The 56,414-nt window shown below is 72.6% G+C and carries 51 protein-coding genes (2 of these 51 running past the window's edge); 27 read left to right on the top strand and 24 right to left on the bottom strand.

Going from position 1 to position 56,414, the window contains the following annotated elements; translation table 11 throughout:
• From O7604_RS19125 to O7604_RS19135, 3 genes are all read right to left on the bottom strand, one after another.
• A protein-coding gene (locus O7604_RS19125) for a hypothetical protein (RefSeq protein ID WP_269705089.1) crosses the window boundary here: on the bottom strand, positions 1–9 show its 5' end (the start). Its footprint begins 195 nt before the window's first position; only the first 9 of its 204 coding nucleotides appear in the window; its start codon is at positions 7–9; the stop codon falls past the left edge of the window.
• 74 nt (positions 10–83) lie between these two features.
• Positions 84–1,049: a hypothetical protein gene (locus O7604_RS19130; protein ID WP_281577270.1), complete on the bottom strand. Its 966-nt coding sequence runs from the start codon at positions 1,047–1,049 to the stop codon at positions 84–86.
• Between the two features lie 103 nt (positions 1,050–1,152).
• Entirely contained in the window at positions 1,153–1,311 is a 159-nt protein-coding gene (locus O7604_RS19135) for a hypothetical protein (protein WP_269707125.1), read from the bottom strand.
• A gap of 11 nt (positions 1,312–1,322) precedes the next feature.
• On the opposite strand from O7604_RS19135, the gene O7604_RS19140 reads away from it, so the two are divergent.
• On the top strand, positions 1,323–1,688 hold the full coding sequence (locus tag O7604_RS19140) for a GNAT family N-acetyltransferase (RefSeq protein WP_281579984.1): 366 nt from the start codon (positions 1,323–1,325) through the stop codon (positions 1,686–1,688).
• Between the two features lie 6 nt (positions 1,689–1,694).
• Here the strand turns inward: O7604_RS19140 and O7604_RS19145 are convergent, their stop codons facing one another.
• Together O7604_RS19145 and O7604_RS19150 are read right to left on the bottom strand one after the other, a co-directional pair.
• On the bottom strand, positions 1,695–1,880 hold the full coding sequence (locus tag O7604_RS19145) for a DUF397 domain-containing protein (protein WP_281577271.1): 186 nt from the start codon (positions 1,878–1,880) through the stop codon (positions 1,695–1,697).
• Positions 1,871–2,638 carry a DUF5753 domain-containing protein gene (locus tag O7604_RS19150; protein WP_281577272.1) on the bottom strand — a complete coding sequence of 256 codons (768 nt, stop codon included), beginning with the start codon at positions 2,636–2,638 and terminating at the stop codon, positions 1,871–1,873. The genes O7604_RS19145 and O7604_RS19150 overlap by 10 nt, the downstream gene beginning before the upstream one ends.
• Before the next feature lie 88 nt (positions 2,639–2,726).
• On the opposite strand from O7604_RS19150, the gene O7604_RS19155 reads away from it, so the two are divergent.
• On the top strand, positions 2,727–3,041 hold the full coding sequence (locus O7604_RS19155) for a hypothetical protein (RefSeq protein WP_013475922.1): 315 nt from the start codon (positions 2,727–2,729) through the stop codon (positions 3,039–3,041).
• Positions 3,042–3,106: 65 nt separating this feature from the next.
• On the opposite strand, the gene O7604_RS19160 is transcribed toward O7604_RS19155, so the two are convergent.
• Complete coding sequence (locus O7604_RS19160) at positions 3,107–5,962, bottom strand: aconitate hydratase (RefSeq protein ID WP_269705094.1); 2,856 nt, start codon at positions 5,960–5,962, stop codon at positions 3,107–3,109.
• A gap of 156 nt (positions 5,963–6,118) precedes the next feature.
• Here O7604_RS19160 and O7604_RS19165 point away from each other — a divergent pair, with 156 nt between their 5' ends.
• A complete protein-coding gene (locus tag O7604_RS19165; protein WP_269705095.1) occupies positions 6,119–6,475 on the top strand; it encodes a VOC family protein in 357 nt (118 codons plus the stop codon).
• Positions 6,476–6,498: 23 nt separating this feature from the next.
• Positions 6,499–7,152: a DedA family protein gene (locus O7604_RS19170; RefSeq protein WP_281577273.1), complete on the top strand. Its 654-nt coding sequence runs from the start codon at positions 6,499–6,501 to the stop codon at positions 7,150–7,152.
• A gap of 794 nt (positions 7,153–7,946) precedes the next feature.
• Here the strand turns inward: O7604_RS19170 and O7604_RS19175 are convergent.
• On the bottom strand, positions 7,947–8,735 hold the full coding sequence (locus O7604_RS19175) for a hypothetical protein (protein WP_281577274.1): 789 nt from the start codon (positions 8,733–8,735) through the stop codon (positions 7,947–7,949).
• A 41-nt stretch (positions 8,736–8,776) separates the two neighbouring features.
• The gene (locus tag O7604_RS19180; RefSeq protein WP_269705098.1) at positions 8,777–8,968 is read right to left on the bottom strand and encodes a hypothetical protein; all 192 of its coding nucleotides are present in this window, start codon (positions 8,966–8,968) and stop codon (positions 8,777–8,779) included.
• Between O7604_RS19180 and O7604_RS19185 the strand changes: the two genes are divergently transcribed.
• Complete coding sequence (locus O7604_RS19185) at positions 8,967–9,728, top strand: hypothetical protein (protein ID WP_281577275.1); 762 nt, start codon at positions 8,967–8,969, stop codon at positions 9,726–9,728. The two genes, O7604_RS19180 and O7604_RS19185, sit on opposite strands and share 2 nt — an antisense overlap.
• Before the next feature lie 41 nt (positions 9,729–9,769).
• Positions 9,770–10,159 (top strand): hypothetical protein, encoded by a 390-nt coding sequence (locus O7604_RS19190; protein ID WP_030274248.1) that lies wholly within the window; start codon positions 9,770–9,772, stop codon positions 10,157–10,159.
• Positions 10,160–10,211: 52 nt separating this feature from the next.
• On the opposite strand, the gene O7604_RS19195 is transcribed toward O7604_RS19190, so the two are convergent.
• Complete coding sequence (locus O7604_RS19195) at positions 10,212–11,723, bottom strand: APC family permease (RefSeq protein ID WP_281577276.1); 1,512 nt, start codon at positions 11,721–11,723, stop codon at positions 10,212–10,214.
• A 198-nt stretch (positions 11,724–11,921) separates the two neighbouring features.
• Here O7604_RS19195 and O7604_RS19200 point away from each other — a divergent pair, with 198 nt between their 5' ends.
• Positions 11,922–12,575, top strand: coding sequence for a GPP34 family phosphoprotein (locus O7604_RS19200; protein ID WP_128137146.1), 654 nt, complete (start codon positions 11,922–11,924; stop codon positions 12,573–12,575).
• Positions 12,576–12,614: 39 nt separating this feature from the next.
• Here O7604_RS19200 and O7604_RS19205 read toward each other — a convergent pair whose 3' ends face one another.
• Positions 12,615–13,214 (bottom strand): GNAT family N-acetyltransferase, encoded by a 600-nt coding sequence (locus O7604_RS19205; RefSeq protein WP_269705103.1) that lies wholly within the window; start codon positions 13,212–13,214, stop codon positions 12,615–12,617.
• A 197-nt stretch (positions 13,215–13,411) separates the two neighbouring features.
• On the opposite strand from O7604_RS19205, the gene O7604_RS19210 reads away from it, so the two are divergent.
• On the top strand, positions 13,412–14,056 hold the full coding sequence (locus O7604_RS19210) for a cellulose binding domain-containing protein (protein WP_269705105.1): 645 nt from the start codon (positions 13,412–13,414) through the stop codon (positions 14,054–14,056).
• A 142-nt stretch (positions 14,057–14,198) separates the two neighbouring features.
• Complete coding sequence (gene pulA / locus O7604_RS19215) at positions 14,199–19,697, top strand: pullulanase-type alpha-1,6-glucosidase (RefSeq protein ID WP_281577277.1); 5,499 nt, start codon at positions 14,199–14,201, stop codon at positions 19,695–19,697.
• 71 nt (positions 19,698–19,768) lie between these two features.
• On the opposite strand, the gene O7604_RS19220 is transcribed toward pulA, so the two are convergent.
• From O7604_RS19220 to O7604_RS19230, 3 genes are all read right to left on the bottom strand, one after another.
• Positions 19,769–21,655, bottom strand: coding sequence for a hypothetical protein (locus O7604_RS19220; RefSeq protein WP_281577278.1), 1,887 nt, complete (start codon positions 21,653–21,655; stop codon positions 19,769–19,771).
• 284 nt (positions 21,656–21,939) lie between these two features.
• Positions 21,940–23,682 (bottom strand): hypothetical protein, encoded by a 1,743-nt coding sequence (locus O7604_RS19225; RefSeq protein WP_281577279.1) that lies wholly within the window; start codon positions 23,680–23,682, stop codon positions 21,940–21,942.
• Between the two features lie 265 nt (positions 23,683–23,947).
• Positions 23,948–25,423 carry an aminopeptidase P family protein gene (locus O7604_RS19230; protein ID WP_281577280.1) on the bottom strand — a complete coding sequence of 492 codons (1,476 nt, stop codon included), beginning with the start codon at positions 25,421–25,423 and terminating at the stop codon, positions 23,948–23,950.
• A gap of 112 nt (positions 25,424–25,535) precedes the next feature.
• On the opposite strand from O7604_RS19230, the gene asnB reads away from it, so the two are divergent.
• The gene (asnB, locus tag O7604_RS19235) at positions 25,536–27,497 is read left to right on the top strand and encodes an asparagine synthase (glutamine-hydrolyzing) (protein WP_135241123.1); all 1,962 of its coding nucleotides are present in this window, start codon (positions 25,536–25,538) and stop codon (positions 27,495–27,497) included.
• 60 nt (positions 27,498–27,557) lie between these two features.
• Here asnB and O7604_RS19240 read toward each other — a convergent pair whose 3' ends face one another.
• Positions 27,558–28,694, bottom strand: coding sequence for a lytic polysaccharide monooxygenase (locus O7604_RS19240; protein WP_269705111.1), 1,137 nt, complete (start codon positions 28,692–28,694; stop codon positions 27,558–27,560).
• Between the two features lie 335 nt (positions 28,695–29,029).
• Here O7604_RS19240 and O7604_RS19245 point away from each other — a divergent pair, with 335 nt between their 5' ends.
• Positions 29,030–29,962, top strand: coding sequence for a carbohydrate kinase (locus tag O7604_RS19245; RefSeq protein WP_281577281.1), 933 nt, complete (start codon positions 29,030–29,032; stop codon positions 29,960–29,962).
• 96 nt (positions 29,963–30,058) lie between these two features.
• Here O7604_RS19245 and O7604_RS19250 read toward each other — a convergent pair whose 3' ends face one another.
• Positions 30,059–31,285 (bottom strand): multidrug effflux MFS transporter, encoded by a 1,227-nt coding sequence (locus O7604_RS19250; protein ID WP_269705113.1) that lies wholly within the window; start codon positions 31,283–31,285, stop codon positions 30,059–30,061.
• Positions 31,286–31,368: 83 nt separating this feature from the next.
• Here O7604_RS19250 and O7604_RS19255 point away from each other — a divergent pair, with 83 nt between their 5' ends.
• Complete coding sequence (locus O7604_RS19255; protein ID WP_281577282.1) at positions 31,369–31,878, top strand: MarR family winged helix-turn-helix transcriptional regulator; 510 nt, start codon at positions 31,369–31,371, stop codon at positions 31,876–31,878.
• Between the two features lie 7 nt (positions 31,879–31,885).
• Positions 31,886–32,806 carry an aminoglycoside phosphotransferase family protein gene (locus tag O7604_RS19260; RefSeq protein WP_281577283.1) on the top strand — a complete coding sequence of 307 codons (921 nt, stop codon included), beginning with the start codon at positions 31,886–31,888 and terminating at the stop codon, positions 32,804–32,806.
• Between the two features lie 13 nt (positions 32,807–32,819).
• On the opposite strand, the gene O7604_RS19265 is transcribed toward O7604_RS19260, so the two are convergent.
• Positions 32,820–33,647, bottom strand: coding sequence for an MBL fold metallo-hydrolase (locus O7604_RS19265; protein WP_281577284.1), 828 nt, complete (start codon positions 33,645–33,647; stop codon positions 32,820–32,822).
• The gene (locus tag O7604_RS19270; RefSeq protein ID WP_269705118.1) at positions 33,644–34,048 is read right to left on the bottom strand and encodes a hotdog domain-containing protein; all 405 of its coding nucleotides are present in this window, start codon (positions 34,046–34,048) and stop codon (positions 33,644–33,646) included. Before O7604_RS19270 ends, O7604_RS19265 begins: the two co-directional genes overlap by 4 nt.
• Before the next feature lie 115 nt (positions 34,049–34,163).
• Here O7604_RS19270 and O7604_RS19275 point away from each other — a divergent pair, with 115 nt between their 5' ends.
• Positions 34,164–35,234, top strand: coding sequence for a phosphatase PAP2 family protein (locus O7604_RS19275; RefSeq protein WP_269705119.1), 1,071 nt, complete (start codon positions 34,164–34,166; stop codon positions 35,232–35,234).
• Positions 35,235–35,320: 86 nt separating this feature from the next.
• Here the strand turns inward: O7604_RS19275 and O7604_RS19280 are convergent, their stop codons facing one another.
• The 3 genes from O7604_RS19280 to O7604_RS19290 form a co-directional block, all read right to left on the bottom strand.
• Positions 35,321–36,682, bottom strand: coding sequence for a PH domain-containing protein (locus tag O7604_RS19280; protein WP_269707062.1), 1,362 nt, complete (start codon positions 36,680–36,682; stop codon positions 35,321–35,323).
• Positions 36,683–36,873: 191 nt separating this feature from the next.
• Entirely contained in the window at positions 36,874–37,401 is a 528-nt protein-coding gene (locus tag O7604_RS19285) for a PH domain-containing protein (protein ID WP_269705121.1), read from the bottom strand.
• A 73-nt stretch (positions 37,402–37,474) separates the two neighbouring features.
• Positions 37,475–37,684: a hypothetical protein gene (locus O7604_RS19290; protein WP_269705122.1), complete on the bottom strand. Its 210-nt coding sequence runs from the start codon at positions 37,682–37,684 to the stop codon at positions 37,475–37,477.
• Between the two features lie 253 nt (positions 37,685–37,937).
• Here O7604_RS19290 and O7604_RS19295 point away from each other — a divergent pair, with 253 nt between their 5' ends.
• The 7 genes from O7604_RS19295 to O7604_RS19325 all read left to right on the top strand — a co-directional run bounded on the left by O7604_RS19295 (position 37,938) and on the right by O7604_RS19325 (position 44,950).
• Complete coding sequence (locus O7604_RS19295; protein WP_269705124.1) at positions 37,938–39,044, top strand: MoxR family ATPase; 1,107 nt, start codon at positions 37,938–37,940, stop codon at positions 39,042–39,044.
• On the top strand, positions 39,023–39,970 hold the full coding sequence (locus O7604_RS19300; protein WP_269705125.1) for a DUF58 domain-containing protein: 948 nt from the start codon (positions 39,023–39,025) through the stop codon (positions 39,968–39,970). The genes O7604_RS19295 and O7604_RS19300 overlap by 22 nt, the downstream gene beginning before the upstream one ends.
• Positions 39,967–40,917 (top strand): VWA domain-containing protein, encoded by a 951-nt coding sequence (locus O7604_RS19305; protein WP_013287373.1) that lies wholly within the window; start codon positions 39,967–39,969, stop codon positions 40,915–40,917. The genes O7604_RS19300 and O7604_RS19305 overlap by 4 nt, the downstream gene beginning before the upstream one ends.
• A 557-nt stretch (positions 40,918–41,474) precedes the next feature.
• Positions 41,475–42,179, top strand: coding sequence for a beta-ketoacyl-ACP reductase (locus tag O7604_RS19310; RefSeq protein WP_013287372.1), 705 nt, complete (start codon positions 41,475–41,477; stop codon positions 42,177–42,179).
• Positions 42,180–42,202: 23 nt separating this feature from the next.
• On the top strand, positions 42,203–42,970 hold the full coding sequence (gene fabI / locus O7604_RS19315; protein ID WP_135241111.1) for an enoyl-ACP reductase FabI: 768 nt from the start codon (positions 42,203–42,205) through the stop codon (positions 42,968–42,970).
• A 135-nt stretch (positions 42,971–43,105) separates the two neighbouring features.
• A complete protein-coding gene (locus O7604_RS19320; protein ID WP_281577285.1) occupies positions 43,106–44,137 on the top strand; it encodes a ferrochelatase in 1,032 nt (343 codons plus the stop codon).
• Between the two features lie 33 nt (positions 44,138–44,170).
• Positions 44,171–44,950, top strand: coding sequence for an HAD-IIA family hydrolase (locus O7604_RS19325; RefSeq protein WP_091048117.1), 780 nt, complete (start codon positions 44,171–44,173; stop codon positions 44,948–44,950).
• 22 nt (positions 44,951–44,972) lie between these two features.
• Here the strand turns inward: O7604_RS19325 and O7604_RS19330 are convergent, their stop codons facing one another.
• A complete protein-coding gene (locus O7604_RS19330; RefSeq protein ID WP_121685435.1) occupies positions 44,973–45,767 on the bottom strand; it encodes a hypothetical protein in 795 nt (264 codons plus the stop codon).
• A gap of 161 nt (positions 45,768–45,928) precedes the next feature.
• On the opposite strand from O7604_RS19330, the gene O7604_RS19335 reads away from it, so the two are divergent.
• The gene (locus O7604_RS19335; RefSeq protein WP_281577286.1) at positions 45,929–46,741 is read left to right on the top strand and encodes a DUF3097 domain-containing protein; all 813 of its coding nucleotides are present in this window, start codon (positions 45,929–45,931) and stop codon (positions 46,739–46,741) included.
• A gap of 317 nt (positions 46,742–47,058) precedes the next feature.
• On the opposite strand, the gene O7604_RS19340 is transcribed toward O7604_RS19335, so the two are convergent.
• Entirely contained in the window at positions 47,059–48,369 is a 1,311-nt protein-coding gene (locus O7604_RS19340; protein WP_269707063.1) for a serine hydrolase domain-containing protein, read from the bottom strand.
• 128 nt (positions 48,370–48,497) lie between these two features.
• Here O7604_RS19340 and O7604_RS19345 point away from each other — a divergent pair, with 128 nt between their 5' ends.
• The 4 genes from O7604_RS19345 (at position 48,498) to O7604_RS19360 (ending at position 53,308) form a co-directional block, all read left to right on the top strand.
• Entirely contained in the window at positions 48,498–48,971 is a 474-nt protein-coding gene (locus tag O7604_RS19345; protein WP_269705129.1) for an NfeD family protein, read from the top strand.
• A gap of 5 nt (positions 48,972–48,976) precedes the next feature.
• Positions 48,977–50,083, top strand: coding sequence for an SPFH domain-containing protein (locus O7604_RS19350; RefSeq protein ID WP_269705131.1), 1,107 nt, complete (start codon positions 48,977–48,979; stop codon positions 50,081–50,083).
• Positions 50,084–50,211: 128 nt separating this feature from the next.
• The gene (locus tag O7604_RS19355; RefSeq protein ID WP_281577287.1) at positions 50,212–51,015 is read left to right on the top strand and encodes a hypothetical protein; all 804 of its coding nucleotides are present in this window, start codon (positions 50,212–50,214) and stop codon (positions 51,013–51,015) included.
• Positions 51,016–51,106: 91 nt separating this feature from the next.
• On the top strand, positions 51,107–53,308 hold the full coding sequence (locus O7604_RS19360) for a transglycosylase domain-containing protein (protein ID WP_269705133.1): 2,202 nt from the start codon (positions 51,107–51,109) through the stop codon (positions 53,306–53,308).
• Positions 53,309–53,322: 14 nt separating this feature from the next.
• Here O7604_RS19360 and O7604_RS19365 read toward each other — a convergent pair whose 3' ends face one another.
• Positions 53,323–54,015 (bottom strand): thymidylate kinase, encoded by a 693-nt coding sequence (locus O7604_RS19365; protein ID WP_281577288.1) that lies wholly within the window; start codon positions 54,013–54,015, stop codon positions 53,323–53,325.
• Positions 54,016–54,136: 121 nt separating this feature from the next.
• On the opposite strand from O7604_RS19365, the gene O7604_RS19370 reads away from it, so the two are divergent.
• A complete protein-coding gene (locus tag O7604_RS19370; RefSeq protein ID WP_281577289.1) occupies positions 54,137–54,703 on the top strand; it encodes a dihydrofolate reductase family protein in 567 nt (188 codons plus the stop codon).
• A 4-nt stretch (positions 54,704–54,707) separates the two neighbouring features.
• Here the strand turns inward: O7604_RS19370 and O7604_RS19375 are convergent, their stop codons facing one another.
• Positions 54,708–56,414, bottom strand: partial view of a thiamine pyrophosphate-requiring protein gene (locus O7604_RS19375; protein WP_269705140.1) — the 3' portion only. The gene runs 126 nt beyond the window's last position; the window shows 1,707 of its 1,833 coding nt (coding positions 127–1,833); its start codon lies beyond the right edge, outside the window — the gene reads right to left on this strand; the stop codon is at positions 54,708–54,710.

Raw genomic sequence — 56,414 nt, forward strand, 5'->3', positions numbered from 1 at the left:
GTGTGACATGTCGCCTCCTCCGGGCCGTGGGGCCGGTGCCGGTCCGCCTGGTGCGCCGGGCGGCACACCAGGCGGACCGTCGTTCACCAGGTGTCGTTCGCGTACGTGTTGTAGAGCGTCCCCACCACCGCGGCGGAGAAGTACGGCGAGCCGTTCGTGTTCGAGCCGCTCGAGTAACTCATCACCCCGTGCACGTCACCGCGCCTGGTGGTGTTGTCGTAGCTGTAGTACCACGGACCACCGCTCGAACCGCCCCCGAAGCCGCAGTTCATCTCGATCCGGTTGCTGCCCGCGTCCCGCGACGTGCCCGAGCAGACCCACTGGATCTCGCCGCTGTCCTTGTTGCTCGGGTAGCCGAAGATGTCGTAGTGGTACGCCCGGCCGCCGCCGGTGAGCAGCCCGTTCGCGCCGACCGCGTCCACGATCGACCGGCTGCCGTAGACGAGCGCGACAGCCACGTCGTACTGCCGCTCGCGGGTGCTGATCCAGCCGCTGGGCACCGCGAGCGTGGACCAGTCCCAGGTGCCGTACGGCTGCGCGCCGTTGCGGTACGACGGCACGAACATCCAGTTCGCGGTGTGCCAGTCCCGGCCCGGCCCGTCGTGCACGCAGTGCGCGGCCGTGAAGACCATGTTGCGGGCCGGGCTGTTCACCACGCTCGCGGAGCAGTAGTGGCCCAGGCCGTCGGTCGAGCTGGTGTAGAAGATCTTCCCGACCGTGATCGACTCGTTCAGCTGGGTGCCGAAGCCGCTGCCGTCCTTCGGTGCCACCGCCTCGGCGAAGCGTCGCACCCGCTCCGCCACAGGGCTCTGGGTGACCGGGCCGGCGGACTTCTCCACCTCGTCGGCCGGGGTGGCCGCCGCCATGCGCTCGGCCGTCCAGTAGGCCCTGGCCTGCGTGGACGACCCCGCCTTGCGCTCGATCGACGTGACAGCGGCCGGAGCGGCCGTGCCCGCGGTGGTGCCGGTGCCGGCCAGCGCCGGAGCGCCGGCGAGGATCGCCGGCAGGATCAGGGCCGGCAGGGCCAGAAGTCTGATCGTCGTCTTCATGAAATCCTTCCCAGTGTTCGATTCCCGGATCGAAACTGGAGCGCCCCCGTTGTTCATCGCGATGTCGGCAACGTATCGACGGGCTTCGGAGCATGTCAACGAATCACGGGCGTCGATTGTTTGCAGTGTCGGATGTGCGATCGGGGAACATTATCGAATTCCAGTTCAGCACCTCCGCCAGGGTCTTCGGTCGCGGGTAGTAGCGCATCACGAGCGGGTCGCCGAGCATGGCAGCCACGTCGTCGAGGTCGTCGACGGTCATCGCTGGACTGGATCCGCTGGAACGAGGGCCTCTACCGCGGCCGTGGCTTCGGGCTGTGGGTGCTCAGGTCACGGGCGACAGGCGAGTTCGTCGGCGACTGCGGCCTCACTCCGCAGCCGGTGGACGGGGTGACGGAGGTCGAGGTCGGTTACCACCTGCGAACCGGGGTGCAGGGTCGCGGATTCGCCACGGAAGCGGCGGCCGCGTGTCGCGACCACGCGCGCGACCGGCTGGGCGTCGACCGCCTCGTCGCGATCATCCACCCCGACAACACGCCCTCGCAGCGGGTCGCGGAGCGGATCGGGCTGAGCTTCGAGCGTGCGACCACGTCCGAATCGGGGGATCCGGTGCACGTGTACGCCGCGCGCCTGGCCTGACCGGGCTCAGCGGCGGGTCGACGCCACGAACCGGGTCCACGCGGCCGGGGTGAAGGTGAGCACCGGCCCGGCCGGGTCCTTCGAGTCGCGGACGCCGACCACGCCGGGCAGGTTGCCGGCGACCTCGACGCAGTCGCCGCCGTTGCCACCGCTGCGGGTGCTCTTGCGCCACCGGGCGCCGCTCAGGTCCATGCCGCTGCCACTTCCCTCAGCAGTTCCAGGGTCCGCGCGCGGGGCAGCGCCTCGCCCCGGATGCGTTCCCACCGACGCTCCAGGGTAGCAATCTCCGAGGGCTGCTCGATGATCTGCGCGCGGGCCTGACTGTCCACATGCGCCACCCGGTTGCCGTCGCGCAGCTCCGCGATGACGAACGGCCCGTCCAGCCCGGGATAGGTCGGTGTGTCCACTGGCACCACGTGGAGCTGCACGTTCGGCAGCTCGGCGCAGGTGAGCAGGTGGGTCACCTGCGCGGCCATCAGCGCGCGGTCGCCGGCGGCGGCGCGGCGCAGCACCTGCTCGTCGAGCACCACGACGTACAGCGGCCCGCGCGGCCGGGTGAGGATGCCCTGCCGGTCCAGCCGGGCGGTGACCAGGTCGGTGACCTCGTCGGCGGTCAGCGGCTGGCCGATGAACGTGGCCCGGGCGTACGCCTCGGTCTGCAGCAGGCCCGGCACCCACGCCAGTTGGAAGGCTCGCAGCGCGACCGCCTCGCGTTCGATGTCCACCCACGGGCGGAACCAGACCGGCTCGCGGCGGCGGACCGCGTCCGGCCAGAGCGCCTCAATCGGCTGGCCCAGCAGGTTCGCCACGGTCGCGCGGTGCCGGCTCTGCGGGATGTGCCCCGGGTTCGCCCATCTGGCCACCGTCTTCGGATGCAGGCCGAGCCGCTCCGTCAGGCTCTCGGCGGTGTGGCCGGCGCTGGCCAGCGCGGTGACGAAAGCATGGTTCATGCCCGTTCCTCCCCGGAGCAAAAGAACCGTCCGAAGGAGATTACACAACGCTGTGTGATTGTTCGGGCACCCTCGGCACGGTTAAGGCGTGACCGAACCGACACCCACATCGGCGTACCCCCGGGTGGTGCTGCCGCTGACCGGCCACCGCGCGTGCGGTCCGGCCTGGCGCTGCGACCGCTGCGGCGAGCCCTGGCCGTGCCCGACCCTGCGGGCCGCGCCCACCGACGCGGCCCGCCGCGCCACGATGATCCCCGAGTTCTCCCGGCTCACCCGGCAGGCCATCCGCGACCTGCGCGGCCGGCCCGACGGCCCGGACCCGATCGCGATCGTGCGGCGTTTCCTGTGGTTCCTGCCGCTCACCGACGCGGAGGCACGCGCCGTCGCGCTCCGGCTGCGATGACCACGGTACGGCGAGGGCCGCTTCCCGCCGGAGCGGGAAGCGGCCCTGTGTCAGCCGTACGCGAATCAGCTCGCGATCATGCGGCGCAGCACGTACTGCAGGATGCCGCCGTGCCGGTAGTAGTCCGCCTCACCCGGGGTGTCGATGCGGACCACGGCGTCGAACTCCACACCGGTGTCGGTGGTGACCTTCACCGTGCGCGGGGTGTCGCCGTCGTTCAGCGCGGTGACGCCGCTGATCGAGAACGTCTCCGTGCCGGTCAGGCCCAGCGACTCGGCGGTCTCGCCGCCCGGGAACTGCAGCGGCAGCACGCCCATGCCGATCAGGTTCGAGCGGTGGATCCGCTCGTACGACTCGGCGATGACCGCCTTCACGCCCAGCAGCATGGTGCCCTTCGCGGCCCAGTCCCGCGACGAGCCCGAGCCGTACTCCTTGCCGGCCAGGATGACCAGCGGGACGCCCGCCTCCTGGTAGGCCATCGAGGCGTCGTAGATCGAGGTCTGCTCGCCGGTCAGGTGGTTGACGGTGAAACCGCCCTCCACGCCGGGGACCAGCTGGTTGCGCAGCCGGATGTTGGCGAACGTGCCCCGGATCATCACCTCGTGGTTGCCCCGACGGGAGCCGTACGAGTTGAACTCGTGGCGGGCCACGCCGTGCTCGGCCAGGTACTTGCCGGCGGGGGAATCCGCCTTGATCGAGCCGGCCGGGGAGATGTGGTCGGTGGTCACCGAGTCGCCCAGCTTCGCCAGCACCCGCGCGTCCGCGATGTCCTGCACCGGGGTCGGCTCCTGCTGCATGCCCTCGAAGTACGGGGGCTTGCGCACGTACGTCGACTCGCCGTCCCAGGAGAACGTATCACCGGTCGGGGTGGGCAGCGACTGCCAGCGCTCGTCACCGGCGAACACGTCGGCGTACGCGGCGCTGAAGCCGGTCGCGCCGATCGCGGAGGCGATGACGTCCTGGATCTCGGCGCTGTTCGGCCAGATCTCCCGCAGGAACACCGGGTTGCCCTGGGCGTCCTCGCCGATCGGCTCGTTTGCGAGGTCGATGTCCATGGTGCCGGCGAGCGCGTACGCGACCACCAGCGGCGGCGACGCCAGGTAGTTCATCTTGACGTCCGGGTTGATCCGGCCCTCGAAGTTCCGGTTGCCGGACAGCACCGACACGACCGCCAGGTCACCGTCGTTGACGGCGGCGGAGACCTCCTCCGGCAGCGGGCCGGAGTTGCCGATGCAGGTGGTGCAGCCGTAGCCGACCAGGTTGAAGCCGAGCTTCTCCAGGTACGGGGTGAGGCCGGCGCGGTCGTAGTAGTCCATGACGACCTTCGAGCCCGGCGCCAGGGTGGTCTTCACCCACGGCTTGCGGGCCAGGCCCTTCTCCACCGCGTTGCGGGCCAGCAGCGCGGCGCCGATCATGACCTGCGGGTTCGAGGTGTTGGTGCAGGAGGTGATCGCGGCGATCACCACGGCGCCGTGGTCCAGCTCGTACTCGACGCCGTCGGCGCCGGTCACGCGTACCGGATTGCTGGCCCGGCCGCCCGCGCCCACCGCGGCGGTCTCCAGGTCGCGCGGCGCGTCCGCCGGGTCGTTGACGCCGTTGGCGGGGGAGTCGCTGGCCGGGAAGGACTCGGCCGACGCCTCGTCGGCCGGGCCGTCGGCGCCGAACGGCTTCTCCTGCTGCGGCACGCCCGGCTTGCGGCCCGGGTCGCCACCGGTCTCGTCGGCTGCCACGTAGTCGCTGAGCGCGGCGCGGAACAGCGTCTTGGCGCTGCCGAGCGGCACCCGGTCCTGCGGGCGCTTCGGGCCGGCCAGCGACGGCTCGATGGTGCTCAGGTCCAGCTCGAGGCGCTCGGAGTACTCCGGCTCGCGCTCCGGGTCGTGCCAGAGGCCCTGCTCCTTGGCGTACGCCTCGACCAGCGCCACCTGCTGTGCGTCGCGGCCGGTCAGCTCCAGGTAGCGGACGGTCTCGGCGTCGATCGGGAAGATCGCCACGGTCGAGCCGTACTCCGGCGACATGTTGCCGATGGTGGCGCGGTTCGCCAGCGGTACGGCGCTCACGCCCGGGCCGTAGAACTCGACGAACTTGCCGACCACGCCGTGCTTGCGCAGCATCTCGGTGATGGTCAGCACCAGGTCGGTGGCGGTGGTGCCGGCCGGCATCTCGCCGGAGAGCTTGAAGCCGACGACCCGGGGGATCAGCATGCTGACCGGCTGGCCGAGCATCGCGGCCTCGGCCTCGATGCCGCCGACGCCCCAGCCCAGCACGCCCAGGCCGTTGACCATGGTGGTGTGCGAGTCGGTGCCGACGACGGTGTCCGGGTACGCCTGGCCGTTGCGCTCCATGATCGTACGAGCCAGGTACTCGATGTTGACCTGGTGCACGATGCCGGTGCCCGGCGGGACGACCTTGAACTCGTTGAACGCGGTCTGGCCCCAGCGCAGGAACTGGTAGCGCTCCTTGTTGCGCTCGTACTCCAGCTCGACGTTGCGCTCGAAGGCGTCCTCGCGGCCGAACAGGTCGGCGATGACCGAGTGGTCGATGACCAGCTCGGCCGGGGCCAGCGGGTTGACCTTGGTGGCGTCGCCGCCCAGGTCACGGACCGCCTCGCGCATGGTGGCCAGGTCGACCACGCAGGGCACGCCGGTGAAGTCCTGCATCAGCACCCGGGCCGGGGTGAACTGGATCTCCACGCTCGGGTCGGCGGTGGCGTCCCACGCGCCGAGCTGCTGGATGTGGTCGGCGGTGATGTTCGCGCCGTCCTCGGTCCGCAGCAGGTTCTCCAGCAGGATCTTCAAGCTGTAGGGCAGCCGCTCGTGGCCCTCCACCTTGTCGATCCTGAAAATCTCGTAGCTCGCGTCTCCGACGCGTAGCTGGGTCTTCGCACCGAAGGTGTCGAGGCTCGCCACGTCGTACTCCTTCACACCAGCGACCGTGAGTAGTCCTGAGCAGTTTGTCGCACCGACCGGAGCGCCGCCGTGCTTAGGCAACACTTACCTGCGTCGGTCTTAACAAAACCGTACGTCCGTCTTGCTATCCATGCAACCTCGTGCCACGCTGCGGGACGAGGAGGTGCCACCATGATCCATCACGTCCTGCTCGCCTGCCCCCGCGGCTCCGAGGACGCGTCCCGCTCCTTCTACGCCGGCCTGCTCGGCCTCACCGAGAAGCCCAAACCCCCGGCCCTCGCCGCCCGCGGTGGTTGCTGGTTCACCGGGTACGACGCCGAACTGCACCTGGGCGTCGAGGACGACTTCCGTCCGGCCCGCAAGGCGCACCCCGCGCTGGTGCGGCCCGACCTGGACGAGCTGGCCGCCCGCCTCGACGCCGCCGGACACGCCGTGACCTGGGGCGACGACGAGATTCCCGGCATGCGGCGGTTCCACACGTACGACCCGCACGGCAACCGGCTGGAGTTCTTGGCCCCCGCCGGGTGACCGGGCGCGGGTAGGGTCGGCGGGTGGTCGACGTACAGCACTGGCTCGCCGCGCTCCCACCGGGCCTGATCTGCCTGCTCGTGGGCGCGGTCATCGGCGTGGAGAGCATGGGCATCCCGCTGCCCGGCGAGATCGTGCTGGTCAGCGCCGCCCTGCTCGCCGCCACCGGTGCGGTCGGGCCCGAGTGGGTGGCCGCCGCCGCGGCCACCGGCGCCATCCTCGGCGACTCCATCGGGTACGCCGTGGGCCGCCGTGGTGGCCGCCCCCTGCTGGAACGGCTCGGCCGGCGCTTCCCGAAACACCTCGGCCCGGCACACCTGGCCCGCGCCGAGTTGAGCTTCGCCCGGCACGGCGTCTGGGCGGTGTTCTTCGGGCGGTTCGTCGCGCTGCTGCGCATCCTGGCGGGCCCGCTCGCCGGAGCACTGCGTGTGCCGTACCGCCGGTTCCTGGTCGCGAACGCCGCGGGCGGGCTGGTCTGGGCGTTCGGCACCACCTACCTGTTGTTCTACGTCGGGCAGGCCGCCGAGCATTGGCTCAAGGACATCTCCTGGGCCGGATTGGTGCTGGCCGTGCTGGCCGGCGTGGCAAGCACCGCGTGGCTGCGCCGCCGCGCCAAGCGCCTGCCCCAGGCCGAAGCCTCCGACCAGCCCACCCCGGTACCCGCCGCCGACCGCTGACGCCGGACACCCAACCGCCCCGCCCGAAGGCGGACGACCAGTCCAGCGTCCAGCGCTCCCAGGGCATCACCGGCCAGGGCCGCAGCGCGCTCTCCTCACGCCGTCCCGCCCGCGCGCCGACTCGCCCTTGCGCCGGCCCACCCTCGCGCCGGCCCGCCCCCGTCCCGTCCCGCCCTCGCGCCGGTCCGCCCTCGTCCCGGTCCGCCCTCGCGCCGTCCCGCCCCCGTCCGGTGATCAAGGAGTTTGTGTCCTGTGAGGGCTCCCGCAGTGACACAAACTCCTTGATCACCGACGCGGAGTGAGGGCGGATGAGTGGGGCGGGGCGGACGGGGGAGGGTCGGGCCGGCAGGGCGGGGCGTGGCCGCCCGGAGCCGGCCGGGCAGGCGGGCGGTTCGGGCAGGCAGGGCAGTCCGGGCCGGCTGGGCGATGGGCGGGGCGACCGGCGGCGGGGCAGGACAGGGCGCGGTGGACCGGGGTGACCGGTTGCACGGGTGAAGGGGCTGCGCGCGATGCCGCGCGCCTGCCCTGCCCCGTCGATCATGAAGTTGGCGGTGGCTGGAGGCCGATTTGTCGCCGCCAACTTCATGATCGACGCGGTGGGGGCGGTGGGGTTGGGGCTGTGGTGCTTCTGGGGCGCCCCTGCTCGCGGTCACCCCTTGGGGTGGTGGAGATCTTGGTAGGAAATGGCCCTCATGGGGGCCCCTATGAGGGCCGTTTCCTACCAAGATCTTTGTGCGTTCCGCTCTGCGGGACGGCGATCCTGGGAAGTGGGCGGTGGGCGGGGGCGGCCGGGGTCAGGGGGCGGTGAGCAGGGCGATCAAGGTGTCGCGGGCGGTGCGGACTGCGGCCCGGGACTCCTCGGTGTGGTCGAGCGCGTCGAATCCGTGCTGCCCGTTCGGCACGTCCACCACGCACAGCGGGATGCCGCGCCGCCGCGCGACCACAGTGAACGCCTCGACGGTGGGAGCGACCTCGGGCCGTTCCCGACCCGCCCGGGTCAGCACGAGCGTCGGCCGCGCCGCGCCCTCCGCATGCGCGGCGTCGACGGGAGAGTCGGGAGAGGCCGTGCCGGACGGAGCGGCGGGCTGGTCCAGCGCGTCGACCGGGCGGAAGCGCGGGTCCACCGGCGGCCACCCGGGCAGCGGCGCCAGCAGCGGATAGGTGGCGGCCACGCCGCGCAGCCAGGCGGGCGGGTCACGGAGCCAGTCGCCGAGCAGCAGGCCGGCGCCGGAGAAGAACCAGAGGCCGAGCCGGTCCGGGTCGACGCGCGGGTCGGCGCGGAGCAGTTCGGCGGCGGCGGCCACCCGGGCGGCGACCGTGTACAGGTCGTCCGGGCTCGCCACGGTGAGCCGGGGGATCGCGGTCAGCACACCCGCCTCGGCGAGCAGCGCGCCGTAGCCGCGGTAGAGCGGCCAGTCACGTGCGTCGGGGGCCTCGGGCGGCCCCGGTACGCCGTGCACGACCACGACGGCGGGATGCCGGTCGTCGCCGGTGGGCACGTGCAGGTCGACGTCGCCGTGCCGCTCCACGGCGGCAGGTGGGGGATCGAGGACGAACGGGCTCTCCCAGAAAACGGTTCCCATCATGACAATGGTAGGAGAATCCGCCGTCCGCGACCGTCCCGTCAGGACGGCGGCGAGGCCTTGGCGTGCCGTTCGCGCAGCCGGTCCCGGATCTCCTCCGGCGTGTACGCACGGCGCCGACGCTCGGCCCGGGCCACCACCACTCCGGTCGCCGCGACGCCGGCGAGACCCGCGAGACCGAGTACCTTCCACCACCGCATCCGTTGCCGCATCCGCATAGGGTAGTCCTCCATGAGCATCAGCCTGGACGAGGCCGTGGAGCTGACCCGCACCGGCGATCTGTGGGTGTTCCGCGGACGCAGCGTGCCCGACCGGGCCATCCAGCTCACCACGAACAGCCCGGTGAACCACGTCGGCATGGCCGTGGTGCTCGACGACATGCCGCCGCTGATGTGGCACGCCGAGCTGGGCCGTTCGCTGCCGGACATGTGGACCGGCACCCACCAGCGCGGCGTGCAGCTGCACGACCTGCGGGACGCGGTCTGCGTCTGGGCCAACCGGTACGGCCAGCGGGGCTGGCTGCGCCAGCTCGAACCGCCGGCCGACACGGCGATGGAGGAGGCGGTGCTGCGTACCGTGGCGCGTCTGGACGGGACGCCGTTCCCGTCCACCGCGCAGCTCGCCTGGCGGTGGGCCCGGGGCCGGTTGCCGCACCCGCGCCGCCTGAGCCTCGGCGGCCTGCGGGGCAGGGCCGGCGACCGGAACCAGACGGGCATCCTGAGCAAGATCATCGAAAGGGGCGATACCGGCGACCGAGCCGAGACCGGCGACACCAGCGGGATCGGCGACACCGGCAGGGAGAACGCGGCAGCTCTGGAGACGGCGTACTGCGCCGAGGTGGTCGCGGTGACCTACGAGGCGATGGGTCTGCTGCCCGCCGGGCGGCGGCCCAACTGGTACGACCCGGGCCGGTTCTGGAGCGGCGACGACCTGGCGCTGCGCGGCGGCGCGTACCTCGGTGCCGAGATCGAGGTGCGGATCCCGCCGCGCTGAGGAAGGTTTGCCGCGAGGGCGCGCCGGTAATGAGGAGCGTCGTGACGGCTTCCACCGACCTCGACACGCTCACCGACTTCTTCGACCGGTACGGCGTGGCGCTGACCACCGCCGACGTGCCGGCCATCGCCGGCTGCTACGCCCTGCCCGGGCTGGTGGTCGCCGACACCTACAGCTTCTCGTTCACCTCGCCGGCGGCGGTGGCGCTCAGCTTCGTCGGCGCCGCCCCGGACTACCAGGAGCGGGAACTCGTCGCGGCGAACGCGCAGATCGAGGACGTGCAACAGATCTCGGCGCTGCTCACCGAGGTGGCGGTGCGCTGGGAGTTCCTGGACAGCCAGGGCGGCGCGGTGCCCGGCGAGCGCTACCGCTACCTGCTGCGCACCACCGAGGACGGCCCGGTGATCTGCACCGTCATCCGTACCGCCTGATCGTGGTGGTGCGGCGGCCGGCCCGCGTGGCCGGCCGCCGCACCGACGGGCGTCAGCGGTGGTGGGCGCCGGCCCAGCGGTCGGCCTCGGGGGCCGGGTGCAGGCCGGGCTCGTGCAGGCCCTCCTCGGTGACCTGGCCGATCCGGCGGTAGGTCTCCGGCCGGCTGGTACGCAGGATCACGCCCCAGATCAGGCCGAGCACGCCCGCCGCCACCGGGATCGCCGGCAGCAGCCACTTCAGGTAGCTCGCCGTGTCGGGGGCGAGCAGCGCGTCGAAGTTGAACAGCAGCACCAGCAGCACGGCGGTGAGCAGGACCGTGCCGAGCCCCGGCGCGATCGCCCGCTGCCACGCGCTCTCCGGGCCGGGACGGCCCCGGAAGAAGCCCACCACGGAGGCCGAGGTGAGCGTCATCAGCAGCACGACGCCGACCGCCGCCGCGCCGGACAGCCAGGTGAACAGGTCGATGACCGGGTCACGGCCGGTCATCGCGAACGCCAGGAACACCACCACGGCGAGGATGCTCTGCACGACCGAGCCCGCGACCGGGGCGCCGCTGCGGCTGGAGGTGGCGCCGAGGAAGCGCGGCAGGACCCGCTCCCGGCCCAGTGCGAACAGGTAACGCGCCACGCCGTTGTGGAACGACAGCAGGGCGGCCAGCACGCTGGTGATGAACAGGACGTTGGCGATGTCGGCGACGACCGCGCCGGTGTACTGGTCGAGCGCGCCGAAGATGATGCCCGGACCCGCCTCGGCACTGGCCGCCGGGGCGTTCTCCGGACCGGTGAGCACGGTGAGCGCCCAGGCCGAGAAGGCGTAGAACAGGCCGGTGAACGCCACCGCGATGTAGGTGGCGCGGGCCACGGTGCGCCGCGGGTCCTTCACCTCTTCGCTGTAGATCGCGCCGCTCTCGAAGCCGGTGAAGGAGGCGATGGTGAACGCGAGCACCGCGCCGAAGCCGGCGCCGAACAGGTGGCCGGGGCTGATGCCGGCGGTGGTGACGGTGCCGCCGTCGGGGTTGGCGAAGGCCACCAGGTCGAAGATCAGCACGGCCACGCACTCGAGGATGAGCAGGACGGCGAGGACCGTGGCGTTGAGGTCGATGCGCAGGACGCCGAGCGCGCCGATGAACACCCAGGCCAGCAGCGCCCAGACCCACCAGTCGAGGCTGATGCCGGTCTTGGCGTCCATGAAGTCGCCGAGGATCGCGCCGAGCAGGCCGTACAGACCGATCTGGATCGCGTTGTACGCCGCGAGCGCGACAGCCGAGCCGGCCACCCCGCCGGCCCGGCCGAGGCCGTTGGCGATGTACGCGTAGAACGCGCCCGCGTTGGCGACGTACCGGCTCATCGCGGCGTAGCCGGTGGCGAAGACGGCGAGCACGGCGGCGAGGAGCACGTATCCGAGCGCGGCGCCGATGTTGCCGCTGACCGCGTACATGGTGGTGACACCACCGCCGAGAACGGTCAGCGGGGCGGACGCGGCGACGGTGAAGAAGACGAGGTGAGCGGTGCCGAGACGACCGCGGCGCAGCCCACCGTCGGAGAAGAACGGATCGGAGGACAAGGCTTCTCCAGGGGAGGGAGTGAGGGGATTGAGGTGTCTACTTCGGAACAACCTGAAGCAGGGTATTGGTGATCACGTATCGTGACAACCCCGCTTCGATATCGATTGGGGTGCGCGTGATCGCCCGGAATTGAGCTGTGCGTGGTCATGCCGTACCGTCCCGTGTCGACGATCACGGCCACCGTTCGAGGATGGACCATGACCTACCCCGGGGCACAGGCCACTTACCGGCTTGCGGATGCGCTGTTCCTTATCGGACACGACGAGTTCACCGGCAAGCCACACGTCGCCGTCGACCGGCTGGAGTGCGGGCTGGCCGGCGCCGCGCTCGCCGAGCTGATGTTCGAGGGCCGGATCGCCCTCGACGGAGGGGGGATCGCCGCTGTCGACCCGCGGCTGTGGCAGGAGCCGCTCACCGACCTGCTGATCACCGAGATCCTGCGCCGCGAGGGCGCGCATCCGGCCCGGCTGTGGATCCGTTACCTGCGGACCCAGCTCAACATCAACGAGCGGGTGGGCACCCGGCTGGTCACCGCCGGCGTCCTGCGCCGGGAGCAGGGCAAACTGATCGGCCGGACGGTGCGCTGGCCGGCCATCGACCCGAACCAGGCGGCGTCACCGCGGGTGCGGCTGACCGCGATGCTGATGCACTCGTCCCCGGCCGAGCTGGACCCTGGCACGCTGCTGCTGGCGACGCTCGCCGAGGCGGTCGGCCTGGCCGCGCACATCTTCGACCCACAGGTGGCCACGCGGATGCGCGACTGCCGCCGGTTCCTGCCGGCTCAGCTCGAGGGGCTGCTCGCCGCCGTCGTGGGCGCGCTCGACGTCACCACCACGACGGTACGGCGCTGACGTCCCGCCCCGGGCCGAGCCGGGGCGGGACGGCACCGGTCAGGCCGGGTCGCGCCACATCGGCTGGAGGCTGGGGCCTTCCGGCAGGTCCAGCGTGACCGGGCGGCGCCGGAATCCGAGCCGCTCGTAGAGCGCGGCGTTGCGCGGCGAGCTGGCTTCCAGGTACGCCGCGGTGCCGGCCTGATCCAGCTCGGCCAGCTTGTTACGCAGCAGCGCCGACCCGACGCCCTTGCCGTGATGGTCCGGGTGCACCCCGATGAAGGGCAGGTACCAGTGCGGCTCTCCGGGGTGCTGGGCGCTCATCATCTCGTCGAGCGTGCCGAACCGCTTCATGGCCTCCGCGCCGATGGCGGTCTCCATCCCGTCGAACTCGTCGCCGTCCTCGGCGTCGTGGCCCTCGCCGGTGGGCAGCCAGAGCGTGACGCCCAGCCCGTCACCGGCGATGTACACCTCACCGGTGCGCAGCGCCAGCGCGACGAACGGTGCGAAGAAGGCGCGGTGGACCCGCGCGCGATGGTCGTCGTCGGGGAAGACCCAGCCGCTCACCGGATCCCGCATGAAAGCCTCGGCGAGAATCGCCGTCACGACGGCGGCGTCCGTCGCGGACGCCCGCCGGATACTGTCCTGCCACTCAGTCACTGGCTATCCGTCCTACCGGCTCGACGAGCCATTGTGGTCATTGATCGGCGTGCAAGGTATCAGGTGCGAGGCACCGTGCGGCAGGGCTCGGGCGGGACGCTCGCCGCCACCCGGTCCGGGTGGCTACGCTGGCCCGGACCCCCGACAGGAGGACCATGTCCCGCACGCGCCGCCCCGGTCCGCAGCCCGGAGCTGCCATGACCTCGTCTCCCTGGATCCTCGTCGCCGCCGGCGTGGTCGTGATGGTGGTCCTGCTGGTGGTGGCGCTCGGCTCGGTGCGGGGCCGCAGTACGTTCCCGGCAGCCGGTCCGGCCGATCCGGTGATGTCGCTGCCGCAGGTCCCGCCGACGCCCACGGCGGCCGGTGCCACCGGTCCGTCGTCGGTGTCCGCCACCGCCCCGGTGGTGCCGGGTCTGTCGCCCCGGTCCACGGTGCTGCCCGCCCGGCCGACGCCGGCCGCGTCGACTCCGAGCCCTCGGGGTGTGGCCCGGCCGGTGCTGCCCCCGCCGTCTCCGTCCGCGCCGCCGTCCGCGGTGACCGGCCGGTACAGCGTGGCGAGTGCGTTCGACGGCGGCTTCATCGGTGAGGTGCTGCTGGTAAACACCGCGCGTACGGCGCACGGCTGGACGATCCGTGCGGTGTTCCCCGGTGGCCGGCTGGTCACCGCCTGGGTCGAGGGCGCCGAGCAGGGCGTGTTCCGCTTCGACGACGGCGTGTTCACCTACCGCAGCGGGTTCGACCTGGCCCCCGGGCAGTCGCTGCCGGTGCGGTTCCACATCGAGCGGGCCGGCACCCGCCCGGTGAGCTGCACCGTCGACGGCACATCCTGCGCCGAACGCTAGGTCGCACGGCCCGGTAGGGCCCGGCGTCGGTGCCTCCTCTTGCAAGGTGGCTGCTTTGTTGCGGCAGTGTTTGCAAGGTATTGCAGAATGTTTCGGCAAGGGCTAGCGTGCGGGCGAATCAGCGACCAGAGAAAGGCCGTCGATGAAACCGCCGCCGATATCCCCCAAGGCGCTGCTCGCCCTGGTCACCTCCCTCGTACTCACTCTCGTCGGCGTGCCGGTGGCCCTCCACCAGCTCGGCGCCGACGCCACCGGCCCGGCCGCCGCCACCCCCGACGTGCTGGCCGCCGGCAACGCTCCGCAGTGGAACCGCGAGCCGTCCCCCGACGCGCTGCTCAAGGCCGCCACCAGCACCAAGAAGGCGGAGCAGTTCTACTTCGTCCTGCCGGACCGCTTCGCCAACGGCGACAAGCGCAACGACACCGGCGGCCTGACCGGCGGCCGGCTCACCACCGGCCACGACCCGGCCGACAAGGGCTTCTACCACGGCGGCGACCTCAAGGGCCTGATCGACCGGATGGACTACATCCAGGGGCTCGGCACCACCGCCATCTGGCTCGCCCCGATCTTCAAGAACCGGCCCGTGCAGGGCACCGGCGCCGACGTCTCGGCCGGCTACCACGGCTACTGGATCACCGACTTCACCCAGGTCGACCCGCACTTCGGCACCAACGCGGAGCTGAAGAAGCTGGTCGACCTCGCCCACCGCCGGGGCATCAAGGTCTACCTCGACATCATCGTCAACCACACCGCCGACGTCATCCGGTACGCCGAGGACAAGTACGGCTACGTGGACAAGAAGACCGCGCCGTACCGCGACGCGCAGGGGCGCCCCTTCGAGGACCGCAACTACGCCGACGGCACCCGGAAGTTCCCGGCCGTGAACTCGACGTCGTTCCCGTACACCCCGGTGTTCGCCACCCCGGCCGACGCGAAGGTCAAGGTCCCGGCGTGGCTGAACGACCCGACCATGTACCACAACCGCGGTGACTCCACCTTCGCCGGGGAGAACAGCGAGTACGGCGACTTCTTCGGCCTCGACGACCTGTGGACCGAGCGTCCCGAGGTGGTGCGCGGCATGACCGACATCTACGCCGAGTGGATCGGCAAGGCCGGTGTGGACGGGTTCCGCCTCGACACCGTCAAGCACACGAACCTCGACTTCTGGCCGCAGTTCGCCCGGGGCGTCGAGGCCGCCGCGGCCAAGGCCGGCAAGAAGGACTTCTTCATGTTCGGCGAGGTCTACAGCGCCGAGCAGGAGATCCAGTCCACCTACGTGCGGCAGGGCGGACTGCCCGCCACGCTGGACTTTTCGTTTCAGGAGGCGGCACGCGGGTACGCCGCCGCCGACGGCTCGGCCAAGGCGCTCGCCGACGTCTACGCCAAGGACGACCTGTACTCCGCGCGCGACACCAACGCCAACCGGCTCACCACGTTCCTGGGCAACCACGACATGGGCCGGATCGGCTCGTTCGTCGCCGCCGCCGGTGGTGACGACGCCGCCCAGCTGAACCGCAGCAGGCTCGCCCACCAGCTCATGTTCCTCACCCGTGGCCAGCCGGTCGTCTACTCCGGCGACGAGCAGGGCTTCACCGGACCGGGCGGCGACAAGGACGCCCGGCAGGACATGTTCGCCTCGCGGACCGCCGACTACCTCGACGACGACCTGATCGGCACCACCCGCACCCACGCCGTCGACCAGTACGACACCCGTCACCCGCTCTACCGGACCATCGCCGAGCTGGGCAAGCTGCGGTCGGCACACCCGGCGCTGCGCGACGGTGTGCAGGTGACCCGGTACGCGGCCGACGGGCCCGGCGTCTTCGCGTTCTCCCGCGTCCTGCCGTCCGACCGGATCGAGTACGTGGCCGCGGTGAACAACGCCGCGACCCCGCAGACTGTCAGCGTGGACACCTGGTCGGCCGGCGCCCGCTTCACCGGCGTGTACGGCGACGCCGCGGGCGCGACCGCCGGCGCGGACGGCAAGCTGAGCGTCACCGTACCGGCGATGTCGGCGCTGGTGCTGAAGGCCGACCGGGCGATCCCGCAGGCCGGGGCACCGAAGGTCACGATCACCGAGCCGGGCGACACCCCGGTCCCGGGCAAGGCCGCCGTCACCGCCCAGGTGACCGGCGACCCGCTCGCCACCGTCACGTTCGCCGCCCGGGTCGCGGGCGGCAAGTGGACGCTGCTCGGCACCGCGCAGCGTGCGCCGTACACCGTGCACCACGACCTGACCGGCCTGCCCGGCGGCACCCGCGTGGAGTACAAGGCGGTGGTCCGCGACGGCAAGGGCCGCACCGCCACCGCCCGCGCCACCGGCACCGTCGGCACCCCCGACCAGGGCGAATCGCGGGACTGGGCGATCGTGCACTACCAGCGCCCGGCCGGCGGGTACGACGACTGGCGGCTCTACGCCTGGGGCGACATCGACCCGGCGTACGTGACGCAGTGGCCCGCCGGGCAGCCGTTCGCCGGTGAGGACTCGTACGGCCGGTTCGCCTGGGTCAAGCTCAAGCCCGGCGCGAAGTCGGTCGGCTTCCTCGTGATCGACGGCGACGGCAACAAGGACGTCGCGAACGACCGCACCATCGACGTGACTGCGACCGGCGAGGTCTGGGTCAAGCAGGGCGACCCGGCGGTCTACCCGACGCGGCAGGCCGCCACCGGCGAGCCCGACCCGCCCGTCGCGCAGGACACGGCGCTGATCCACTGGCGCAAGGCCGACGGCAACTACGACGGCTGGGGCCTGCACCTGTGGGACGGCGCGGCCACCCCGACCGACTGGGCCGCGCCGCTCAAGCCGGAGAAGATCGACGCGTACGGCGCGGTGTTCCGGGTGCCCCTGGCCGCGGGTGCGACCGGGCTGAGCTACATCATCCACCGAGGCGACGAGAAGGATCAGCCCGATGACCAGCGGCTCGACTTCGCCTCCGCGGGGCGTGAGGTGTGGCTCCTGGCCGGCGTGAAGGGACGGCTGCTGCCGACCACCACGTCCGGCGCCGCCAAGGACCTCGACATCACCAAGCAGAAGGCGCACTGGATCGACAGGTCTACTGTGGCCTGGCCCACCGGGCCGACCGACGGGCGGCGGTACGCGCTCGCCGTCGCTCCGGCCGGTGGGATCGGCCTCGCCGACGGTGAGCTGACCGGCACGTACACCACCATCGGGCTGCGGGCGCAGCGCAACGGGCTGACCGAGGCGCAACGGCAGGCGTACCCCCATCTCTGGGCCTCGCGCGCCTTCACGCTGGACCGCGCCGACCTGGCCAAGGTGCCGGCGGCGCTGCGCGGCCAGCTCGTGGTGACCGAGCGGGACGCCGAGGGCGCGCTGCTCGCCGCCACCGGCGTGCAGATTCCCGGTGTGCTCGACGACGTCTACGCGGCGGCGACCGGCGCGAAGCTCGGCCCGACGTTCGCCGGGCGGGTGCCCACCCTGGCGGTGTGGGCGCCGACCGCGCGGACCGTCTCGCTGGAGCTGTTCGACTCACCCACGGCCCAGCCGACCACTGTGGCGATGCGCCGCGACGACCGCACCGGCGTCTGGTCGGTACGCGGCACGAAGGCGTGGAACGGCCGCTACTACCGCTACCGGGTGCAGGCGTGGCAGCCGGCCACGCAGAAGATGGTCACCGCGTCGGTGACCGACCCCTACTCGGTGGCGCTCGCGGCGAACTCCACGCACAGCCAGATCGTCGACCTGACCGATCCGGCGCTCGCGCCGGCCGGCTGGGCGAACCTGCGCAAGCCGGCCGCCCCGCCGGCGTCGAAGATCCAGATCTCCGAGCTGTCGGTGCGGGACTTCTCCATCGCCGACACCACAGTTCCGGCCGACCGGCGAGGGACGTATCTGGCGTTCACCGACCCGAACACGGCGGGCATGAAGCACCTGCGGGCGCTCGGCGACGCCGGGGTCAACCACCTGCACCTGCTGCCGGCCTTCGACTTCGCCACCATCCCGGAGAAGCGGGCCGACCAGGCCCGGCCGAACTGTGACCTGGCCGCGCTGCCGCCGGACTCCGACGAGCAGCAGAAGTGCGTCGCGGCGGTCGCCGGCACCGACGGCTACAACTGGGGGTACGACCCGCTGCACTACACGGTGCCCGAGGGCGGGTACGCCGTCGACCCGAACGGCGCCAAGCGCACCACCGAGTTCCGGCAGATGGTCGCCGGGGTGAACAAGGCCGGCCTGCGGGTGGTGATGGACGTGGTCTACAACCACACCTCGGCCGCCGGCGCCGACCCGAAGTCGGTGCTCGACCAGGTGGTGCCGGGCTACTACCACCGGCTCCTGGAGGACGGGACCGTCGCCAACTCCACCTGCTGTGCCAACACCGCCCCGGAGCACGCCATGATGGGCAAGCTCGTGGTGGACTCGCTGGTCACCTGGGCCAAGGCGTACAAGGTGGACGGTTTCCGGTTCGACCTGATGGGCCACCACCCGAAGGCGAACATCCTGGCCGTACGGGCCGCGCTGGACAAGCTCACGCTCGCCCGCGACGGCGTGGACGGCCGCAAGATCCTGCTCTACGGCGAGGGCTGGAACTTCGGCGAGGTCGCCGACGACGCCCGCTTCACGCAGGCCACCCAGGCCAACATGGCCGGTACCGGCGTCGGCACGTTCAACGACCGGCTCCGCGACGCGGTGCGCGGCGGCGGCCCGTTCGACGCCAACCCGCGGGCGCAGGGCTTCGCCTCCGGCCTGTACACCGACCCCAACGGCGACGACGTGAACGGTTCGGCGGCGGACCAGCGGGCCCGGCTGCTGCACCAGCACGACCTGATCAAGGTGGGGCTGACCGGCAACCTGCGCGGCTACCGGTTCACCGACTCCACCGGCAAGCGGGTCACCGGCGCCCAGGTCGACTACAACGGCGCGCCGGCCGGATACACGGCCGCGCCGGGCGAGGCGGTCACCTACGTCGACGCGCACGACAACGAGATCCTGTACGACGCGCTGGCGTACAAGCTGCCGCAGGGCACCTCGGCGCAGGACCGGGCCCGGATGCAGGTGCTCGCGCTGGCGACCACGGCGCTCGGGCAGGGCGCCGGGTTCGTCACCACCGGCTCGGAGCGGCTGCGCTCGAAGTCGCTGGACCGCAACTCGTACAACTCGGGGGACTGGTTCAACCAGATCCGCTGGGACTGCGCCCAGGGCAACGGGTTCGGTGCCGGCCTGCCACCGGAGGCCGACAACCGCGACAAGTGGTCGTACGCGAAGCCGCTGCTGGCCGACCCGTTGCTGGTGCCGGACTGCGCGGCGATCGAGTTGGCGAACGCCCGGTACGCGGAGCTGCTGCGCGTGCGCCGGTCCTCGCCGGTGTTCGGGCTCGACACCGCCGAGCAGGTGCAGAAGCGGGTGGCGTTCCCGCTTTCCGGGACGACTGAGACGCCGGGCGTGCTCACCATGACCCTCGACGCCCGCGGGCTGGACGGGACGTGGAAGTCGGTGACCGTCGTCTTCAACGCCACGCCGGAGACGGCGAAGCAGACGGTCACCGGGCTGCGCGGGGCGAACGTGGCGCTGCACCCGGTGCTGCGGAACTCGGCCGACCCGGCGCTGCGTACCGCGTCGTTCGACCGGGCCGCCGGCACGTTCACCGTACCCGCGCGCAGCGTGGCGGTGTTCGTCCAGAGCTGACCGCACGGCCGACCGGCCCCCTGCCACGTCACGTGGCAGGGGGCCGGTCGCGTTACCTGTCGACCGTCAGGTCAGTTGAAGCAGTCCTCGACGGTGTTGGCGCAGTTGGTCGGGTCGTTGTTGCTGATGAGGGACTTGTCGTCGAGCTTGACGCGTCCTTCGTTGTTGAGGACGCCGCCGGCGACCCGGTGGAGCTTGCTGGAGTCGGTGGCGGTGTTCTTGGTGACGTGGGTCTTGGTCAGGGTGATCTTCGCCTTGTTGTTGAAGATGCCGCCGCCGTTGAGGGCGGTGTTGCCCTTGATGTCGGTGTCGCGGATGGTGAGGGTGGCGTTGTCGTCCTTGTCGTGCTCGCGGGTGAGGAAGCCGTCCTCGATCTTGATGAGCCACTCACCGTTGAAGATGCCACCACCGAAGCGGTTGGCGGTGTTGTCGACGATCTTGCTGTCGGCGATCGTGGCGCTGGCGTGCTCCTTGTTCTCCGGGTAGCCCCAGTGCTTGCCACCGGTGACCACCACACCGCCGCCGTCGCCGTCGGCGTGGTTCTTGGCGACGTGGACCTTCTCCAGGAGCAGGTCGGTGTTCTCGGCGTACACGCCGCCGCCGTTCTCGCAGGCGGTGTTGCCCGTGATCGCGGTGAAGGAGACCGTGACGGTGCCGCCGCTGCTGAACAGACCGCCACCGTTCTTGCCGGCGCGGTTGTCCGACAGGCTGGACTTGACGCCGTCCTTGCCGTGGTCGGAACCGAAGATCTCGACGATCCCGGCCGCGTGGTGCTTGCCCTTCGGGTCGTAGCCCTTCGGCGCGGCGGAGGCCGCCGGGCCGTGCCCACCGGACAGGCCGCTGCCGTTGGCGATGCCGCCGCCGTTGCCGCCTGCGGTGTTGTCGTCGACGTGGGTTTCCTCGACCTTGAGGATGCCCTCGTTGAAGATGCCGCCGCCGTCGCCCTGGGCGTGGTTGCCGACGACCTTGCTCTCCTTGAGCCAGGTGCGGCCGTAGTTGGCCACGGCGCCGCCGTCGCCCTCGGCGTTGTTGTCGACGAGCTTGACGTTGTCCAGGTAGGCGCTGCCGCCACGCTCGACGAGCAGCGCGCCGCCGTCACCCTCGACCCGCTTGTCGTCGTCCTTGCCGCCGTTCATGCCGTCGGCAACGGGCGTGACAGCGGCGGCGGTGGTCGCCGCGGCCGGGGCCGCGACAGCCGGGGCGGCGGCCGGTGCCGCGACCGCCGGAGCGGCCGGAGCGGCAGCCGGGGCGGCGGCCGGCGGCTGGCCGCCGCCGGGAGCCCCGCCACCCGGGTACTTGAACTCGTTGGCGTTGCCGCCGGAGACGGTGAGGTCCTTGAGGGTGAGGTCGCCGCCGTCGACGACGCGGAAGATGCGGAAGGTGTCTTCGGCGTCGCGCTTGATGGTGGAGCCGTTGCCCTTGATGGTGACGTCCTGCTTGATCTCGGGCAGGGCGGAGCCGACCTTGCGGTCCTTGACGCCGAGTTCGTAGGTGCAGTTCTCGGCGAGCTTCAGGGTGCCGCCGTGGTCGCGGTTGGCCAGTTCGAGGGCGTCGACCAGGGCGTCGTCGTCGCAGGCGACGTCGCGGGTCTTGCCGTGGTCGTCCTTGCCGTCCTTGCCCTTGTCCGGGCCCCACTCGCCGCGGTCACGGCCTTCCTGGCCACGGTCCTTGCCGTCCTTGCCGTTCCAGTCCTTGTCGTGCCCGTCCTTGTCGTAGCCGTCCCGGCCGTACTCGCCCTTGTCGCCGTGGTCATCGGCGCTGAGCTGCTGCGTGGTCGACCACTTGACGTCGGCGAGGCGGTGCGGGCCGGTGGCCCCGGTGGTCGCGTAGGCCACGCCGGCGAGGCTGACCGCTCCGGTCAGGCCCACGACGCCGGTGGCGAGCCACATCCGGCGACGCCGGAGCGGGGAGATGGTCTTGCTGGTGGCGTCATTGTTATTGCGAAGGTAGTTGGACATCGGAGCTCTCTGCCCTCTCCTTGTACCTGACAAGGTCGCTTCGCCTCGGCGAGGCGGCCTTCGCTACAAATCGGTTGTAGCTGCTGAAGATGACCGTATGAGAACCTTCTTCGCCTCGCGGCCATACACGAAAAAAACCCGCATAAGGGTGCGGGCGGGATGGGCGGGCGCAGTGCGGTCCGGACGCCCCGGCGGGGGACACGGCGGTCGGCCGGGCCGCTCCGGGGTGGGAGCCCTCCTCGCACGACGGCGAGAAGGGCTCCCCGGTTATGTGGTGGTGCGGTTCAGTTGAAGCAGTCCTCGACGGTGTTGGCGCAGTTGGTCGGGTCGTTGTTGCTGATGAGGGACTTGTCGTCGAGCTTGACGCGTCCTTCGTTGTTGAGGACGCCGCCGGCGACCCGGTGGAGCTTGCTGGAGTCGGTGGCGGTGTTCTTGGTGACGTGGGTCTTGGTCAGGGTGATCTTCGCCTTGTTGTTGAAGATGCCGCCGCCGTTGAGGGCGGTGTTGCCCTTGATGTCGGTGTCGCGGATGGTGAGGGTGGCGTTGTCGTCCTTGTCGTGCTCGCGGGTGAGGAAGCCGTCCTCGATCTTGATGAGCCACTCACCGTTGAAGATGCCACCACCGAAGCGGCCGGCCGTGTTGTCCACGACGGCACTGTCGGCGATCGTGGCGCTGCCCGCCAGGCCGTCCTTCTCGGCGCCGTTGCCGGCCCAGTCCCGCCCGCCGGTCGTCACCACGCCGCCGCCGTCGCCGTCGGCGTGGTTGCCCGCCACGTGGACCTTCTCCAGCAGCAGGTCGGTGTTCTCGGCGTAGACGCCGCCACCGTTCTCGCAGGCGACGTTGCCACCGATCGCGGTGAACGAGACGGTGACCCAGCCGCCGCTGCTGAACAGACCACCACCGTTGCGACCCGCCCGGTTGTGGCTCAGCGTGCTCAGCGAGGCGTCCTTGCCCTCGTACGCCCCGATGATCTCGACGGTGCCCGCGTGGTGCTTGCCGTGCTCACCCTTGCCGGCCTTCGCGGCCGAGGCCAGGTCGACCGGCCCGTCGTGGTGCTCACCGCTGCCGTTGGCGATGCCGCCGCCGTTGCCGCCTGCGGTGTTGTCGTCGACGTGGGTTTCCTCGACCTTGAGGATGCCCTCGTTGAAGATGCCGCCGCCGTCGCCCTGGGCGTGGTTGCCGACGACCTTGCTCTCCTTGAGCCAGGTGCGGCCGTAGTTGGCCACGGCGCCGCCGTCGCCCTCGGCGTTGTTGTCGACGAGCTTGACGTTGTCCAGGTAGGCGCTGCCGCCACGCTCGACGAGCAGCGCGCCGCCGTCACCCTCGACCCGCTTGGCGTCCAGCTCGGCCAGGTCGGCGGCCTTCGGCACGGACGGCCCGGGGTACTTGAACTCGTTGGCGTTGCCGCCGGAGACGGTGAGGTCCTTGAGGGTGAGGTCGCCGCCGTCGACGACGCGGAAGATGCGGAAGGTGTCTTCGGCGTCGCGCTTGATGGTGGAGCCGTTGCCCTTGATGGTGACGTCCTGCTTGATCTCGGGCAGGGCGGAGCCGACCTTGCGGTCCTTGACGCCGAGTTCGTAGGTGCAGTTCTCGGCGAGCTTCAGGGTGCCGCCGTGGTCGCGGTTGGCCAGTTCGAGGGCGTCGACCAGGGCGTCGTCGTCGCAGGCGACGTCGCGGGTCTTGCCGTGGTCGTCCTTGCCGTCCTTGTCCCAGTCGCCCTTGTCCGGGCCCCACTCGCCGTCCTCGCGGCCTTCCTGACCACGGTCCTTGCCGGCCTTCTCGCCGCCCTTCCCGCGCTCGCCGCGGGAGTCGTCGCCGGCGCTCTGCGGCGCGGCGGCGTGGTTGTCCGCCACCGGTTCGGTGCCGGGATTGTCGTCGCGGGCGGCGAGACCGCCGAGCGCCGCCAGCCCGACGACGCCGGTCAGCCCGGCCACGCCGGTGGCGACCCAGAGCGCCCGCCGCCTGCTCGTCCGCGGCGGGGGCGTCATCGGAGCGCCGCCGTCGGGTGTCGTTACGTCGTTCGACATGAGAGCCCTTTCGGTTCTTCCCAAACGGGTCGCACCGCCCCAGGCCGGGCGACCAGCTACAAACCGGTTGTAGCCTCTGATCAGCACCGTATGAGAAGGTTCCTCGCGAGGAAGACGTATCCGAAAAAAGCCCGCATTCCTCCCACGAACGGCGGTCGGTGAGCAACCACGTCAGGGGGACCGGAACGGCCCAGACAGCGACAGGCCCCACCACCCGCCGTCGAGGCGCGGTGGTGGGGCCCGCCGGAGAAAGCGGCCGCAGGGATCAGCCGGGCAGGCGGGGTCCCGCCTCGCGCTGCTCGGCCAGCCAGGTCTCCACCTCGGCGGAGGCGCGCGGCAGCCCGGCCGACAGGTTCACCGGGCCGTCGGCGGTCACCAGGATGTCGTCCTCGATCCGCACGCCGATGCCCCGCAGCTCCTCCGGGACCAGCTCGTCCTCCGGCTGGAAGTAGAGCCCCGGCTCGACGGTGAGCACGTACCCCTCGCCGAGCGGCCCCTCGCGGTAGGTCTCCTTGCGCGCGTTGGCGCAGTCGTGCACGTCGATGCCGAGCATGTGGCTGGTGCCGTGCAGCGTCCACCGCCGGTAGACCGTGGAGGTCGGGTCCATCGCCTCGTCCACGCTCACCGGCAGCAGCCCGAGATCCTTCAGCGCCTCAGCCAGCACCCGCATCGAAGCCAGGTGCACGTCCCGGAACGCCACGCCGGGCCGGCACATCTCGATGCCGGCCTGCTGCGCGGCGTACACCGCGTCGTAGACCTGACGCTGCAACGGCGTGAACCGGCCGTCGACCGGCAGCACCCGGGTCACGTCGGCGGTGTAGAGGTTGCGGTTCTCCACGCCCATGTCCATCAGCAGCAGGTCACCCGGGCGGGTGGCGCCGTGGTTGTGCACCCAGTGCAGGATCGTGGCGTGCTCGCCGGCCCCGACGATCGAGCCGTACCCGACGTCGTTGCCGTCGTGCCGGGCGCGCAACGCGAACACGCCCTCCAGCAGCCGCTCGGAGACCCCGCGGTCGGCCGGCAGCGCCCGGGCCACGTCCTCGAAGCCGCGCACCGTGGCGTCGCACGCCTCCTGGAGCTGCGCGATCTCCCACTCGTCCTTGACCAGCTTCAGCTCGGCGATCGTGATCGCCAGCTCCCGGTCGCGGCCGGGCTGACCCTCGGCGCGCGCGCCGTCGTAGGGACGCACCGCCGCGTCCACCCGGGCGTCGAAACCGCGAAGCACCCGGGTACGCCCCGGCGCCAGGTCGGCCAGCGCCGCGTCCAGCTCGCTCAGATCGGCCGTCGGCAGGCCCAGCTCGGTGGACTTCTCCCGCAGCGTCGGCCGGCGGCCCACCCACAGCTCACCGTGGCGGCTGCGGAAGAACTCGTCCGTCGCCCGGGACGACCGGGGCCGCATGAACAGCGTGGACTCGCCACCCGGCCGCAGCACGAGGACGCTGTCCGGCTCCAGGTCGCCGGTCAGGTACGCGAAGTCGCTGCCCGGCCGGAACCGGTGGTCGGTGTCGTTGGCGCGTACCTTCTCGTTGCCTGTGGGGATGACCAGCGTCTCGCCCGGGAAGGCCTCGGCCAGCGCGGCCCGCCGCTTGGCGTGGTTGGGCACCTCCGGGCGCGGGGTGACCGGCAGTTCGGTGTCCCGCCAGCCCTGCCGCATGAACGACAGGAACGCCTCCGGGAAGTCCGGGTCGTGCGACTCGGTGCCGTCCGCCGCCTTGCCCTGCCGGTTTCGCTCCTCAGCCATCATTCGCCCTCCCTGAGCCCCGTCGCTGGTCCCGACGGTACCGCGCGCACGTCAGCGGGAGGTGCCTGCGGTGCCGCGACGACGGCTTCCGGCGCGTGGAAAGATGGCGGCCATGTGCGGACTCCTGGCCTTCTTCAGCGCGCGCGGCGACGCCGCCGCCCACCGCGACCACATCGCCGGCGCACTGGAGTGCCTGCACCACCGTGGCCCGGACGAGACCGGGGTCGAGGTGGTCGGCGACGCCTCCGGCCGGTACGCGGACGGCGTGTTCGCGCACAAGCGCCTGGCGATCATCGATGTGGCGCTGAGCCACGAGCCCCTGCCCTACGCGGGCGGGCGCTACCTGCTCACCTTCAACGGCGAGATCTACAACTACATCGAGCTGCGTGAGGAGCTGATCCGCGACTACGGCGCCCAGTTCGCCACCAACGGCGACGGCGAGGTGATCGTCGCCGGCTACCACTACTGGGGTGAGCAGGTGCTCACCAAGCTGCGCGGCATGTTCGCGTTCGTGATCTGGGACCGGCAGGAGCGGCGGGCCTTCGGCGCGCGGGACTACTTCGGCATCAAGCCGCTGCACTACCTCGAGACGCAGGACGGCCTCTACCTCGCCTCGGAGAAGAAGGCGCTGCTGCCGTTCGCGCACTCGGCGTACCAGGGCGACGCGGGCATCGACACCGCCAACCTGAGCCACTACCTGACGCTGCAGTACGTTCCCGAGCCGGGCACGCTGCACAAGGGGATCAGCCGGATCGGCTCGGGGGAGTACCTGACCTGGACCCCTGGTGGCCGGATCGAGGTGCGCCGCTGGTACCGGCCGGTGTTCCGCCCGGCCCCGGTCTCCGACGAGCAGCGGCTCTACCACGACATCCGGGAGACGCTGCGCGAGAGCGTCCGGATGCACATGCGTTCGGACGTGCCGGTCGGCTCGTTCCTGTCCAGCGGCATCGACTCCACCGCGGTGGTGGCGCTGGCCCGCGAGTTCAACCCGAACATCCTCACCTTCACCGTCGGCTACGACGTGCCCGGCTACTCCGAGATCGACGTGGCCCAGGACTCGGCCCGGCACCTCGACGTGACCACCATCCCGACCAAGATCGGGCCGCAGGACATGATCGACGCGCTGCCGAAGATCGTCTGGCACCTGGACGACCCGGTCGCCGACCCGGCGCTGGTGCCCCTGTACTTCGTGGCGAAGAAGGCCGCCGAGCACGTCACCGTGGTGCTCTCCGGCGAGGGCGCGGACGAGTTCTTCGGTGGCTACACGATCTACCGGGAGCCGCTGTCGCTCAACGCGGTCAACAGCCTGCCCGACGGCGTGCAGAAGGGCCTGCGCGCGGTGTCCAAGGCCATCCCGCAGGGGGTCAAGGGCAAGAGCTTCCTGGAGCGCGGCACCACCCCGATCGAGGAGCGCTACTACGGCAACGCGCGGATGTTCACCGAGGAGGAGAAGCAGCACCTGCTGCGCCGCTACGACCCCTCGGTGCGCTACACCGACGTGACCGCGCCGATCTACGCCGAGTGCACCGAGCTGGACGACGTCACCAAGATGCAGTACGTCGACCTCTACACCTGGCTGCGCGGCGACATCCTGGTCAAGGCCGACCGGATCTCGATGGCGCACTCGCTGGAGGTGCGGGTGCCGTTCCTGGACCGGGAGGTGTTCAACGTCGCCGCCGGCATCCCGGTCGACCTGAAGCTGCCGCCGCGCTCCGAGGCCACCAAGTACGCGATGCGCCAGGCGCTGCAGGGTGTCGTACCGCCGGCCATCGTCAACCGCAAGAAGCTGGGCTTCCCGACCCCGACCCGGGTCTGGCTGCGCGGCGAGATGTACGAGTGGGCGCGGCACGTGCTGTCCACCTCGGGCGCCGGCGACCTGATCGACCTGTCGTACGCGATGCGCCTGCTGGAGGAGCACAAGCGGGAGGAGGCCGACCACTCCCGCAAGGTGTGGACCGTGCTGATCTTCTGCATCTGGCACGCCATCTTCGTGGCCAAGACGCTCGACCCGGGCATCCAGCGCAACCAGTCCGCGCTGCTCACCAAGCCGGTCGTCGGCAGCATGGTGCGCTGACCCGAGCGTGACGAGGAAGGGCCCCCGGGATGTTCCCCGGGGGCCCTTCTCCGTGCGTGATCAGCGACCGGTGCAGGTGACAGTCGGCAGGGAGTTGGTGCCGGAGAAGTTCGCCGTGAAGCCGAACGTGGTGGTGCCCTCCGGCGGGACGCTGCCGTTGTAGGCGGCGTTGGAGACGCTCACCGACGCCCCGCTGCCGCTCAACGTGCCGTTCCACACCTGGTTGATGGTCTGGCCGCTGGGCCAGGTCCAGTTCGCGGTCCACCCGGAGTACGTCCGGGTGCTGTGGTTCATGATCGTCACTTCGCCCTGGAAGCCGCCACCCCAGGCGGTGACCACCTTGTACACCGCCATGCAGGAGCCGGCCGGCATGGTCGGGCTGGTCGTCACCGGCGGAGGCGAGGTCGGCGGTGCGGTCGTCGGCGGCGCGGTGGTGGGCGGCGCGGTGGTCGGCGGCGCGGTCGTCGGGGGGTTGCTGCCGCCCGAGCCGATCCCGGTCACCTCGCCGTTGCCGCCGTCGAACGTCACGTCCGAGCAGCCGAAGAAGTTCTCCTGGCTGTCCGAGCGGACCCAGCGCGAGTAGATGATGTGCCGGCCGCTCTTGTTCGACGGCAGGTTGCCGCTGAAGTAGTAGTGCCCGTCGTTGGTGCCCACCGCGCCGCGCTGCGGCGGGTTGGTCACCTGCAGGAACGGCTGCTCCTCCAGGTCGCTCCAGGCCAGCGGCCGGTTCGGGCTCCAGCTGTCCTTGGTCACGTAGAAGTAGAACGTGCCCGGGTGGTGGGCCCAGTTGCTGTACCGGAACTCGATCGACCGTCCAGCCGTCAGGTGCGTGAGCGGCCAGTCGTTGCGCGCCGCGTCGTACCCGCTGAAGCCGGGGTTGCCGCCGCTGCACAGCTTGCCGTCGGGGATGAACCCGACGGTGCGCCCGCCGGCGTCGGAGCGCAGCACGCTGAACCAGTTGTACAGCGAATTCGCCCCGCTCTCGGCCACCGCCGACGAGCAGGCGGGGTTGTTCGGCCGGATCTCACCGGTTCCGGTGAGGCCGTCCTTCCAGCACAGGTAGGTGCGGGCGCCCGGCGTCATGGCCGCGCCGTGCGCGGCCGCCGGTCCAGAGTTGGTGACCAGGGCGAACGCGCCCAGGGTCAGGGTGGCGGCCGCGGTGAGCAACGCGGCCGTACGGGATCGGGTTCGGTGCACGGGGATCTCCTGACTCGCGGAGCGTGGCCCGGTTCGGCCTGCTCCGCTGCGACGAGCGGATGCGACGATCGCGGTGCCCGCGCCCGGTCAGCGTGCGGCCGGGGCCGTCGACGGGCGCGCACCGTCTGCGGTCCGTTGCCCAACGGACCGTGGATGCCCTCGCGTCGGATCGACCCGGCGGCCGGTGACGCGGCAGCCCCCGCGTCGTCACCCGGCACCGCCATCCCACCACGTCCGGCCGCGGCCCGCAATAGGTGCTGCTCGATGCCAGGGTCCCGGCGCGCCGGGACCCTGGCATGCGCCAGGATCGGGGGAGGACGACGAGGGGAGCCAGGATGGGGTACGCGGTGGTGCTCGGCGAGGCACTGGTGGACCTGCTCGACGCCGAGCACGACGGGGAACCCGTCTACCGGCAGGCGATCGGCGGCGGCCCGCTCAACGTGGCGGTGGCGATCGCCCGGCTCGGCGGGGACGCACGGTTCGTCGGGTCGCTCGGCGACGACGCGCTGGCCGGACGGATCCGCGCCTTCCTCACCCGCGCGGGAGTGGACGTGAGCGGGACGGTGACGGTGCCGGCCCCGACCGCGCTCGCCGTGGCCACGTTCGCCGGTGCGGAGCCCGACTTCCGCTTCTACGGCGAACCCCGCTCGTACGCGCTGCTCGGCCCGGACGACCTGGACGTGGCGCTGGTCGAAGGTGCGGACGTGCTCTACTGCGGCTCGATCGTGCTGCTCGACCCGCCGGTGCTCGCCGCGGCGCGGCGTGCCTGGTCGATCGCGGGCGCGCTGCGGGTGTTCGACCCCAACGTGCGGCCCCGCCTGCTCACCGCGCCGGGCGCGCTGGACGGGCTGCGGGCGGTGGTCGCCGAGTTCGCCGCCGCCGCGCACCTGGTCAAGCTCAGCAGTGCCGACGCGCGGCTGCTCTACCCGGACGAGCCGGTCGAGGGCGTCGCCGCGTACCTGCGGGAACTGGGCGCGAGCACGGTCGTGGTGACGCTGGGCGCGGACGGCGCCCTGGTCGCGGCCGCCGACGACGTGGTGCGCGTCCCCGCGCCGAAGGTGGACGCGGTGGACGCCACCGGCGCGGGTGACTCGGTGATGGGCGCGCTGGTGGCCGACCTGCTGGCCGCCGGTGAGCCGGCCGACCCGGCGGGCTGGCGGGAGCGGGTCGCGTTCGCGCTCCGGGTGGCGGCAGTCGTGTGCGAGTCGCCCGGCGGCGCCACCGCGATGCCCACCCGCACCGAGGTAGCAACCCGCTTCGCGGGGTAAGGAAGGGCCCCTTCTCAACGCCTGAGGTAGAGGAGGGGCCCCTTCTTGACACCCGCCCCCCACGCGGCGGCCAGCTCAGGCGCGCGGCGGCCGACGTCAGGCGCGCGGGCGGGCCAGTGTCAGGACGGCGGTCAGGGACAGGGCGGCGGCGCCGGCCAGGACCACCGCCATCGGCAGCGCGCTGCCCTCGCCGCCGAGCCCGACCAGCGGCGCGGCCAGCGCGCCCACCACCGACTGGAGACCGCCCATCAGCGCGGCGGCGGTGCCCGCGTGCCGGGCGTGCGCGTCCAGCGCCAGCGCGGTGCTGTTCGGCATCACCATGCCGAGCGAGCCGACGAAGGCGAACAGCGCCACCGCCGTCAGGGCCAGGCTGCCGGCCAGCGCCCCGCTCAGCACGCCGAGCGCGGTGACCAGGCCGGCCACGAGCGTGGTGACCAGCAGCCGGCGCGGGGTGAACCGGTCGAGCAGCCGGGCGTTCGCCTGACCGACGGTCACCAGGGCGAGCGCGTTGACGCCGAAGATGACGCTGAACACCGCCGCGGACACGCCGAAGACGTCCTGGAACACGAACGACGACCCCGAGATGTACGCGAACAGCCCGGCGAACGCGAAGCCCTGCGTCAGCGCGTACCCGAGGTAGACCCGGTCGGCTAGCAGCGACCGCATGGTCCGGACGGTGGCCCCCAGGCCACCGGTGTTGCGGCGCTCGGCGGGCAGCGTCTCCGGCAGACGCAGCGCGACGGCGACGGCGAGCACCGCCCCGATGACGGCGAGCGTCACGAAGACGGCCCGCCACGAGCCGAATCGCAGCACCAGGCTGCCCACGCCGGGCGCCGCCACCGGCGCGACACCGAAGACCAGGGTGAGCCGGGAGAAGTACTTCGCGGCGTCCCGGCCCGCGTAGAGGTCACGGACGACCGCGCGGGCGACCACCACGCCCATGCCGCCGGCGACGCCCTGGGCGAACCGCGCGGCGGCGAGCAGCGGGGCGTTCGGCGCCACGGCGCACGCCAGCGCCAGCACGGTGTACGCGACCACGCCGACCAGCACCGGACGGCGGCGCCCCCAGCGGTCGCTCAGCGGGCCGGTGACCAACTGCCCCACGGCGAGACCGATCAGGCAGGTGGTCAGCGAGAGCTGGATGCCGGCCTGGTCGGCGCCGAGGTCGCGGGTCATGGCCGGGAACGCCGGCAGGTACATGTCCAGCGACAGCGGGCCGATCGCGGTGAGCGAACCGAGCAGCACCAGCAGCGTCACGCCGCCGGTGGAGGCGGTGGTGCGGCGGGCGGTCGGGCGCGCGGTGGCCGGCGCGGCACTGCTCACGAGTGGGTACCCCCTGGATCTGGTGCGTCCGGGGTACCTTACATCTGTAGTCAGAACTATTGCGATGTGAGGCGGGTGACTCCGTGGCGACGAACGAGCAGGTCGCGCGGTTCGGCGCGGCCCTGGGGGAGCTGCACCGGCTCCTGCGCCGGCGGACCGGGGCGCGGGTGGGACGGGACCCGTTGCCCGAGGCGCAGGTGGAGGTGCTCCTGCTGGTCCGGGAGAGCCCGGGGATCAGCGGCAAGGAGGTGGCCCGGCGTCTCTGCACCGCGCCCAACACGGTGAGCACGCTGGTCCGCGACCTCAGCGACGCCGGGTTGCTGGCCCGTGACCGCGACCCCGACGACCGCCGTGTGGTCCGGCTGCGCGTCACCGACGCCGCCCGGGAGCGGATGGCCCACTACGAGGCCCACCGCGCGGCGTTGCTCGCCGGCGCCCTCGCCGAGCTGGACCCGCCGGTACGGGCGGCGATCCTGGCCGCCGCCCCACACCTCGACGCGCTGCGGGACGCGCTGCGGAGCCCCGCCCCGCCGGAACCACAGGGTCGGGCCGCCGGAAACCCGGTGGCCGCCGTGCCGCCCCGCCCCGCATGATCACCGGATGGCGCTGCACCAGGACGAGATACCCGTCGACGAGGAGATCGTCCGGGCGCTGCTGACCGCCCAGCGCCCCGAGTGGGCCGCCCTGCCGCTCACGCCCGCCGGCGCCGGGACCGACAACACGATGTACCGCCTCGGCGCCGACCTGCTCGTCCGGCTGCCGCGCACCGCGGAGAAGGCCGGCGCCCTGCGCAAGGAGCAGCAGTGGCTGCCCCGGCTCGCGCCGCTGCTGCCGTACCGGGTGCCGGAACCGGTGTACGCCGGCGTCCCGGCCGACGCCTTCCCGCTGCCGTGGTCGGTGCAGCGGTGGATACCGGGCGACGAGGTCCGTTCCGGCACGGTCGCGGACTGGGCCGCCCTCGGCGCCGACCTGGCCGTGTTCGTCCGGCGCCTGCACGCGGCCGACCTGCTCGGCGCGACCCGCGCGGGCCCGCTGAGCGGATACCGTGGCGGCAGCCTCCACCCCTGCGACACCTGGATCTCCCCGGCGCTCGAGGACTGCCGCGACCGGATCGGCGACGAGACGGACGTCGACACGCTGGTCCGGCTCTGGCGGGACGCCCTGACCCTGCCCGAACCCGCAGGGCCGTACGTCTGGCTGCACAGCGATCTCAAGCCCACCAACCTGCTGGTGCGGGACGGCCGGCTGCGGGCGGTCATCGACTTCGGTGGGCTGACCGTGGGGCACCCCGACGCGGAACACGCGCCGATCTGGGACCTTCCGCCGGCGGCCCGGCACGCCTACCGGGAGGCGCTCGGCGTCGACGACGTGACCTGGGCGCGGGCCCGCGCCTGGGCGCTCGGGGTGGCGGCCAGTGGCGTCTCCTACTACTGGGACACGTTCCCGGCGTTCGTCGCCGAGTGCCGCAACCGCCTCCGCGAGATCCTCGCCGACGCCGACGCCGACGCCGACGCCGACTGAGCCCGGGGGCCGGTCAGGCCGTGCCGTCCAGCTCCGCGTAGCCGCGGCGGGCGGCGATCAGGCCCGGCCGCGCGCCGAACGGCGACTCGGCCGCCACCCGCTCCGGCGGGGCGCTGCCGGTGTGCCCGGCGCGGATCAGCCACGCCTGCCGCGCGAGCTGCGCGTGCTGCTCGCGGACGAAGTCCGCGCCGACCGGCTCGCCGTGGCCGGGCACCACCACCGTCGCGGGCGTGGTCAGCCGCAGCAGGTCGGCCAGCGCGTCCGGCCACGTCAGGGGGTACGACTCCTCGAACGCCGGCGGCCCGCTCTGCTCCACCAGATCGCCGGCGACGAGCACGTCCGCGTCAGGTACGTGCACCACCAGGTCGGCGTCGGTGTGCCCGTGCCCGGGATGGCGCAGCACCACCCGCCGGCCGCCCACGTCGAGCACCGTCTCCTCGTGCACCTCGTGCGTCGGTGCCCGCAACTCGGTACGCGCCAGTTCCTCGGCCAGCGCCGGGTGCCCGGCGCGCATCTCCTCGTACGCGGCGCGCCGCACGGCGTCGGACCGGTCCCGCAGCGCCGCCGCGGCCTGGGCCTGCGCGTAGATCGCGGTGTCCGGACCGGCCAGCGTGGCGTTGCCGAAGCAGTGGTCGAAGTGGTGGTGCGTGTTCACGATCGTCCACGGGTACGGCGTCACCGCCCGCGCCGCCTCCGCCAGCTCCCGGGCCTGCCCGGCGGTGGAGAGCGTGTCGACGAGCAGCGCCGCGCCGTCACCGGCCACCAGCACCACGTTCACCGCGAGCGTCGGCTCGCGCAGCACGTGCACCCCGGCGGCGACCTCCGTGAACCCGGCGGTCATGGCTGGCGTACGGCCCGCTCGACGAAGCGCTGCCGGTCGACCAGCGCCCGCTCGACCCGGCCCTGCGCCGCGACGGTGGCCCCGTCGGTGACTGTCACGTCGAAGACCAGCCGCTTGCCGTCGACCTTCACCAGCTCGGCGTAGGCGGCCACGGTACGACCCACCGGCGTCGCCGCGCGGTGTTCCAGCTCGACCCGTACGCCGACGGTGGTGGACCCGGACGGCATCCGGGTCGCGGTGGCGGCCACCGTCGCCGCCTCGGCCAGTGCCAGCACCCGGGGTGTGCCGAGCACCGGCACGTCCCCGGAGCCGACCGCCTGCGCGGTGTCGGCGTCGGTCACTGTCAGCTCGACCCGGGCGGTCAGGCCCGGCGCGAAGGGCGACTCCGGCTGCTCCTGCATGCGGCCGAGCCTAGTGCAGGAGACAGGCGGGCGTCCGGCGTCCGGGCCGCCGCCGGGCCGGTCGTCACCGCCCGCCCGCAGGCCCGCCTGTCGCACGCCGTTAACCTTGTCCGCGATGGCCGAGCTGACACAATCTCCGACCCCCGCCCCCGACGCGCCGACCGAGTCGCCCGACGGCGGGCGCCGCCGTGTGATCGCGATGACCATCTGGGGCGTCGCGTTCGTCGCCGCCTGGCTCGCCATCGGCCTGCCCACGGACCCGGCGTACGCGTTCCTGTGGATCTGGGCCGGCACGATCGCGTGGAACTCGGCCCGCCCGTGGCGCAGCCACCTGCGGTTCGCCCGGGACTGGATCCCGGTGGTGCTGCTGCTCGCCGCGTACAACCTGTCCCGGGGGTTCGCCGACAACGGCGCCACCCCGCACGCGATGGAGCTGATCGTCGCCGACCGCTTCCTGACCGGGTGGCTCACCGGCGGCGAGGTGCCGACGATCTGGCTCCAGGAGCGCCTGTACGACGCGTCCGAGGTGCGCTGGTGGGACGTGCTGGTGAGCTGGGTCTACTTCTCGCACTTCGTGGCGACGTTCGCCGCCGCGGCCGTGCTGTGGATGCGCAACCGGCGGCGCTGGATCGCGTACATGTCCCGCTGGGGCTTCCTGTGCGCGGCCGGGCTGGTGACCTACTTCGCGTACCCGGCGGCGCCGCCGTGGTGGGCGGCGCAGAACGGCCTGCTCACCGAGGTCGCGCGGATCTCCACCCGGGGCTGGAAGGAGATCGGCATGCACGGCGCGGGCAACCTTCTCAACGCCGGGCAGATCGCCTCCAACCCGGTGGCCGCGATGCCGTCGCTGCACACCGCGTTCGCGCTGTTCGTGGTGTTGTTCTTCATGCGCTCGGTACGCAAGCGCTGGTGGCCGCTGATGCTCGCGTATCCGCTGGCCATGACGTTCACGCTGATGTACAGCGGCGAGCACTACCTGATCGACGTGCTGGTGGGCTGGGCGTACGTGGGCCTGACGTTCCTGGTGGTCGGCCTGGCCGAGCGCTGGTGGGCGGCGCGGCAGGCCCGGCGTGCCGGTGAGCCCGCCGTCGCCGCCGGCGAACCGCCCGCCGACACCGACACCGACACCGACACCCCGGACCGCGTCGCCGACGACCGGGACGCGGTGCCCGCCGAGCGCCGGTAGACCGCCCGCCGGGCCGCCGGGCCGGTCAGCGGTCGGCCCGGCGGGCCGGTCGGCGGTCGTGGTCGGTCCGGCTCAGCGGTCAGCGGTCAGCGGTCGCTGTCGGTGCGCCGGGCGGCGTGCGAGCGTGCGGTCAGCTCCGCGGCCAGCTCCCACGCGTCGGCCAGGTCCCGGTGGACGGCCGCCGCCCCGGCCCCACCGGCGGTGTCCGCGTGCACGGTGGCCAGCCGCAACAGCCGCTGCACCGGACCCCGGGTGACGCGCACGCTCTGGATCCGGGCGTACGGCACCAGCGTCAACTGGCGGGTCAGCAGCCCGGATCGGGCCACGAAGACGCGCTCGTCGAGACCCGCGCCGACCACCCTGCGGCTCAGCGGGCGCAGCCAGCGGGCCCGTTCCGGGGGAGGCGTCGTGGGCAGCGCGTCCAGCCGTACGCCGGGCAGCACCTCCGCGACGACAGTCGCGCCGGTGCCCGCGTCGCCGACCGGCAGCAGGCGGTCCGGGCGGTTGCGGTCGTCGAGCTCACCGGCGGAGTAGCCGGCCACCTCCAGCCGCAGCCGCAGCCACCCCTTCATCCGCCAGAGCAGCGGCCAGGTCGCCCGTACGGTCTGCACCCGGTGCAGCGGCACGGTCTGCACCCGCGTCTCCAGCAGGCCGTTGTGCACCCGCAGCGTGCCGTCGTCCCGGTCGAGCCGGAAGCTCCAGTCGTCGAGCACCCGGCGGATCGGTTGCAGCACCACGCCGGCCATCGCGGTGAGCGTGCTCGCCACCGCGATGAACGACCACGAGCCCTCGGAGAAGAACTGGGCGCCGACGAACACCAGGCCCACCGGCAGCAGGAACGCCTGCGGCGTGAGCAACTGGCTGACCAGCAGATCCTGGTTGCGAACGGTGTGCAGCCGGCGACCGGCCGGCACGGGTGCGGCAGGCGCGCCGGGCTCGGCCGCCGGCACCGGCGCCGGGGCGGAGCGCCCCGCCACCGCGAGCAGCCGTTGCCGTAGCGCGGTGGCCTCGGCCACGCTGAGGTAGGCCAGCGGCGCCTCGGTCTTGCCCCCGCCGACCACCTCCAGCCGCAGCTCGGCCAGGCCGGTGAGCTGGGCCAGCAGGGGCCGGACCACCTCGACCGCCTGCAACCGCTCCAGCGGGATGGCCCGGGTACGACGCCACAGCAGGCCCTCGTAGACGCGCAGTTCGCGGCCGACCAGGTGGTAGCCGGTGTTCCACCAGCTCACCACCGACAGCACGGTGGCGCCGAGCACGAAGACGGTGACCAGCGCCGCGAACCAGCCGAACCCGACGCGCGACAGCGTCGACCAGGAGAGCCCGGCGATCACCACGACCAGCGACTTCGCGCCGTGCAGCGCCGGGCTGAGCGGATGCAGCCGCTGCCGTGGCTCCTCGCCGCCGGTCGGTCCGGCGGCCGGACCCCACGGTCCCGGGTACGGCGGCAGCGGCGCGGGCCACGGCCCGGGCGCGGCGGGATCCGGGCCGGACGGCGGCCCGTACCCGCTTGCCGCCGAGCCGGGCGGCCCGTAGCCGGGTGGCGGTGCGTACCCGGGCGGTGGCCCGTATCCGGGCGGGCCGGGCGTCAGCTCGGGCCGGTCGTCGGGGGGCGGCGGGGCGCCGGGGTCGCTCCGGTCGCTCACAGGCCCTCCGCCCGGTCCTCGCCCAGCGCGGTCAGCCGGTCGCGCAGCCGGGACGCCTCTGCCGGGCGCAGACCGGGCACCCGGGCGTCGCTCGCGGCGGCTGCCGTATGCAATTGCACGGTGGCGAGGTCGAACGCGCGCTCCAGCGGACCGGCGCTCACATCGACGAACTGCATTCGCGAGTACGGGACGATGGACAGCCGCCGCACCAGCAGGCCGTGGCGCACGAGCAGATCGTCGTCGCGCTCGGCGTACCCCCAGGCGCGGACCGCGCGCACGATGGTGACCGACCGCCAGACGCCGATGAGCAGCGCCACGCCGACGGCGGCGCCGAGCAGCCAGTGCCCGGACAGCGCCCAGGCCACGCCGAGCACCACGAGCGCCACGGCCAGCCCGATGCCGAGCCGGATCAACTCCACCCAGATCAGGTCGCGGGAGATCGGCTGCCAGCGGACCGTGTCCGGCCAGGGCTCCAGAGCGCTGCGCGCGGCGGGCGGGAGGCCGGCGGGGCCGTCACCGCTCATCGGGAGGACCTGCCGTGCTCGGCGCCGGTACGGGCTCGGATCGTCTGCTCGCTCACGCTTCGAGCGTAGGCGATCAGGGAAGCGGGACCACCTCGCGGAGGAAGCCGCGTGCGTCGAGGAACTCACCGAGGGAGCCGCGGTGCTCCGGGCAGGCCAGCCAGGTCTTGCGCCGGTCCGGCGCGTGCAGGCGGGGATTGTGCCAGCGAAGCTGGTAGGCGGCGGGTGCGCGACACCCCCGCGCCGAGCAGATCAGCGTCTCGTCCGGGGTGGTGGGAGTCGTCACCGGGGCGAGTCTAGAGGCCGCACGCCGGGAGTTTTAGCGCCGGGCGGCCACGGGGGGAGCCGCCCGGCGACGGGGTGAATCGTACACACTGCGGACCCCTTGTTGTCCACCCGTGTTCAGCGTTTCTCGCGCCGCGGGACGGCGTGGGGGACGCCGCGGCGAAAATCGTGCCTCTCCCACCCTCGGCTCTCAGCGAGGCATGACAGTCTTGATACGCACCACGCCACGACGACGACCCTGCTGTGGAGGACCGGTGGCCCAGCCGACCACACCCGACCTGCCGAACCCGACCGAGGTGGCGCCGGACGCGCCGCCCCCGGCGGGCACCACCCCGGCGCAGGACGCCACGCTGCTGGAGCGGGCGCTGTTCGAGACCAAGCGGGTGATCGTCGGCCAGGACCGGATGGTCGAGCGGATGTTCGTCGCGCTGCTGGCACGCGGTCACTGCCTGCTGGAGGGCGTACCCGGTGTGGCCAAGACGCTCGCCGTGGAGACCCTGGCCCGGGTCGTCGGCGGTTCGTTCGCCCGGGTCCAGTTCACGCCCGACCTGGTGCCCGCCGACATCATGGGCACCCGCATCTACCGGCAGTCCAGCGAGAAGTTCGACGTCGAACTGGGCCCGGTCTTCGTCAACTTCCTGCTCGCCGACGAGATCAACCGCGCGCCGGCCAAGGTCCAGTCGGCGCTGCTGGAGGTGATGAGCGAACGGCAGGTCTCCATCGGCGGCGAGAGCCACCGGGTGCCGGACCCGTTCCTGGTCATGGCCACCCAGAACCCGATCGAGCAGGAGGGCGTCTACCCGCTGCCGGAGGCGCAGCGGGACCGGTTCCTCATGAAGATCGTCGTGGGCTACCCGACCGACGCCGAGGAGCGCGAGATCGTCTACCGGATGGGCGTGGCCCCGCCCGAGCCGGCCCGGGTGTTCGACACCCCGGACCTGGTCGCCCTCCAGCACAAGGCCGACCAGGTGTTCGTGCACAACGCGCTCGTCGACTACGCGGTCCGGCTGGTGCTCGCCACCCGGGCGCCCGCCGAGCACGGCATGCCCGACGTCGCCCAGCTCATCCAGTACGGCGCCAGCCCGCGCGCCTCGCTCGGCCTGGTCCGGGCTACCCGCGCGCTGGCGCTGCTGCGCGGCCGGGACTACGCGCTGCCGCAGGACGTGCAGGACATCGCGCCGGACATCCTGCGCCACCGGCTGGTGCTCAGCTACGACGCGCTTGCCGACGACGTACCGGCCGACCACATCGTGCACCGGGTGATGTCGACCATCCCGCTGCCCGCGGTCGCGCCCCGCCAGCAGGCCACACCGCCGCCACCGGCCGTGCCGCACAACGGATGGCCCGGGCAGCGGCCGTGACCCCGCCCACCCCGCTGAGCGCCACCGGCGACCGCTCGGGGGCGGCGCTGGCCCGGCTGCAGCTCATGGTCACCCGCAAGCTCGACGGGCTGCTCCAGGGCGACTACGCCGGGCTGCTGCCCGGACCGGGCAGCGAGGCGGGGGAGTCGCGGGAGTACCGGCCCGGCGACGACGTGCGCCGGATGGACTGGCCGGTCACCGCCCGCACCACCATGCCGCACGTCCGGCGTACGGTGGCCGACCGCGAACTGGAGACCTGGCTGGCCGTCGACATGTCGGCCAGCCTGGACTTCGGCACCGGACGCTGGCTCAAGCGGGACGTGGCGGTCGCCGCCGTCGCCGCGCTGGCCCACCTCACCGTGCGGGGCGGCAACCGGATCGGCGCGGTCGTCGGCACCGGCGGTCCCGGGACGATGCTGCGGCTGCCCGCCCGCTCCGGCCGCAAGGAGGCCCAGGGGCTGCTGCGGGCGGTCGCCGGCGCCGAGATCCGGCCCGGCCGCAGCGACCTCGGCGCGCTCGTCGACATGCTCAACCGGCCGCCCCGCCGGCGCGGCGTGGCGGTGGTGATCTCCGACTTCCTCGCGCCGCCGCAGCAGTGGGGCCGGCCGCTGCGTAAGCTGCGGGTCCGCCACGACGTGCTCGCCGTCGAGGTGGTCGATCCGCGGGAACTGGAACTGCCCGACGTGGGGGTGCTGCCGGTGGTCGACCCGGAGAGCGGGGAACTGCACGAGGTGCAGACCGCCGACCCGGGCCTGCGCCGCCGGTACGCCGAGGCGGCGGCCGCCCAGCGCGGGGCGATCGCCGCCGAACTGCGCGCCGCGGGCGCGGCCCACCTGCGCCTGCGTACCGACCGAGACTGGCTGCTGGACATGGTGCGTTTCGTTGCCGCGCAGCGGCACGCCCGCACCCGAGGGACGACTCGATGATCCGTTTTCTGCAACCGTGGTGGCTGCTCGCCGTGCTGCCGGTGCTCGCCCTCGCCGCCGCGTACGTCTGGCGGCAACTGCACCGCCGGCAGTACGCGTTGCGGTTCACAAACGTCGACCTGCTGCGTACCGTCGCACCCAAGGGACTGGGCTGGCGGCGGCACGTGGCGGCCACCGCGTTCCTGCTCTGCCTGCTGGTGCTGGCGACCGGGCTGGCCCGCCCGGCGATCGACACCCGGGAGCCGCTGGAGCGGGCCACGGTGATGCTCGCCATCGACGTGTCGCTGTCGATGCAGGCCGACGACGTGTCGCCGAACCGTCTGGAGGCGGCGCAGGAGGCGGCCAAGCAGTTCGTCGGCGAGTTGCCGGAGAGCTACAACCTGGGGCTCGTCTCGTTCGCCAAGTCGGCGAACGTGCTGGTGCCGCCGACAAAGGACCGGGCCGCCGTCACCACCGCCATCGACGGGCTGGTGCTGGCCGAGGCGACAGCCACCGGCGAGGCGGTCTTCACCTGCCTGGAGGCGATCCGGTCGGTGCCGGCCGACGGCGCCGCCGGCATTCCGCCGGCCCGGATCGTGCTGCTGTCCGACGGCTACCGGACCTCGGGCCGCTCGGTCGAGGAGGCCGCCGCGGCGGCGCAGGCGGCGAACGTGCCGGTGTCCACCATCGCGTTCGGCACCGACTCCGGGCAGGTCGACATCGGCGGGCAGCTCCAGCGGGTGCCGGTGGACCGCACCGCGCTGTCCCAGCTCGCGGAGACCACCCAGGGCTTCTTCTACGAGGCCGCGTCGGCCAGCGAACTGAAGCAGGTCTACCAGGACATGGGCAGCTCGATCGGCTACCGCACCGAGCCGCGCGAGATCACCCAGTGGTACGCGGGGATCGCGCTGCTGCTGGCGCTGTGCGCGGGCGGGCTGAGTCTGCTCTGGACGTCCCGGCTCGTGTGAGCCGGAACCGGCCGGCGGTGGTCAGTGACCGCCGCCGGCCAGCACGAACAGGACGGCCACCCAGACGGCGGCGAGGGTGAAGCCCAGCGGGGCGACGTAACGGCTCATGGGTGTGCTCCGTGGCGACGGTCGGCCCGGTGCGGGCCGTGGGAGGGTGGGGCGTACGCGCACGAAGTCGTGACCGGGTGCTCCGCCGCGCGGCAGGCCACACCCCGGCGTGGTCGCCGGAGAGCGGATGCGGTGTGGAGGCGGGAAGCGGGTCAGCCGCGTCGACCGAGCCGTGGCTCAGCGGGGCTGACGGTGGGCCCGGCCACGACTGGGAGGATCGCTATCTCGCACAGCGATCACCTCCAGCGGTCGGCGGGGCCCGGATGCGGGCGCAGACCGGCCCGCAGACGCGATCATCGTACACCGGGGGTGTGGGTGCCGCGCGCGCGGTCGCCGGTCTCGCGGACCCCGGCGGGAGCGGCGCTGTGACCTGCGCGGGTTAGCGCTTACCTGTCGGTAACCCCTAGGCTCCGACCGGACCGAGAGATCACTGGAGCAGAGGGGGATCCGTGGCCCGAACCGTGCTGGTGACCGGCGGGAACCGGGGGATCGGCCTGGCCATCGCGCAGGCGTTCGCCAAGCAGGGCGACCGGGTGGCCGTCACCTATCGCAGCGGCGAGGCTCCGGACGGCCTGTTCGGCGTGCGGTGTGACGTGACCGACGCCGAGTCGGTGGACGCCGCGTTCACCGCGATCGAGGCCGAACTCGGCCCGGTGGAGGTGCTCGTCGCCAACGCCGGCATCACCGACGACACGCTGATCATGCGGATGTCCGAGGAGCAGTTCGCCCGCGTCCTCGACACCAACCTGACCGGCTCGTTCCGGGTCGCCAAGCGGGCCTCGACGAAGATGCTCCGCGGCCGCTGGGGGCGGATGATCTTCATTTCCTCGGTGGTCGGTCTCTCCGGCGGCGCGGGCCAGGTCAACTACGCGGCCAGCAAGGCCGGCCTGGTCGGCGTGGCCCGCTCGATCACCCGCGAGCTGGGCACCCGCAACATCACCGCGAACGTGGTGGCGCCCGGCTTCATCGACACCGACATGACCGCGGGCCTGCCCGAGGAGCGCAAGGCCGAGATCCGCAAGTCGATCCCGGCCGGCCGGATGGCCACCCCGGACGAGGTCGCGGGCGTCGTCACCTGGCTCGCCTCGGACGCGGCCGGATACGTCACCGGCGCCGTCATCCCGGTCGACGGCGGCCTCGGCATGGGCCACTGAGCAGAGCACGGAGGAGACACGCAATGTCCGGACTTCTCGCCGGTAAGCGGCTGCTGGTCACCGGCGTCATCACCGACGCGTCGATCGCCTTCTCGGTGGCGAAGCTCGCCCAGGAGAACGGCGCCCAGGTCGTGCTCACCGGCTACGGCCGGCTCTCCCTGGTGGAGCGGATCGCCAAGCGGCTGCCCGAGCCGGCGCCCGTGATCGAGCTGGACGTCACGAACGAGGAACACCTCGCGGGGCTGGCCGACAAGGTGCGCGAGCACGTCGACGGCCTGGACGGCGTGGTGCACTCGATCGGGTTCGCCCCGCAGAGCTGCCTCGGCGGCGGCTTCCTCGACGCCCCCTGGGCGGACGTGGCCACCGCGCTCCAGGTCTCCACCTACTCGTACAAGTCCCTCGCCATGGCCGCGCTGCCGCTGATGTCCGCCGGCGGCGCCGTGGTGGGCCTCACCTTCGACGCCACCAAGGCGTGGCCGGTCTACGACTGGATGGGCGTGGCGAAGGCCGGGCTGGAGTCCGCCTCCCGCTACCTGGCGCTGCACCTGGGCAAGCAGGGCATCCGCAGCAACCTGGTCGCGGCCGGCCCGCTGCGCACCATCGCCGCCAAGTCCATCCCCGGCTTCGACCAGTTCGAGGACGCCTGGACCGAGCGGGCCCCGCTGGGCTGGAGCCTGACCGACCAGGAGCCCGCGGCGCGGGCCTGCCTGGCGCTGCTGTCCGACTGGTTCCCGGCCACCACCGGCGAGATCGTCCACGTCGACGGCGGCTACCACGCCATCGGCGCCTGAGATGTAAGGAAGGGCCCCTTCTTAACGCCTCGTGCAGCGGAAGGGGCCCTTGTTAACACGTCGCGGCCCGGGTGGTCACCGCACCGACCAGGGGGCGTCGCCACGCCGTGACGGCGGGCGAGGAACAATGGCCCCATGGCGTACGACGCGTTGGTGCTGGTCTCCTTCGGTGGCCCGGAGCGGCCCGAGGACGTTCTCCCGTTCCTGCAGAACGTGACCCGGGGGCGGGGGGTGCCGCCGGAGCGGCTGGCCGAGGTCGCCGAGCACTACCTGCACTTCGGCGGGGTGTCGCCGATCAACCAGCAGTGCCGTGACCTGCTCGCGGCGATCCGCGAGGACTTCGCCGCCAACGGCGTCGACCTGCCGGTCTACTGGGGCAACCGCAACTGGGACCCGATGCTCGCCGACACGGTCGCCCGGATGCGCGACGACGGGATCACCCGGGCGCTGGCGTTCGTCACCAGCGCGTACGGCGGCTACTCGTCCTGCCGGCAGTACCAGGAGGACATCGCCTCGGCTCGCGCCGCGGTCGGCCCGGACGCCCCGCTGATCGAGAAGCTGCGCCAGTTCTGGGACCACCCCGGCTTCATCGAGCCGCACGCCGACGCGGTCCGTGCCGCGCTGGCCCAGCTCGACCCGGCGAAGCGGGACAGCACCCGGCTGGTCTTCACCGCGCACTCCGTACCGATGTCGGCGGCCGCCAGCGCCGGGCCGCACGGCGGCCGCTACACCGCGCAGCTCGAGGAGGTCGCCCGGCTGGTGCACGCCGCGGCCGCGCCGGACCTGGCGTACGACCTGGTCTGGCAGAGCCGGTCCGGGCCGCCGCAGGTGCCGTGGCTGGAGCCGGACGTCAACGACCACCTGGCGACGCTGCCCGAGCAGGGCGTAACCAGCGTGGTGGTCAGCCCGATCGGCTTCGTCTCCGACCACCTCGAGGTGGTGTGGGACCTGGACACCGAGGCGCTGGAGACGGCCAAGCAGCTCGGCCTGGACTTCGTCCGGGCCGGCACGCCCGGGGTCGACCCGCGGTTCGTGGCGATGGTCCGCGAGCTGGTGCTGGAGCGCACCGCCCCGGACGGGGAGCGGCTGCGCCGCCGCCTCGGCGAACTGCCGGCGTGGGACACCTGCCCGGCGCTGTGCTGCGTGCCCCCGGCCCGCCGGCCCTGAGCCCGACCCGACGACACCCCTGGGGACGACACGATGCTTGACCGCAAGCCGGTGCAGAGCTGGCTCACCGACATGGACGGCGTGCTGGTGCACGAGGGGCAGCCGGTGCCCGGCGCCCCGGAGTTCGTCAAGAAGCTGCGTGCCTCCGGCAAGCCGTTCCTGGTGCTGACGAACAACTCGATCTACACGCCCCGCGACCTGCAGGCCCGGCTGGCCCGGATGGGGCTGGACGTGCCGGAGGAGGCGATCTGGTCGTCCGCGCTGGCCACCGCCCAGTTCCTGGCCGACCAGCGGCCGGGCGGCACCGCGTACGTCATCGGTGAGGCCGGCCTGACCACGGCGCTGCACGCGGTGGGGTACGTCCTCAGCGACTTCGCCCCGGACTACGTGGTGCTGGGGGAGACGCGCACCTACAGCTTCGAGGCGATAACGAAGGCGATCCGGCTGATCAACGACGGCGCCCGGTTCATCTGCACCAACCCGGACGCCACCGGCCCGTCGATGGAGGGCGCGCTGCCCGCTGCCGGTTCGGTGGCGGCGATGATCTCGAAGGCGACCGGGGTCGACCCGTACTTCGTCGGCAAGCCCAACCCGATGATGATGCGCTCGGCGCTGAACACCATCGACGCGCACTCCGAGTCGACCGCGATGATCGGCGACCGGATGGACACCGACATCCTGTGTGGCCTGGAGGCCGGACTGGAGACGATCCTGGTGCTCACCGGCATCAGCAGCCGGACCGAGGCCGAGCGGTACCCGTACCGTCCGTCGCGGATCGTCGACTCGGTGGCCGACCTGATCGACGAGGTCTGAGCCGGGGTCCGCGGCCGCGGCGCTAGAGCCGCAGCGGCGCGTTGCAGGCGGCCACCAGGGCCTGCCGGCAGGCGGTGGTCAGCGGCCGCAGCGCCGCGTCGCGCTGCTGCGCCTCGTAGGTGTTCACCGCGCCGCCGGGCGCGCTCTCCCCGGCCAGCGCGAGCACCCGATCGAGTACGGCGGCACGGGCGAACAGGCGGCGGGCGCGCGGGTCGAAGCCGGGCGGCAGGTCGGTGGCGCCGTCCGGGCGGCGCAGCGCGGCGAGCGCGCCGGCGAGTTCCGGCCGCCACTGTGCGACGTCGAGCCGGGTCAGCGTGGCGGTCGTCTCGGCGAGCACGGCGGCGAGTTCCGCCTCGGCCTCCGCCGCGCCGGGTGTGGCGAGCGACGCCTTCGGCGCGTCCGCCGGCAGCGGGTGGACCCGCCAGAGCACCGTCTCCCAGGTCATCCCCGAGCCGGAGGTGTGGGTACGGACCTCGGGCACCAGCCCCATCCCGCTCGCCACCACGGCCTCGCCGGCCACCAGTGCCGCCCCGGCGAACGCGCCCGGGCCGGGCAGGCCGCGCGGGTCGCCGGGCGCGGGCAGCACCAGGCGGATGTCGTCGGGCGAGTGCTTGGCGAGGCTGGGCAGCGCCTCCCGCAGCGACACGTCGGTCCAGGTGCCGGGGGCGTCGGCGACGAGGTGCTCCTCGTCGCCGGCGACGGCGTCGGCCACCTCGTCGAAGGGCACCAGGCCGGCTCGCCAGGCACGCACCCAGGCGACGAACCGGCTCGACCGGCGCGGAGCCAGTGTGGCCGCGCCCGTTGCGGGGGAGGACATGCCGAAAGGGTACGTGCTCCGCGCCGCTGCTGTCTCGGCTGCCGCTCCGGCGGCGCGACCTGGCCCCAACTACCCCCTTCGCACCGGTTCGTGCCGACGGATGGTGGCCCGGTCGGCGCGTCGCCGAGCGACACGCCGGGGCGCTGGTTAGCGTCTGCGGCATGGCGGGGCGATACGACGGGGACGTGCTGGCCGGCGACTGGCGACGACGGAAGGTGACTCCCGAGGTCGACGCCGAACCCGATCTGGTGGTCGAGGATGCCGACTCCGGGTTCTGCGGCGCCGTGGTCGGCTTCGACTCCGGCGCGGTCGTGCTGGAGGACCGCCACGGGCGGCGGCGCAACTTCCCGATGCTGCCCGCCGCGTTCCTGCTCGACGGCAAGCCGGTCACGCTGCGCCGGCCCGCCCGCGCCCCGGTGCCCGCCGCGCGACGCCGTACCGCGTCCGGCTCCATCGCGGTGGACGGCGTACGGGCGCAGGTCGCCAAGGCCAGCCGGATCTGGGTCGAGGGCGTGCACGACGCCGCGCTGGTCGAGCGGATCTGGGGCGACGACCTGCGCATCGAGGGCGTGGTGGTGGAACCGCTGGACGGCATCGACGCGCTCGCCGACGAGGTACGCGCGTTCGCGCCCGGCCCGTCCCGCCGCCTCGGCGTGCTCGTCGACCACCTCGTGCCCGGCTCGAAGGAGAGCCGCATCGTCGCAGGGGTCAACTCGCCGCACGTGCTGGTCACCGGGCACCCGTACGTCGACGTGTGGCAGGCGGTACGCCCGGCGGCGCTGGGCATCGAGGCCTGGCCGGTGGTGCCTCCCGGGCAGCCCTGGAAGGAGGGCGTCTGCGCGGCACTCGGGGTGGCCGAGCCGGCCGACATGTGGCGGCACATCCTGTCCCGGGTGGACAGCTTCGCCGACGTGGAGACGCCGCTGATCAACGCCATGGAGCGCCTGATCGACTTCGTCACCGAGCCGGCCTGACCGGTTGCGGTGGGGCCGGGGGCGACCGTGCCCGGCTCCGGGCGGTCAGGCTTGATCCCTGCGCCGGTCACGGTCGCCCCCGGCCCCGCCGTGCGCCGTCTCCGCCCGCCTTCCCCGCCCCGGTCGTCCCTCCGCCAGGGTGATCAAGGAGTTTGCGGGCGTGCTGGAGATCAACGCCGACACAAACTCCTTGATCACCGGGGTGAGCGGTGCGGGTGTGCGTCGATCATGGAGTTGTGGTCCCTGGGGATCGGGCATAGCGGGGCGAAATGAGGGCCACAAGTGCAAGATCGGCGGGGGTGGGGGCGAGAGCGGGGTCAGGGGAGGTCGTCGGGGGAGCGGGTCAGGACGAAGGTGGCTATGTCGAGGGCTACCGGGGTGCCGGAGTCGTCGCGGATCACGGTGAGGATCTCGCCGTCCTGGGAGCCGGAGCGGCCCCGCCACCGGTCCGGGCCCTCCGGGGTGAAGCGCAGCTGCGGCCTGCCCACCTGACCGCCGACCAGGTCACCGGAGGCGTCGACGCGGAACTCGTACTCGCCGCCCATCCACCACCAGCGGCCGGTCAGCGCGGCCACGTCGGCGGCGGGCGGGCCGGCCGGGCGCCAGGGGGTGGGCGCGGCCGGTTCGGCGTCCAGCACCAGCGTGAGCGCCTCGCGGCCGAGCGCGCCGATGTGGTGGCCGCGCAGCCCGTACGCGTTGGCGAAGTTGACCACGCCGGTGCGGGTGGGCCGGTGCACGGCCAGGCCGGCCACGTACCCGGGCATGGAGCCGCCGTGCCCGACGTACACCCGGTCGCCGACCCGGTAGAGCTCGATGCCGAGGCCGTGCCCGCCGGTCCACGAGTCGAGGTCGTTGATGACCATGGGGGCGCACATCTCGGTGAGCGTGGCGGGGGAGAGCAGTGCCGGGTCCGGGTCGGCCAGGAACGCGGCCCAGCGGCCCAGGTCCTCGACAGTCGACCAGAGCTGCCCGGCCGGAGCCATCGCGCCGGTGTCGGTACGCGGCTCCTCCCGCAGCGTCTCGTGCCAGGGGTGGACGACGTAGCCGTGGGCGTACGGCTCGGCCGGGTGGTACGTGGTGCGGCGCATGCCCAGCGGTGCCAGCAGCCGCTCGGTCAGCAGGTCCGCCCAGGGCGTGCCGGTGATCCGTTCCAGCACGGCGCCGAGCAGCCCGTACGCCAGGTTCGAGTAGTGGTAGACGAAGTGCGGCGGATAGGCGATCTTGTCCGGCGTGAGCCCGGCCAGCAGCGTGTCCAGGTCCATGCCCCCGGCCCGCTCCCACCAGTCGCCGTCCGGCTCGCGTTGCAGGCCGGCGACGTGGCCGAGCATCTGGCGCACGGTCAGCGCGCCGACCGGAGTGCCGGGCAGGTGGGCGTCCAGCGGGTCGTCGAGCGCCAGCCGCCCGGCGTCGCGCTGCTGCATCACCAGCACCGCGGTCATGGTTTTGGTGATCGAGCCGACCCGGTACTGGAGGTCGCCGTCCGGGCGGGGCGTCTCACCGGCGACCGCCAGGTGCGCCAGCCGGCCGTCGCGGACCACGCCGAGAGCGAGCGAGGGGCCTCGCCCTTCGGCCTGGGCCCGGGCGACCAGCAGGTCCACCTGGCGCGCGGTTTCGGGCAGCAGGGACATGTCGTCCTCCTCGTCGGCGGTGGGCGCGGTAATCGGCGCGATCAGCACCGGCATCGAGATCCGCCGTGCCGAGCCTAGCGATCATGACAGTTCGATGACACGTGCGTTGACGTGTCAGGATTGTTCTCGTGGACGCCGTGTTCTGGATCGTTCTGGGTGTGGTATTAGCGGTCGCCGAGATCTTCACGACGACGCTCTTCCTGATCATGTTCGGGGTCGGGGCGTTCGCCGCCGCCGGCGCCGCGGCGCTCGGTGCGCCGGTGGCGCTCCAGGCGGTGGTCTTCGCGGTGGTGTCGGCGCTGTCGGTGGCGGTGGTCCGTCCGGTGGTCCGGCGGCACGCCCGACCGGCGCTGGAGACCGGTGAGCAACCGTTCGGGGTCGAGGCGCTGGAAGGGGCCACGGCTGTGGTCCTGGAGCCGGTCGACGCCGACCGGGGCATGATCAAGATCGATGGTGAGCTGTGGACGGCCCGCTCGTACGACGCGACGCGCACGTACGCCGAGGGTGAGCGGGTGCAGGTGATAAAGGTCCGGGGCGCTACCGCCCTGGTATGGCAGGACGACATTTCCACCCCGGGCGAGCTGCCCGAAGCGAAAAGGTGAACGGTATGGAGTTTCTGGCGATCCTGATGATCGCGGTGGCGTTGATCGGTGTGGTGACGCTGTTCAAGGCGGTGCGGATCGTGCCGCAGCAGCGTCAGGACGTGGTGGAGCGACTCGGCCGGTACAAGCGCACGCTGAACCCGGGCCTCAACCTGCTGGTGCCGTTCGTCGACGCGGTGCGCACCAAGGTCGACATGCGCGAGCAGGTGGTCAGCTTCCCGCCCCAGCCGGTGATCACCTCCGACAACCTGGTCGTCTCGATCGACACGGTCCTCTACTTCAAGGTGGTCGACTCGGTTCGCGCCACCTACGAGATCTCCAACTTCCTCCAGGCCATCGAGCAGCTCACCGTCACCACGCTGCGTAACGTGATCGGTTCGCTCGACCTGGAGCGCGCGCTGACCAGCCGCGAGGAGATCAACCGGCACCTGTCCGGCGTACTGGACGAGACCACCGGCCGCTGGGGCATCAAGGTGACCCGGGTCGAGATCAAGGCGATCGAGCCGCCGCCGAGCATCCGGGACTCGATGGAGAAGCAGATGCGCGCCGAGCGGGACCGCCGTGCCGCGATCCTCAACGCCGAGGGGCACAAGCAGTCGCAGATCCTCACCGCCGAGGGTGAGAAGCAGGCCGCGGTGCTGCGCGCCGACGGTGACCGGCAGGCCCGGATCCTGCAGGCGGAGGGCCAGGCCAAGGCGATCCGTACCGTCTTCGACGCGATCCACACCGCCAACCCGAGCCAGAAGGTGCTTGCGTACCAGTACCTCCAGGCGCTGCCGCAGATCGCCAACGGCACTGCCAACAAGGTCTGGATCGTCCCGACCGAGCTGACCAAGGCCCTGGAGGGCATGGGCGGCGCGCTGGGCGGCCTGGCCAACATGGTCGGCGACCAGCCGTCGCCGGAGGCCGCCAAGAGCGCCGGCGAGGTCGAGCGGGAGGCCGCCGAGGCCGCCGAGGCCGCGGCCATCGCCGCCCAGGAGATCCACGACGAGGTACGCGTGGCCGAGGCGCAGGCCACCGGCGGCAACACCCCGCAGGGTCTGCCCGCGCCGGAGCCGGTGTCACCGGCGAGCCTGGTGAACGACCCGGCGGACCAGCGCGAGCGGGGCTGACCGGCAAATCCGAGAATCCCTCATACGGCGCTCCGGCGACTGCCACCATCGGTTTCAGGACGGGTGGTGAGCAGGGCCGGAGCGCCGTTGCGCGTCCCGGGCCGCCCGTGGTGCGAACGAGGTGAGGCATGAAGGACCCGGCGAACCGGCTGTTCTCCCGTACCCCGGTCCCCGGCGCGCACGACCCCGCCGGGCCGATCGGCTCCCGGCGTACCGGAGGGGGTTTCGGGGTCCTGCCGTTCGTCTCCGAACCCGGCCCGGGCGCCCCGGCCACCGACGCGACCTGGGCCTGGTCGATCCGCCGGTTCGCCCGCGCGGCGGTCTGGCTGCTCCCGGCGTACGCGGTCCTCTACGGCCTGGTGGCGATGGCCAGCGACGGCGGCGTGGGCAACGACCCGTACCCGGCCGACGGCCGGCCGCTCTACCTGGTCGGCTGGGTCGCCTCGGTGTGGCTGGGGCTGCTCGCCCTGCTCGCGCTCACCGGCCTGCTCGCCGCCACCCGCTGCCGCCGCGTCGCGCTGGCCGGGCTGCTGGCGAGCATCGGCGGGATGGTGCTCATGCTGCCGTTCGCCGGGCTGACCGAGCAGACGCCGGTGTTCGGCGTGACCGCGCGCGGCATCGTGCTGTTCGGCGCCACCCTCTACAGCGTGGGCTGGTTCCTCACCGGCTGGTCGGTCGCCCGGTCCGGGATGTTCTCCTACGGCGACGGGACCATGCTGATGATCGCCGCCCCGCTGCTCGGCCTGGGGGGCGCGCTGATCGGCTCCCTGCAGACGTTCGGCGCGATCTTCGTGCTGGTCGCCGGCATCGGCATCGGCTACCGCAGCGGCCGCCTGGTGCCCGAGACGATCGCCCGGGACGCGGCTGCCGCCAGCGTCGCCGCCGCTCCGGTGCCGCCCGCGTCACCGAAGGGCCCACTCGGCGCCGGTTGACCGTTTCTTCAGCTGGGCGGTCGCCGTGAAGTAACTGACAGTTGCCTGGCGAGGTGGCCGGTAGGCGGCTTTCGTGGCAATCCTGGAGACCATGCCGTCTCCCAGGTCGCCGCTGTCGCGGCTGTTCACCGTGCTGCTGGCCGGCCTGCTCGCCGGGCTCGTTCTCGCGCTCGCCGCGCTTCCCGGCGGCCTCCTCGGCGGGTTCGCCGCCCGGGCCGCGCTCGGCGCGTACGCGGACCTGCCCGACGCGCTGCGCACCCCCGTGCAGCCGCAGCGCTCCTACCTCTACGCCAACGACGGCACCACGCTGATCACCACGTTCTACGACGTGAACCGCACCGACGTGCCGCTGGCCGAGATCGCCCCGGTGATGCGGCAGGCGATCATCGCGGCCGAGGACCGGCGGTTCTACTCGCACGGCGGCGCGGACCTGCGCGGCATCGCCCGCGCGCTGGTGGCGAACGTCAAGGGCGGCGGCACCGAGCAGGGCGGCTCCACGCTGACCATGCAGTACGTCCGCAACGTGCTCAAGACCGACCCGAACCGCACCCCGGAGGAGCGGCAGGCCGCCACCGAGCAGACCGTCGGGCGCAAGCTCCAGGAGATCCGGTACGCGAACGCGCTGGAGCAGTCGCTGTCCAAGGACGAGATCCTCAACCGCTACCTGAACATCGCGTACTTCGGCTCCGGCGCGTACGGCGTCGCCGCCGCCGGCCAGCGCTACTTCGGCAAGGCCCCGGCCGACCTGACGCTGGGCGAGGCGGCGCTGCTCGCCGGCCTGGTCCAGTCGCCCGACGCGTACAGCCCGATCGACGGCGACAAGGACCAGGCGCTGACCCGCCGGGGGTACGTGCTCGACGCGATGGCCGAGACCGGCGCGATCACCGCGCAGCAGGCCGCCGCGGCGAAGGCCGAGGCGCTGACGCTGCGCCCGACCGCCCAGCCCAACGGCTGCACCGCCACCGCCCAGGGCCACGACGACTGGGGCTTCTTCTGCGACTACCTGCGCCGCTGGTGGCTCACCCAGCCGGCGTTCGGCAGCACCCCCGAGGAGCGGGAGCAGGCGCTGCGCCGCGGCGGTTACCGGGTCGTCACCACGCTCGACCCGAAGATCCAGGAGACCGCGCAGGAGCAGGCCACCAAGGTCTACGGGTACGGCAACAAGCGGGCGCTGCCGATCGCGGCGGTCGAGCCGGGCACCGGCCGGGTGCTCGCCATGGCGGTGAACCGGCACTACAGCCTCGACGACAATCCGGACGGGCAGGCCAACCACCCGAACACGGTCAACCCGCTGATCTCCGGCGGCGCCAGCGTCGACGGCTACCAGGCCGGCTCGACGTTCAAGATGTTCACCATGCTGGCCGCGCTGGAGGCCGGCAAGCCGCTGTCCACCGGCTTCGACGCGCCGAGCCGGCTGCCCACCCGGTACGCCTCGGACGACGAGGGCAACTGCGACGGCAGGTGGTGCCCGGCGAATGCCAACCCGCAGTGGATGGACGGCTACCGGATGATGTGGGACGGCTTCGGCCGCTCCGTCAACACGTACTTCGTCTGGCTGGCCGAGCAGGTCGGCGAGGACAAGGTGGTGGAGATGGCCCAGCGCCTCGGCATCACCTTCCGGGCCGACTCCGACGCCGCGTTCGCCCGCGACAACGCCGCCAACTGGGGCGCGTTCACGCTCGGCGTGGCCGCCACGACCCCGCTGGACCTGGCCAACGCGTACGCCACGGTGGCCGCCGAGGGCACGTACTGCACGCCGCTGCCGGTGGTCTCGGTGACCGCGCCCGACGGTGACCCCGTCGATGTGGCGCAGCCGTCCTGCAAGCGGGTGCTCGAGCCGGACGTGGCCCGCGCCGCCACCGACGCGGCCCGGTGCCCGGTCGGCCAGCAGTCCGCGTTCGGGCAGTGCAACGGCGGCACCGCCACCGCCGTCGACTCGATCGTCGGCCGCCCGGTGGCCGGCAAGACCGGCAGCTCGGAGCGGAACGCCACCGAGACGTTCGTCGGCTACACCCCGCAGATCGCCGTGGCCGGCATCGCCGCCAACCCGGACGACGTCACCGACCTGGTCGGCTCCGCCGTGCAGGCGAAGGTGATCGACGCGGTGGCCCGGACCATCAAGACGGCGCTCACCGGCAAGCCGGTGGCCGCCTTCACCGCGCCCAGCCGGGCACTGGTCGGCGACCCGCAGCGGCCGCAGCCGCCCCGGCGGACCGAGCCGGACCGCCGCGAGCAGCGCGAGGACCGCGAGCTGCCCTCCGACGTGCTGCGCTGGCTGCGCGACCGCGGGTAAGGAAGGGCCCCTTATTAACGCCTCCGGTAGAGGAGGGTCCCCTTCTTAACACCGCGCCGCACGACACCGCGCCGCACGACACCGCGTCGCACGACGCCGCGCCGCACGGAGGGCTCGACGCCGCGCACGACCGCGTCGAGGGCGGCGGCCACCTCGTCCGGGGTGCCGTCGCCGTCGAGCGGGACGAACGAGCCGAACTCCGGCACCGCCCGGTACGCGGCGTCCAGCGCGCGCAGGTGCGCCAGTTCCTCGGTGTCGATGCCCCGGGCGGCCACCCGCCGCTGCGCCACCTCGGGGGAGGTGGCCAGGAAGCACACCACAGCCGGGCGCGGGAAGACCGAGTACGCGGCGCGCACCACCCGCCGTCCCCGGTCGCCCCGGGCCGCCATGATCACGTCCTGGCACCAGGTCCATCGGTCCAGCACCGCCACCCGTCCGGTCAGGCGGGCCACCGCGACGGTCCGGGCCATGGCCAGCGCGCGCACCGTCGCCTCCAGCGCCGGATAGACGGTACGGCCGAACAGCGCCACCCCGTCCGCCCGGCCGAGCGCCCGGGCCAGCCGGTTCCACAGTGGCCGCCCACCGGCGTTCTCGAAGTACCGCGCCCGGACACCGCGTCGGCGCAGCCGTTCGGCCAGCGCCTTCGCCTGGGTGGTCTTGCCGGAGCCGTCGACGCCGACCAACGCGATCATCACCGGGCGGCCCACAGCCCCGGACGCTAACGCACCCGGACAACCATGCACATGACGTGTCGGATCCGGTCCGGCGGCTCCGACCCACCGGCGAGCGCGCCCGACCGGGACGCGCCGCAACGCGGAGGAACACATCATGGGCAACGTCATCTACGGGGTGCACACGTCTGTCGACGGCTTCATCGAAGGGCCGAACGGGGAGTTCGACTGGCCGGAGATGGGGGAGGAGCTGTCCGCGTACTCGATCGGGCTGGCCGAGCGGGCCGACGCCTTCGTCTACGGGCGGCGGGTGTGGGAGATGATGTCCTCCTACTGGCCGCAAGTCGAGTCGATCTCCGACGACCCGCACGACCTGGCGTTCGCGCCGGTCTGGCGGCGTACCCCGAAGATCGTGGTCTCCCGGACGCTCACCGAAGCTTCCCACGGCGCCGTGGTGGTCGGCGGCGGCGACCTGGCGAAGGAGTTCGCCGAGATCCGCGAGCGGTTCCCCGGCGACCTGCTGGTCACCGGCGGCACCGGCGCGGCGACGGCGCTGGCCGCGCTCGGGCTCGGGCTCGTCGACACCTTCGAGGTGATCGTGCACCCGGTGGTGCTCGGCGGCGGGCGGCAGGTGTTGCCCGGTCTGGCCCGGCAGAGCCTGCGTCTGGTCGAGACCCGCCCGTTCGACGGGCGGTCGGTGCTGTTGCGCTACGCGCGGGCCTGACGCCTCAGCGGCCCCGGCGGCGGGGCCGGTACGTGGCGAGCGCGGCCGGTACGCCGCGCCGCACGATGCCGGCCCGGTCGCTGTCCCCCCGCATGACGGCGGCGGCGGTCTTGCGGGCCTGCTCGACGGTGAAGTGCGGCGGCAGCATCAGCTCGGCCGGGTCCACCACCGCGTTGACCACCACCGGCCGGTCCGCGTCGAGCACCCGCTGCCACAGGCCGTCCACCCGGGCGGGGGAGTCGACCAGCTCACCGCCGAGGCCCAGCACCTCCGCCCACCTGTGGTACGCCACGTCCGGTAGGTCCTGGCTGTCCGGGAACATCGGTGTGCCCTCGCCGGAGCGCTGCTCCCAGCTGACGAACGCGAGGTCCCGGTTGTTGAGCACCAGCACGACGAACCGGGGGTCGGCCCACTCCCGCCAGTACTTCGCGACAGTGATCAGCTCGTTGACGCCGTTCATCTGCATCGCGCCGTCACCGAGCAGCGCGATCACCGGGCGGTCCGGGTGGGCGAACTTCGCCGCCAGCGCGTACGGCATCCCGCCGCCCATGGACAGCAGCGTGCCGGAGAGGCTGGCCAACATGCCGGGGCGCACCCGTACGTGCCGGGCGTACCAGGCGGTGGCGGTGCCGCAGTCGACGGCGAGCATGGCGTCGTCCGGCAGCGCGTCGTCGAGCGTGGTGAACAGCGACTGCGGGTTGACCGGGTCGGCGGGCTGGGCGGCGACCTCGCGTTGCGAGGCCCGCCACTTGCCGGTGGCGTCGGCGAGGGTGGCCCGCCAGGCGGTCGGGCCCGGCCCCGGGCCCAGCTCCCGGAGCAGGGCGCGCAGCGTCGGCCCGGCGTCGCCGGTCAGGTTCACCTCGGTCGGGTAGCGCAGCCCCATCCGGCTGCCGTCGATGTCGATCTGCACCGCCCGGGCCTGGCCCTCCGGCGGGTAGAACTCCGAGTACGGCATCTGGCTGCCGACGATCAGCAGCCTGTCGCACTCGCGCATGAGCTGCCAGCTCGGGCGGCTGCCGAGCAGGCCGATCGCGCCTGTGACCCACGGCTGGCGGTGGTCGACGGCGGTGAAGCCGAGCAGCGCGGTGGCGACCCCGGCGCCGAGGCGGTCGGCGATGCGGCGTACCTCCTCCTCGGCGCCCAGCGCGCCCTGCCCGACCAGCATCGCCACCCGCTCGCCGCCGCGCAGCACCTCGGCGGCGCGGCGCACGTCGGCCTCCGGCGGCGCCGTCGGCTCGCTGCTCGGCACCGCGCTGGTGTGGTAGTAGCCGTGGGCGTGCGGCGGGTGCGGCACCGCGGGCAGGTCCTGCACGTCGGAGGGGAGAACCAGGGCCGTCACGGTACGCCGGGCCAGCGCCGTGCGGCAGGCCCGGTCGACCAGGTGCCGGGCCTGGGACGGGTCGTCGAGCTGGGCCAGGAAGGCCGAGGCCACGTCCTTGTAGAGCGAGAGGAGGTCCACCTCCTGGTAGTAGCCGCCGCCCTCGGCGGGCAGCGCGGTGTGCCCGAGCAGCGCCACCACCGGCTGGTGGTCGAGCTTGGCGTCGTAGAGGCCGTTGAGGGCGTGGATCGCGCCCGGCCCGCTGGTCACCACCACGCAGCCGAGCGGGCCGCCGCCGTACTTGACGTGCGCGCCTGCCGCGAACCCGGCCGTCTCCTCGTGCCGGACCTGGATGAACCGGGCCCGTCCCTCGGCGCGTTGCAACGCCGACGT

The sequence above is a fragment of the Micromonospora sp. WMMA1947 genome, assembly GCF_027497355.1.
GTDB lineage: Bacteria > Actinomycetota > Actinomycetes > Mycobacteriales > Micromonosporaceae > Micromonospora.

Coding starts and splice junctions, on each gene's coding strand:
- O7604_RS19130 (WP_281577270.1), bottom strand. CDS start 1,049: ATGAAGACGACGATCAGACTTCTGGCCCTGCCGGCCCTGATCCTGCCG.
- O7604_RS19135 (WP_269707125.1), bottom strand. CDS start 1,311: ATGACCGTCGACGACCTCGACGACGTGGCTGCCATGCTCGGCGACCCG.
- O7604_RS19145 (WP_281577271.1), bottom strand. CDS start 1,880: ATGGACCTGAGCGGCGCCCGGTGGCGCAAGAGCACCCGCAGCGGTGGC.
- O7604_RS19150 (WP_281577272.1), bottom strand. CDS start 2,638: ATGAACCATGCTTTCGTCACCGCGCTGGCCAGCGCCGGCCACACCGCC.
- O7604_RS19165 (WP_269705095.1), top strand. CDS start 6,119: ATGATCCATCACGTCCTGCTCGCCTGCCCCCGCGGCTCCGAGGACGCG.
- O7604_RS19175 (WP_281577274.1), bottom strand. CDS start 8,735: ATGGGAACCGTTTTCTGGGAGAGCCCGTTCGTCCTCGATCCCCCACCT.
- O7604_RS19185 (WP_281577275.1), top strand. CDS start 8,967: ATGAGCATCAGCCTGGACGAGGCCGTGGAGCTGACCCGCACCGGCGAT.
- O7604_RS19180 (WP_269705098.1), bottom strand. CDS start 8,968: ATGGAGGACTACCCTATGCGGATGCGGCAACGGATGCGGTGGTGGAAG.
- O7604_RS19200 (WP_128137146.1), top strand. CDS start 11,922: ATGACCTACCCCGGGGCACAGGCCACTTACCGGCTTGCGGATGCGCTG.
- O7604_RS19210 (WP_269705105.1), top strand. CDS start 13,412: ATGACCTCGTCTCCCTGGATCCTCGTCGCCGCCGGCGTGGTCGTGATG.
- pulA (WP_281577277.1), top strand. CDS start 14,199: ATGAAACCGCCGCCGATATCCCCCAAGGCGCTGCTCGCCCTGGTCACC.
- O7604_RS19220 (WP_281577278.1), bottom strand. CDS start 21,655: ATGTCCAACTACCTTCGCAATAACAATGACGCCACCAGCAAGACCATC.
- O7604_RS19225 (WP_281577279.1), bottom strand. CDS start 23,682: ATGTCGAACGACGTAACGACACCCGACGGCGGCGCTCCGATGACGCCC.
- O7604_RS19230 (WP_281577280.1), bottom strand. CDS start 25,423: ATGGCTGAGGAGCGAAACCGGCAGGGCAAGGCGGCGGACGGCACCGAG.
- asnB (WP_135241123.1), top strand. CDS start 25,536: ATGTGCGGACTCCTGGCCTTCTTCAGCGCGCGCGGCGACGCCGCCGCC.
- O7604_RS19245 (WP_281577281.1), top strand. CDS start 29,030: ATGGGGTACGCGGTGGTGCTCGGCGAGGCACTGGTGGACCTGCTCGAC.
- O7604_RS19260 (WP_281577283.1), top strand. CDS start 31,886: ATGGCGCTGCACCAGGACGAGATACCCGTCGACGAGGAGATCGTCCGG.
- O7604_RS19265 (WP_281577284.1), bottom strand. CDS start 33,647: ATGACCGCCGGGTTCACGGAGGTCGCCGCCGGGGTGCACGTGCTGCGC.
- O7604_RS19270 (WP_269705118.1), bottom strand. CDS start 34,048: ATGCAGGAGCAGCCGGAGTCGCCCTTCGCGCCGGGCCTGACCGCCCGG.
- O7604_RS19275 (WP_269705119.1), top strand. CDS start 34,164: ATGGCCGAGCTGACACAATCTCCGACCCCCGCCCCCGACGCGCCGACC.
- O7604_RS19285 (WP_269705121.1), bottom strand. CDS start 37,401: ATGAGCGGTGACGGCCCCGCCGGCCTCCCGCCCGCCGCGCGCAGCGCT.
- O7604_RS19300 (WP_269705125.1), top strand. CDS start 39,023: ATGGCCCGGGCAGCGGCCGTGACCCCGCCCACCCCGCTGAGCGCCACC.
- O7604_RS19305 (WP_013287373.1), top strand. CDS start 39,967: ATGATCCGTTTTCTGCAACCGTGGTGGCTGCTCGCCGTGCTGCCGGTG.
- fabI (WP_135241111.1), top strand. CDS start 42,203: ATGTCCGGACTTCTCGCCGGTAAGCGGCTGCTGGTCACCGGCGTCATC.
- O7604_RS19320 (WP_281577285.1), top strand. CDS start 43,106: ATGGCGTACGACGCGTTGGTGCTGGTCTCCTTCGGTGGCCCGGAGCGG.
- O7604_RS19325 (WP_091048117.1), top strand. CDS start 44,171: ATGCTTGACCGCAAGCCGGTGCAGAGCTGGCTCACCGACATGGACGGC.
- O7604_RS19330 (WP_121685435.1), bottom strand. CDS start 45,767: ATGTCCTCCCCCGCAACGGGCGCGGCCACACTGGCTCCGCGCCGGTCG.
- O7604_RS19335 (WP_281577286.1), top strand. CDS start 45,929: ATGGCGGGGCGATACGACGGGGACGTGCTGGCCGGCGACTGGCGACGA.
- O7604_RS19340 (WP_269707063.1), bottom strand. CDS start 48,369: ATGTCCCTGCTGCCCGAAACCGCGCGCCAGGTGGACCTGCTGGTCGCC.
- O7604_RS19350 (WP_269705131.1), top strand. CDS start 48,977: ATGGAGTTTCTGGCGATCCTGATGATCGCGGTGGCGTTGATCGGTGTG.
- O7604_RS19355 (WP_281577287.1), top strand. CDS start 50,212: ATGAAGGACCCGGCGAACCGGCTGTTCTCCCGTACCCCGGTCCCCGGC.
- O7604_RS19360 (WP_269705133.1), top strand. CDS start 51,107: ATGCCGTCTCCCAGGTCGCCGCTGTCGCGGCTGTTCACCGTGCTGCTG.
- O7604_RS19370 (WP_281577289.1), top strand. CDS start 54,137: ATGGGCAACGTCATCTACGGGGTGCACACGTCTGTCGACGGCTTCATC.